The organism is Enterobacter sp. 302C9, assembly GCF_034106085.1.
Taxonomy (GTDB): Bacteria; Pseudomonadota; Gammaproteobacteria; order Enterobacterales; family Enterobacteriaceae; genus Enterobacter; species Enterobacter asburiae_B.
This window is the reverse complement of record NZ_JAWNBW010000011.1, coordinates 57,472-115,142: the sequence shown is the minus strand read 5'-3', so window position 1 is coordinate 115,142 and position 57,671 is coordinate 57,472. Positions and strand designations below refer to the sequence as shown.

Here is a 57,671-nt window from a genome sequence, read left to right as displayed (position 1 = left end):
GTCCGGCAGGCTCCAGGATGATGTTTTCGGTGAGCTTATTCAGCTGGCGCAGCTGCTCAGCAACAATAAAGCGGTGCTGTTCGTTACAAATCACCACCGGGCTTTCACACTCCACGCCGTGCAGACGGTTTACCGTCGTCTGCAGCATGGTGAGATCCCCTTTCAGGCAGAGGAACTGTTTTGGATAGAGCACGCGGGACAGCGGCCACAACCGGCTACCAGAGCCACCAGCCATCACAACCGGATACAAAGTGGTTTGACTCATGATTTATCCCCGTATATCTGCAATAAATTGGCTCAGCACGTTCTCTTTCTCGAGCGTGCGTTCGGCATATTCACGTGCCACCGTGTTCACTTTTGGCATGGCAAGTGCCTTCTCAATTCCGGTTACCAGCGCCGGGACCGATTCCGGCTCCACGCACACGGCAATTCCCGGATAGCTGTCGCACAGCTGGCCTAATTCTGTTTCGGCTTCTGCCGTGATCACCGCGTTACCGCCCACTGCCAGAATGTTGGTCAGCTTGGACGGCAGCACCGCGTCCGCGGCGCCGCGTTTTTGGACCACCAGATGGCAGTCGCCCATCTTCAGCAGCGCAGGCAATGTCTCGTAAGACTGAAGCGGGAAAAATTTCACGTTGGTCAGGCCGCGTTCCCCGGCCATTTTTTCCAGCCGCGCCTTTCCACCGCCCTGCCCGACAATCACAAACGTCCACGGATGTTCACTCAGCAGCTGGGCCGCTTCAATCACGCTTTCCAGCCCCTGCTTTTCGCCGATGTTGCCTGAGTAAAGAATGATTTTTTGATCTTCAGGCAAACCGAGCTGCGCGCGCAGGGCCTGAGCGTCTTGCTCAGTTACATCGCGAAAACGCGCCACTTCGGACCAGTTCGGGAAGAAGATCACCTTCTCTGCCGGAACGCCCTTCTCCTGCGCCTTGTTCATCATTGAGCGCGAGATAGTCGAGACGTAATCCACGTTGTGCAGGCCGCTGCGCTCAAACGCGCTGGCGAGCTTCGCCACCTTGCCGCCCTTGCTTTTGCCTGCCATCCCCAGGCCCAGCATGGCGTCAACTTCATAATCCTGAATGTGCAGCAGAGTGCGCGCGCCGGAGAGTTTGCCCAGCAGGCGCATGCCCGGCGTGCAAAACAGCGTCGGCACCACGCCGATGATGCGATCCGGCTTCCAGCGACGCTGCGCCATCAGCGGGAAGAAACTGCTCAGGGCAAAGCTGCCCAGATGAAGTAACCGCTTCAGCGTCGAGGGCTGCTTAGGCACATACAGCGGGCAGCGCCAGACGGTCGCTGCGCCCTCTTCGCGACGGTAGCGCCAGCTTGAGTAGCGCTCCCCGACTTTCCACTCCGGGTAGTACGGCGGCGCGGTAATGACCCGCACGTCATGTCCCTGGCTCGCCATCCACTCGACCATCTCGCCGGTGTATTTCCCGATGCCGGTTAGCTCCGGCGAGTAGTTGATTCCGTACACTAAAATTTTCATAAGCCCGGCACTCCGGACTGACGATCGGCCAGGAAATAGGCACGACTGTTGTCATGCACATTGTCGCTGGCAAGCAGCGCCGCTGGCGTCTGCCAGCGGTAGTCGTCATGCTGAGAATCAGGCAGACGCAGGTCTGCCTCACTCACCTTCAGGCGGAACCCCAGCACGATGTAGTGCGTGGTGAACCCGGTGCCTGAAAAGTTATCGTCATAGAAGTGCTGCCAGACCCCGTAAAACTGGCCCGCTGCCATCGGCAGCTGCAGGCCCAGTTCCGCCAGAGTGAGACGCTCAAACGCATCGCTGAGCCGCTCATCCTTCTGCACGCGCCCGCCGGGCACGAACCAGAAGCCCTGTGCAGGACGGTTGGTTCGTTTCCCCAGCAAGAACTCGCCGCGTTCGTTCTCCACGATCAAATCAATTGAGATGAGCGGAGTCGAACGCACTACCGTGGCAAAATCTTCCTGACTTAAAAACATCGTTACCCCCGGAAGCGGTGCTGGTTTTCCAGGAACCACTGGTAGGTACTGGCCAGCCCCTGCTCCAGTGACACCTCGTGATACCAGCCCAGCTGATGCAGACGGGTCACGTCCAGCAGCTTGCGCGGCGTGCCGTCCGGTTTCGTCGCGTCAAACACCACGCGGCCTTTGTAGCCCACTACCTGCGCGATGGTTTGCGCCAGCTCGCGAATGGTGCAGTCCACGCCGGTACCGACGTTGATGTGCGACAGCATCGGCTCGGTGTTCTCCTGCCACACCTCGCGATCCAGCTCCATCACGTGAATGCTGGCGGCAGCCATGTCGTCCACGTGCAGGAATTCACGCATCGGCGTACCGCTGCCCCACACCACCACGTCCGGCGCGTTCTCGGCGGTCGCCTCGTGGAAGCGGCGCAGCAGCGCCGGGATCACGTGCGAGTTGCTCGGGTGGAAGTTGTCGTGCGGTCCGTACAGGTTGGTCGGCATCACCGAACGATAGTCGCGGTTGTACTGACGGTTGTAGGACTCGCACAGCTTGATCCCGGCAATCTTGGCAATCGCGTACGGCTCGTTGGTCGCTTCAAGCGTGCCCTGCAGCAGTTCGCTCTCGGCGATCGGCTGTTTCGCCATTTTCGGGTAAATACAGGACGATCCGAGGAACAGCAGCTTATTCACGTTGTGCAGATGCGCCGCGTGAATGATGTTGCTCTCGATCATCATGTTTTCGTAGATGAAATCCGCCGGGTAGGTGTTGTTAGCGACAATGCCGCCCACCTTCGCCGCCGCCAGATACACCTGGTCAATGCGTTCGTTAGCAAAGAAGTCCTGTACCGCACGGCTGTCGAGCAGGTTCAGCTCGTCACGCGTGCGGACAACCACTTCCACGTCACCGCGCTGCTCCAGCTGGCGAACAATCGCGGAACCCACCATTCCGCGATGACCGGCGACAAAAATACGTTGTTTTGTCATTCTCAGGACTCCAGCGCGATGGCAACCTCGTAGCCATGAGACTTGAGCAGGGAGTGTTTTTTCGCTGCTTCAAGATCTTTGGCTACCATCTCGGAAACCATTTCCTGCAGAGTGATTTCTGGTTTCCAGCCCAGCTTCTCGTGCGCTTTGGTTGGGTCGCCCAGCAGGGTTTCCACTTCAGCAGGACGGAAGTAGCGCGGGTCAACCTGGACAATCACGTCACCTGGCTTCACGCCCGGTGCGTCATGGCCGGTCACGGAAACCACGATACCTTTCTCTTCCACGCCGGTACCTTCGAAGCGCAGCTTGATGCCCAGCTGTGCCGCGGCCATTTCAACGAACTGACGAACGGAGTACTGCACGCCGGTCGCGATGACGAAGTCTTCTGGCTGTTCCTGCTGCAGCATCATCCACTGCATTTTCACGTAGTCTTTGGCATGGCCCCAGTCACGCAGGGAATCCATGTTGCCGAGGTGCAGGCAAGACTCCAGACCCTGCGCGATGTTGGCGATAGCGCGGGTGATTTTGCGGGTCACGAAGGTTTCGCCGCGACGCGGAGATTCGTGGTTGAACAGGATGCCGTTACAGGCGTACATGCCGTAGGATTCACGGTAGTTCACGGTGATCCAGTAGGCGTACAGTTTTGCTACCGCATACGGAGAGCGCGGGTAGAACGGCGTGGTCTCTTTCTGTGGGATTTCCTGCACCAGGCCGTACAGCTCGGAGGTGGACGCCTGGTAGAAGCGAGTTTTCTTCTCAAGGCCGAGGAAGCGGATCGCTTCCAGCAGACGCAGCGTACCCATGGCATCAACGTCGGCGGTGTATTCCGGGGATTCGAAGGAGACCGCTACGTGGCTCATCGCGCCCAGGTTGTAGACTTCATCCGGCTGAACTTCCTGCAGGATACGGGTCAGGTTGGAGGTATCGGTCAGGTCGCCGTAGTGCAGGTGGAATTTCGGGTTCGCCGCGTGAGGATCCTGATAAATATGATCCACACGTTCGGTATTGAAAGAAGATGCACGACGTTTAATACCGTGTACTTCATACCCTTTTTCCAGCAGGAACTCTGCCAGGTAAGAACCATCCTGCCCGGTAACGCCGGTGATGAGAGCGACTTTAGACATGTTTTATTCCTCTACTTATGAATTTAATCAGAGCCGTTAAGTAGGCTATCTTTTTTGTCATTTTGAACGTGGGCTGTGCTCGAAATCCTCACGTACCTAAGTACGTTCCGGTTTCTCCGCGCAGTCCGCGTTCAAACTGCCTGCAACGATTACGCCTACTTAACAAGGCTCTTCGTTTCAACGCGTTCGCGTATCACCACTGCGGGGTTGCCACGGCAAATTTTATTTGCCGGTAGCGATTTAAAAACGCTGCTGCGGGCACCGACTACCGTGCCATCGCCAACAGAAACACCCGGTGCAACAAAAACATCCGTTGCCAGCCAGCATTTTTCGCCAATCACAACAGGCGAAGCGGTAATATCAAAATGCTGACTCATAAAATCGTGGCTGCCGGTGCACAAATAACATTTCTGTGAAACCACCGAATTTGCGCCAATCGTAATTTCGCCCAGGGTATATAACACCGCGTCATCCCCAACCCATGCGTAATCCCCAAGCGTTAATTTCCACGGATAGGTAATTTTTACAGAAGGTCGGATGACTACGTTTTTTCCGATTTTTGCGCCAAACAGGCGCAATAAAAAAGCTCGCCAGCGGTACATTATTTGCGGCGACCAGGCAAATAACGTTGCCTGAACGGCCCACCACAGCTGTACCTTAATACCGTTCCCGCCCCGAAAACCTTTCGGCACGGAGAAACCTTTTAAATCCTGCATTGCGTTTCCTTATATTCAGGCTTTGTTATATAAGGTTTTCGTTTTGCCTGTGGTACGCAGGCGTAATAAATAGGACAATTCCGCCCAGAACCCCGGCACGCGTAATATTTTACGCTGCACGTTTTTGGCATCCTGGCACAATTCCAGATTATTAGACGTTGACACGCCGCCCATTGAGAATTCAGACACCAGCCCTTTAATTCGACGGAACGGGTAACCTGATTTATACAGGCTGGCTGCCAGCGCATAATCGGAAGACACTTTATACTGCAAATCGTAAGGCTGTTTTTTCAGACCTTTTACCGGGAAGAAAATGGCCTGATGGCTGGCCGGCAGGCTGTGATAGATATACCAGCCTGGCTTCGCGCTGCGGCACACTTTATGCCCGTCGCCAAAATCGAGCAGCGCGTCGCCAATATACATGGCGTCCTCTTTCTGGCGAGCCAGCTGACGGGCAAACAGCGCCACGTCTTCATGGAAAATATCGCCCGAGTTCAGGAAGATGGCATAACGGCCTTGCGCCATGTTGATGCCTTTATTCATCGCATCGTAGATGCCTTTATCTTTCTCGCTGATGTAGCGTAAGTTGAACTCACCGTTGAGTTTTTCCAGAAACTCCGCCGTGCCATCGTTCGAGCCGCCGTCGACCACAATCCACTCAAAGGTGAGGCTTGGATCGCGCGCCAGGTTGCGCAGCGAGCGCCAGGTTTTTACCACCCCTTCGTAATTACGAAAAGCGACAGTAATGACGCTAAGAAACATAAATCACCTCATTTCGTCATACGTTCGTAATATTAAGCGCCTTGCGCAGAATAAACGGACAGACAATCAAGAAAGCATATTCCGGGCTAAATATTGACCCGGTAAAAAACAGCGACACCGGAGTAAACAGATAAAGCTGAACGCGAAAGTTCTGGTTATCACCAAACGCGTTAATCATCATTTTGAAAACTTTAAACAGATACCACAGGGTCAACAGTACGGCAAACCACGAAAAATAAATAATTAACAGATACAGACCATTGTCTATGGTTTTACCGACATCCGCACCGTTAAAGATTCCGAATGATGCAACATATTCGTAAAGTGAGCCGAATCTTACTACCCCATCAATATGGGTTAAGGAATAACCCACCATCACCAGTGGCCCAATGATGCGATAATAGGATGAAGACCCTTCCGTTCCCAAATCTCCTAGACGTTCTGAGATGTACGGGAAGGCAAATATCACGCCTACCAAAAATACCGTCAGGGAGATAATCGCCAGCGGCAGTTTTTTCTTAATCGCATCTTTGTTCAGGTACTGGAACGCCCACTCCAGCAGGTAAAACAGGATAAATGTCATTACCCCTGAGAACGATCCAGACAGAACAATTCCTGCAAGAATCATAGCATCGGTCTTAGGCGTTTTGATACCAAACTGTTTGATGCTGAGCCAAATTGAGATTAACGCCAGAGCGAAAAACGCCGGTTCAAAATAGAGGGCTGTAGTACGCTTCCCGCCAAACTTGATGAAGTTCAATACATAGCTGTTACTGTAAATGAGATATTTCGAAATTATCTCCATCAGGCTGCTGCCGCCGGTGAGAATAATTTGCGCCATCTCCAGTGCGGCAAGCATAACAATTAACGCAACGGCAATATAAAAGAACCTAAGGATTTTCCGATAATTGTGCGGAGAAATAGTTTTAAACCGAATACTCCAGACCATACCGATAATAATGACAATATAAACAAACAGCATGGTCGACGTGACGTATTTACTCGCATCCAGCGACTGGCCAAAGATGTAGTTAAACAGCGTCAGGCCCGTGCCCAGCCCTAAGGCAATCATCAGCTTCTTGAGGTTGATTTTATCGACATACAGCAGAAGCAGAACGGGCAGGAAGGTCACGATGGTTATCGGGAAGCTTTCGCCGAGCTGGGCAATTTTGACGTTGACCAGCAGGTAGATCAGCGGCAGCAGCAGATAACTACAGATTCTGATAGAACGAGACATATTCCTCCAGCATCTGTTGTCCACTGTAGGCCTTGCGGCTGCGGTTGCGGAACGATTCCAGGTCAGTGCCAAAAACGATCTCAGCAATCTGCGCCTTCGGCAGCTGTACCAGCGGCAGGACCTCCTGCTCCGTGAAGGTTTTCCCGCCGGACTTTTCCAGCACTTCGCGCGCCGCATCGCTGTGGGTGGCGATCACCGGCACGCCGATTGAGAGCGCTTCGCAGAGGATCAGCGGGTAGTTATCCACGCGGGAGCTGAACACCAGCGCGTCCATTTCATTCAGCGCGCTCATCAGCTTGCGCTTGTCGGTTTCAAACCCGTGGTTCACCACGTTGGTCCCTTCGAACGGCGAAAACTTGCCGAAGGTGTGAAGCTCTATCTTGTCACCCAGCGCCATCATGTCGCGCACCAGCTGCTGGTTGGTTTTACCGTCGTAACGCAGGTCATGCGCAACGATAGCGATTTTCGGTTTGCCCGCGGTTTCCGCCACTGGGGTCAGTTCGGCAAGAATGGCTTCCGTCGCCACGTCGATGCCGTTGTTGATAATCTGACAGCGCCCTGCCCCGTACAGGCTGTTGAAGGCATCGGCCACGTGCTGGCTCGGGGAGATAAACGTACAGCCGAGCGAGAGCATGTCGCGGAACAGCTGACGCTTTCCGGCCACCAGCTGATGCGCGCGATCCACCTTCACCGGCGGGTAGTTGCTTAACGTCGGGCACTTCTGGCAGTTATCTTTCCAGCCTTCACAGCCGTCGGTAAACGCGCAGCGTCCGGTCACGCTCCAGTGATCGTGCAGCGTCCAGACGAATCGGGTGTCGGGCTTGTGGGCCTGCACCTTCTGGCAAAACGCCACCACCTCTTCCAGATTCAGCCAGTAGCTGTGCAGAACGTGAAAATGCAGCACAACCGGGCCCGTGGTGCGGGTAACCGTGCGATACAGCGTGTTCAGGTTGCCAAACAGATCGCGGTTAAACAGACGGAACAGCGCAATGTTGGCAATCGAGGTCAGACGCGGCGTGTGCTTGTGCACCTGCGGGAAATTATCGTGGCTGACGCTTTTCTTGCCGCCTTTGCCGTAGCCGTAAATAAACCGAGACTGAAGTCCTTTTTGCAGCGCGCGCTGGTGCAAATCCAGGGCCACGCCTGCCGCTCCGCCTTCTGCGAGGCGTACGTTAAATTGCAGAATGTTCATTTAATCACCTTCACGCGGGCTTTTTCTCCCACCACCAGCGCGTTATCCGGAATGCTGTCCAGCACCACGCTGCCAGCACCAATCGTGACGTTATTACCAATCGTAATGTCACCGACGATCACCACGTTCGCCCCCAGCTCGACGTTATTGCCGATGACCGGGCAGGCCAGGCTGTCAGGCCCGCGGTTGCCAATGGTGACCGCATGACGAATGGTGAAATCATCCCCGGCGACCACAAACTTGTTGATCACCACCGCATAGCCGTGATGGATGGTAAAGCGGCGGCCAATGGTGGCAGCGGCCTGAATTTCATAGCCAAAAAAGCATTCGGTAATGATGCGGTACAGCACCAGCACGGGCGCCGCCCAGATATTGTTCAGCACGTTTTTCTTACGCCACACCGAGCAAAAATGCGCGATGCGGTACGCCAGAACCATGCAGCACGGACGCAGGCTCCAGCTATTAGCGCGGCAATCTTCCAGAAACATTATTTCCCCCGAAGTCCATCAGCCAGGCGCTTGCCGTTACGCACGGACAGCAGCGTCAGCAGCGTGCGCCAGTTCATGCGCTTATTGCGGATCTGATAGAGGGTAAAGAGCTGATATTTACGGCTGGCACGGTCAAACTTGTCCTTGTGCTTGCGGTAAAAATGGAAGTAGCCGGAGAACTTCTTCGGCGAGGAGGTGATTTGCATCTCCCCGTGGTTGATGTGCAGGATCTGGGTGGCCTCTTCCACTTTCCACGGCTCGCCGTATTCCACCACCATGCGCAGGAAGATATCGTAATCCTGCGCGGCCTTAAGTTCGGTATCGAACAGGCACTCTTTGAAACGCCACGCCCAGGTGAAGACCTGGTTACCAATAATGTTGCGCTTGTAGAACAGGCGGCGAGAATACGGCGATTTCGGGTACAGCGGCAGACTCGCGGGCTGCGAGTAAACCTCGCCCTGGCAGACATAGTCGTTGGCATACAGGAAAGCGTGCGTGACCAGCTGTTCTTTATGCGACAGGAAGATAGACAGGCGGTTCGGCGTCCATTCGTCATCGTCGTCGATCCCGGTCAGATACTGCCCTTTGGCCTGCATAATCGCCTGATTACGCACCGCGCATGCGCCGGAGTTAATGGCGTTATGCGTATAGACCACCCGCGGGTCGTTGAGGTCAGTCACAAACTTTTGCAGCTGTTCATACGAGGAAGAGCAGTCATCAACGATGATCAGCTCCCAGTTATCGTAATCCTGTCGCAGGACGGATTTGATTGCGCGGATCGCCAGCTGCTGACGATTCCATGTCGGCATATAGATTGAAACTAAAGGGCGTTGTGTGGTCATCTTTTCCCCTCACCCCGGCCCTCTCCCCAAAGGGGAGAGGGTGAAAGGCAGCCAGTGGTTATCATTACGTTCGTCCCCCACATCCAGCACCGAACAGTCCCCTCTCCCCTTTGGGGAGAGGGTTAGGGTGAGGGGTGTGGGGTGTGTTTTGTTATTTACTGTCAGACTTATATTCGTACTCGTAATAGCCGTAATCCTGGTACCCGGTCGCGCGGCGGAAGATGGAGTTCAGGATCACCCCTTTCACCTCAATCCCGTTCTGCTCGAAGCGGCTCAGGCTGGTTTCCACCTCTTTCAGGGTGTTGACCGCGTAACGCGCCACCATCAGCGTGGTGCCAGCGTGGCGGCCAACAACCGCTGCGTCGGTCACGGCCAGAATTGGCGGCGTATCGATCAGCACCAGGTCGTAATTTTTGCTCGCCCACTCCACCAGCTCGGTAAAGCGTTCGCTCATCAGCAGCTCGGACGGGTTAGGCGGCACCTGACCGCGTGGGATCAGGTCAAATTTCGGCACCGTTGTGGGTTTCGCGCTCTGGCTGATTTCACCTTTGCCGAGCAGGATTTCCGACAGACCGTTCACGTTATTGGTGCCCAGCAGCTCGTGGGTGTAGCCCTTACGCATATCGCAGTCGATCAGCAGCACGCGCTTGTTGGTCTGGCTGACCACCGCCGCCAGGTTGGCGCAGACGAAGGTTTTACCGATTGACGGGCTAACGCCGGTTAACATCAGGACGTTGTTTTTGGCCTGCATCATGGCGAAGTGCAGACTGGTACGCAGGCTACGGATCGCTTCGATGGCGAGGTCGGTCGGGTTACCCACCGCCAGAAGCTGGCTCTGTTTGTAACGCTTGACGCCCTTGATGGTTTTGACGCTGTCGCGGGATTTTTGCCACTCGGACAGCGGAATGCTGGCATAGACGTTGATACCGCTCTCTTCCAGCACCTGCGGGCTTTCGATACCGCGGTTGAACAGGGAACGCAGCAGCACGCCGACGATGGAGAGCATCAGGCCGAGAATAATGCTGCCGAGAATAATCAGCGCTTTCTTCGGCTTCAGCACGCCAGGCTGGGTAATGGCCGGGTCGACGATGCGCACGTCACCGACGGTACTGGCTTCGGTGATTTTCAGCTCCTGCTGCTTGTTCAGCAGCTGCATGTAAACCTGCTGTCCTGACTCCACGTCGCGGGTCAGACGCACGATCTCCTGCTGCGTTTTCGGCATCGCGGTCACGCGGTCATTGAGCTTCGCCTTCTCTTCTTCCAGGGTACGGCGTTTCTCCAGCAGCGTGCGGTAGGCCGGGTGACGTTTGGTATAAAGCTTGGAAATCTCCGCCTCTTTGAAGGTCAGCTCGTTGAGCTGCGCATCAATGTTGACCATCGAATCGAGGACCGATTTCGCCTCCAGCGGCAGGTCAACGGAGTCTTTATCCTGACGATAGGCGTTCAGCTTGTTCTCGGCATCATCCAGATGGGCGCGCACTTCCGGGAGCTGTTTGGCGAGGAAGGCCAGGCTTTTCGCCGCTTCCGCCGACTTACGCTCAACGTTCTGCTCAAGATAGTTGCGGGTAATGCTGTTCAGGATGTCGCGGATTTGATCCTTATCTTCACCGGTAAAGGTCATGCTCAGCACGCCGGTGTCCTTACCGTTTTCGGTGACGGTCAGGTTGTTTTGCAGATTGTTGATCATCCCCAGGGTGGAGAATTTGGTGACGGTGAATTCGCCGCCCTCCTGAGCGTTGATGGCGCTAACCATCATGCTGACGCCGTCTTTGGTCAGCATCTGCCCCACTTCACCGCGGGCGCTAAAGCCTGCGTCACTGGTTAGCTGATACTGTTTCGGGCCAAGCACCGTCAGGGTAAACGTCTGATCGGCCGCCCCTTTCGGCAGCACGAAGTCAGTGACTTTCACCGTGTCGTTGTTGCGCCCCATCAGCCGATCCCAGCCGGCACCAAAGATTGGGAAGGTATTTTTGGTGACGGAGATATCGAGCCCGAGGTCGTGAACCGTTTTACCCAGCACCAGGCGTGACTGGATGAGCTGAATTTCGGCGTCGGATGCCGGCGGCTTGTTCGCCAGCGCGGAACCAATGTCCTGCACCAGCGAGTTGCCGGTATTCTGCTCGATCTGCACCAGCGCATCGGCGCTGTAGATAGGGGTGGCGAACAGCGTATAGACGACGGCCGCCGCGGCGAACACGGCGGTAATGCCCAGCACCCACCACTTTGCCTCTACAACAGTGCCGACCAGGCGCCCAATATCAATTTCATCACTGCCCGAAGTCGGGGCGGCAGAAGGTCTTGTTTTTTCTGTCATTGTTATCCCTGCTGAACTTTCAGTGCCTGCGCCCACTGTTGGGCAGACTGGTCAAGTAAGGTGTAAACCGCCTCAAAGGCCTCATGGCTTTTGCGATACGGATCGGGGATTTCACGTTCATTGTCCCAGTGACCAAACAGCATCACCTTGCCGCGCATCTCCGGAGCGATATCGCACAGCGCATGAATATGGCGTTTTTCCATCGTCAGGATCAGGTCATACTCCCGGCACATGCGGCCAGTGACCTGGCGGGCCACGTGGCCGTCGAGAGAGAGGTGATGATCCCGCGCCACGCTCGTTGCGCGCTCATCGGCACCCTTACCGACCAGTGCACCCAGCCCTGCCGAATCAACGGTCAGTTCGGGCTGGTAGTGTTTCAACAACCGTTCAGCCGTAGGGGAACGGCAAATGTTCCCCACGCATACCACCAGAATTTTGTTAAACATCGCGGATTACCAGGTATGAATGTCGCGCGCCGTATCCGTCATGTAGCGAACGCCACTGATGGTTGGCAGCAACTGGTTGATCAGACGGTTCCAGCGGGCAACCGGCGCGGTGGTGACATACACCACATCGTATGGCTGGAGACGGAACTCCGTTGCCATCACCAGAGAGGTCGCATCGGACATATCCAGCTGGTAGATGTTGGCAATCTTGCCTTTCGCACTGCCCTCACCTTTCAGCGGACGGATAACGAAGATACCGGTCGCGTTAGAGGTCGTCAGATCGATACCCTCAGCATTGCCCAGCGCTTCGGTCAGCGTCATACCGCTGAAGTCCATTTTGAGGGTGCTCTGTTTCTTCACTTCACCCATCACGAAGACTTTCAGATCGTCATTGCGCGGCACGTAGAGGATGTCGCCCGGATAGAGCAGGCGGTTCTGGGTCAGATCGCCGTTTTGCATCAGCGCCTGCAGCGAAATGCGCTGCTCCTTCCCGTTGTGGGTGAGCACCACGTTGCGCCAGTCGGCGCCGTCGGTTAACCCGCCCGCGGCGTTGATGGCATCCAGTACGGTTAGAGGAACGTTGGTGATGGCCTGCTGGCCGGATTTGTTCACCTGGCCGGAGATATAGGCTTTTTGCGAGCGGAATGCGGCGATATTAACGTCCACCTGCGGATCGGCGATGTACTGCGCTAAGCGGCCGGTAATATCACTACGGATCTCGGCAAGCGTTTTGCCTGCAACATGGACTTTACCAATGTAGGGATAGAACATGGTGCCATCTGACTGCACCCAGTTACCGGTATCGCTTGAGCTACGGTACTGGCCCGCTGGCGTGGTCAGTTCAGGGTGGTCCCAGACGGTCACGTTGATCACGTCACCCGGCCCCACGCGGTACTGGTAGGACGCAATTTCCTGGTCCAGCGACATATTCGGCTGGGCAACATTCGGACGTGGACGTAATTGTTCGACCAGACGAGGCGTAAGCGGATAAACATTCACCATTTTGTCGAGATCAAAATCGGCATCCTGTTGCTTGATCACATCCTTACCCATTGTTGACATATTGCTGCCGGGAAAGACCGTGCAACCACTCATCAAGGTCACAGACACCAATAATGGCATCAATTTCATTTTGGATTTCATCATTGATTATTTATCACTTTGGCAGAGTAATTATCCTGTGCAATTTAAATAAGCTCGAGTCGTATTGGGTTTCAGCATGCAGTTAATCAAATAGAAATATAACTGGCATCAGTCCTAAAAAAAGCTTATTCATCCATTGGCTATTGACAGAATAATCGAGGCTGATTCACACGCTTTCAGGCACGCTACCGCCCTTGGCTTTCAGTTACCAATCCACTGACTAAACAATGTGTTATGGATAGACACCCTCTTGAGTAAGGTCTTCCGGAAATATATCAGTCGCTTGAGAAACCCGACGGATAATGAATAACCATCCCTGAAGACCGAACATTAATAGCAACACCGAGATTTAACATTTGATGCTGGGAGAATTGTTGCAGCTAACCTAATAGCAGGCAAGGAGACAACTGTCCTAATATCGGTTTTTAAGATTAATATTAAGAGCAAATTTTTGACCTTTTAGGAATTTCTTTATATTGACAAAATGAGAGTAAAAATCATCACCTGCGATATATCCTAAAATGCATTCCTTGTAATTAAATATACGCATTTCGCTTATTTACACCCTATTGAGAATGCTCTCTTTTTTACCCGTCGTATTAAGAGAAATCTCAGCCCGGCATTGCAATTTCCCCCAGCTTTATCCATGATCGAAGTGTGACATTCGTCATATAACAGAAGGTATTGCTATTACTATGGAATGGATTGCCGATCCCTCAATCTGGGCCGGGCTGGTTACGCTGGTCGTCATCGAGCTGGTGCTCGGGATTGATAATCTGGTCTTTATCGCCATCCTCGCTGAAAAACTGCCCCCTTCCCAGCGCGACCGCGCGCGCGTGACGGGTCTGCTGCTGGCGATGGTGATGCGTTTACTGCTGCTGGCCTCTATCTCCTGGCTGGTGACGCTCACTCAGCCTCTGTTCTCCATTCACGGCCTGAGTTTCAGCGCCCGCGATCTGATCATGCTCTTCGGCGGGTTGTTCCTGCTGTTCAAAGCCACGGTGGAGCTCAACGAGCGGCTGGAGGGTAAAGACAGCGAGAACCCAACCCAGCGCCGCGGGGCGAAATTCTGGCCGGTGGTGGCGCAAATCGTGGTGCTGGATGCGGTCTTCTCCCTCGACTCGGTGATCACCGCCGTCGGGATGGTCGACCACCTTGCGGTGATGATGGCCGCGGTGATCATTGCCATCACGCTGATGGTGATGGCCAGCAAGGCGCTGACCCGCTTTGTGAACAGTCACCCGACTATCGTGATCCTCTGCCTGAGCTTCCTGCTGATGATTGGCTTTAGCCTGGTGGCCGACGGTTTTGGCTTCCATATTCCGAAAGGCTACCTGTACGCCGCCATCGGCTTCTCCGTCATGATTGAAGCGCTCAACCAGCTGGCGATATTTAACCGCCGCCGCTTCCTGTCCGCGAATCAGACCCTGCGTCAGCGCACGGCCGACACGGTTATGCGCCTGCTAAGCGGTAAGAAAGAGGATGCGGAGCTGGATGCCGAATCCTCCGCCATGCTGGCCGATCACAGCGACGGGCTGATCTTCGACCCGCAGGAACGACGTATGATCGAGCGGGTGCTTAATCTGAATCAGCGGACGGTCAGCAGCATCATGACCTCGCGGCACGACATTGAGCATATCGACCTGACGGCACCGGAAGAGCACATTCGCGCCCTGCTGGATAAAAACCAGCACACCCGCGTGGTGGTGACCGGCGGTGAAGAGGAAGAGGAGCTGCTGGGCGTGGTGCACGTTATTGACCTGCTCCAGCAGCAGCTTCACGGCGAGGCGCTCAACCTGCGCGTTCTGGTGCGCCAGCCGCTGGTCTTCCCTGAGGGGCTACCGCTGCTTTCCGCCCTTGAGCAATTCCGTAACGCGCGCACGCACTTTGCCTTTGTGGTGGATGAGTTTGGTTCGGTGGAAGGGCTGGTCACGCTCAGCGACGTCATGGAAACCATTGCCGGTAATCTGCCTAACGAGGTGGATGAGATTGACGCCCGCCATGACATTCAGAAAAACGCAGACGGTTCGTGGACCGCTAACGGCCATATGCCGCTGGAAGACCTGGTGCAATACGTGCCGCTGCCGCTGGATGAAAAACGGGAGTATCACACTATTGCCGGCCTGCTGATGGAATATTTGCAGCGTATCCCGCAGCCGGGGGAAGAAGTTCAGGTGGGCGACTATCTGCTCAAAACGCTGCAGATTGAAAACCATCGCGTGCAGAAGGTTCAGCTCATTCCGCTGCGGGATGAGGAAGAGCTGGATTTTGAGGTTTAGGTAAAACAAAACGGCAACCCGGTTGCCGTTTTTAGTGTTTGCGCCCTCTCCCGTGGGAGAGGGCCGGGGTGAGGGCATCAGGCCGCAACGCCACCCGGCGCAACGACATCAAAGCTTATCCAGCAGCTTCTTCACGTCCTTACCGTCCTGTGAATCTTTATTACGATCCGCCCAGCCGCTAAGCCGACGTTTCGCTTCATCCTGCAGATGCTTGCGCAGGATCTGATCCACCTGCAGGCTGTAATTCAGGGCCTGCCATTTGCCGTATACGGTCAGCGGGACCGGCGTCTCTTTCAGGAAGTCGATGAGCTTGCTTTCACCCTGCCAGCCGGAAAGTACCCGCACGTTAAAGCGCGTGTCCGCCGTCTCTTTCACCAGATCCAGCTTACCTTCACCGGTCATGGATAACAGTGAAGAGGCGCCTTGCATCCCATCGAGAGTGAGTTGTCCGTTGTCCAGCGTCAGGTCCGCGGTGAAGCTGTCGAGGCGCGTGGCGCTGTCGTAGTTATCCTGGGCCTTCACATCGCTGCTGCGCTCAACTGCCTGCTGCACCAGCTGCTGGAAGTTAAGCCCTTCCATACGGGAATTCTTCAGATCAAGATGCGCCTGCCCCTGCCACTCGCGGCGGAAAGCATCGGCATCAATTTTCGTGCCTGAGAAGTCACCCGCGAGCGTCAACTGCCCCGTCAGGGATATCGGATAGTTGAACGCGTTCAGGATGGTGCCTATCTCAACGTTGTCGAGACGCGGCTGGAATTCGGCGCTGGCAGCGTCTTTACGGACGTCCAGCGTGCCGGGCAGCGAGAGGTTTCCTGCGCCCATCTTCCCGCTCAGTTCGGAGATCACCAGCAAACCGTTATGGTTAAACATCTGGCTGCTCACGTCGGTAAAATCAATGCCGCGCCAGCGCAGGCTATTGGCTTTCAGCAGAATATCCGCCGTGAATCCGCGCAGCGCGTTATAGTCAGGCTGATCGAGATTAGACGAGATAACAGGACGTGATGCCGGTGCCTGGCTTTGCCCCGTCTGGGTGGCATCGTTGTCCGTGGCGCTGGCCGGCAGAGGCGGCAGCAGGTTTTCCAGATTGAGCTTGTCAAACTGCAGATTCAGCACCCACTTCGGCTTCTCTTCGAGCGTGACGCTCGCCTGCCCCTTCAGGCTACTGTCATTTGCCTGCAGGTTGAGATTATCCAGCTCGAGCTGCTTTTGCTCTTCGCGCCACACGGCCTGCAGCGTTCCCTGCCCGGTTATTCCCTGGGTGGGGAGATCGGCACCCGTCAGCTGCCAGTTCAGCTGCTGGATGTCGGCCGTGAGCTGATGCGGGTAGTCCGAGGCGTTCACATTAGCATTCAGCGACAGGGTCAAATCGCGCTGATCGCGGTTCACGCGCCCGCTAAATTCCAGCGACGCAAGATGGTGAGCATCCTGTTCCATCTGCAGGTTAATGTTGCGAATGGTCACCTGCTCCTGGTGTTCATGCTGGAAAACCAACACGCTGTCGGCAACTTTCAGCTTGCCGATATCAAAGGACCAGCCGGTATCGGACGGTTCATCGGGCAGAGTATTTTCGCGCGGCGCAACCGGCGCACTGGCATCACGCACGGCTTCGGTTTGCGGGGTGAGCTGAATCACCGCGCCTTTCAGCATCACCTGCTTAACCTGCAGCTGATGGGAAATGAGCGGGATCAGCGCCACATCGAGGCGCATGTTGTCTGCGGACACCAGCGGCTGGGACGCCCCCGGTGCCGTGAGCGACATGCGGCCAGAGAGAATGCTGAGCTGCGGCCAGACGTGCCAGCGCAGCGGCCCGTCAAGCTTCAGTTGATAACCACTGCGCGCCTCGACCTGCCGCACCATGTAAGCGCGGAAATCGTTGGGGTTAACCAGCAGAACCAACGCCGAAAGGCCAGCCACCAGCACCACCAGCAAAATCATCAGCGTCGTCAGAACTCTTCTCATGGCATCCTCAATGGACTAACGATCAGTCTTTATCAATACGGCTGGCAACCGCGCCCTGCTGGTCGCGATATTTTGCGTCCTGCCGACGGTTATAAGGACGATCTGCCGGACCTGACAGCGGTTCAAAGCTTAACGCGCCGATCATCATGCCCGGACGCAGCGCCAGCGGCAATTTACCGGCATTGAAGAATTCCAGCACGATACGCCCCGACCAGCCTGGATCGATACGGTGCGCGGTCACGTGAACCATCAGCCCCAGTCGCGCCAGCGAAGAACGGCCATCAAGCCAGCCGACCAGGTCCGGAGGCAGGGTGACGGATTCAAACGTCACCGCCAGGGCCAGTTCACCCGGATGCAGATAAAAAGCTTCGCCTTCATCAATTACGATTTCGTCACTCATCACGCGATCGAGCGCGGCGCTGACTTCGTCCTTCGGCCCGCTGAGGTCAATGAACGGCGCAGTGTGGCCACTAAAGGTGCGGAATTTATTCCCCAGGCGGACATCAACGGTCACGCCATTGATACGCTCAACGGGTGGGCGCGGGGTAATAGACAAACGGCCTTCATCCAGCCAGGCTTCAATATCGCGATCGCAAAGACGCATGCCACTTTCTCCTTTCATGCATCGTACCCTGAGACGGTAAGCGCTCAGGGTAAAACCAGGTTATCTCTGAACGGTACACAATTCACGCGGGTTATTCAAAAAACTGGCTGATTTTCGCTTTTAAGATATCAATAGCAATGCGGTTTTTACCCCCGCGCGGCACGATGATATCGGCGTATTGTTTGGATGGCTCAATAAACTGCAGGAACATCGGGCGGACCGTTTTCTGATATTGCGCCATGACGGAGTCCATCGAACGGCCGCGTTCATTCACGTCACGCTTGATGCGGCGCATCAGGCAGATATCCAGCGGGGTATCGACGAAAATCGAGAAGTTCATGGATTCACGCAGGCGAGCGTCGGTCAGCAGCAGGATGCCTTCAAGGATAATGACCTTTTTCGGCTCGATGCGGATGGTTTCCTGCGTGCGGGTGTGTTCTACGTAACTGTAAACGGGCAGTTCAATGGCCTGACCGCTCTTAAGCGCTTCTAAATGCTGGAACAGCAAGCTGTGATCCATTGCATTCGGGTGGTCATAGTTGGTTTTGACGCGTTCTTCCATCGACAGATGGGATTGATCTTTGTAATAGCTGTCTTCGGGAATGACGCCGATATGCTCATCACCTACTTGTTCACGCAGTTCGCGATAAAGCGTACTGGCAATTAGACTTTTACCTGAAGCCGATGCGCCGGCGATGCCTATAATGACGCATTGATGAGACTTATCAGTCATAAATTTAGCGACCTGATTAACCTGGATGTTAAGGAAGGACGACGCCGGAGCGTCAAACGCGGCAATTATAGGGATTTCGCGGGCGTGATACCAGTCGAAAGCACAGGTTCTGCGAGACTGGCCGAAAAGTGACGTCTTATTCCCTGAGTGAAATTTAAATGAACGTTTTTTCAGCGTTTAACCGTTTTTTTTTCACGGAGCCTCTATTTAATAAGTCTGTGGTGTCAAATTCTGAGCGGTCACCATATGAATTGTAAATTGTTTGTACTAGCATAAACCAAATTATCAAATTCACGCGTTCGGACATCTTCCCTGACGGCACGGCGTCTCTGGATAAAGCGGTAATGAATAAACAATACCAGCGGGTTTTGGTTACCACCCCACATCCTTTAATACGACTTGTCTGTCTGGGCCTGGTCACCTTTATCTTTACCTTATTTTCCCTGGAGCTTACCCGGTTCGGCACCCTACTGGCCCCGCTCTGGTTCCCCACCGCCATTATGATGGTGGCGTTTTACCGCCATGCAGGAAAAATGTGGCCGGGAATCGCCCTGGCCTGTTCGTTCGGCAATATTCTGGCCACCTGGATGCTCTTTTCGTGGGGATCGATAAGCCTCACCTACACCTCGATTAACGTGGTTGAAGCCTTTACCGGCGCGCTATTGCTGCGCAAATTGCTCCCGTGGTACAACCCGCTGCAGAATCTGAATGACTGGATCCGCGTGGCCATCGGCAGCGCGGTGATCCCGCCGCTGGTGGGCGGCTTGCTGGTGTCCCTGCTGGCTCCCGGCCCTGAACCCCTGCGTAATTTCTTCGTCTGGGTGCTGTCCGAAGCCATCGGCGCGCTGGCGGTGGTACCGTTGGGGCTGTTGTTTAAACCGCATTATCTGCTGCGCCACCGTGACCCGAGACTGCTGCTGGAAACCCTGACCACGCTGGCCGTAACGCTGGCCCTCAGCTGGGCAGCCATCACCTGGCTGCCGTGGCCTTTCACCTGCGTTATCGTTTTGCTTATGTGGAGCGCCGTGCGCTTGCCGCGAATGGAAGCGTTCCTGGTGTTTCTGGTCACCGTGATGGTTGTGTCGCTGATGATTGCCCGAAATCCTGTGGCGCTGACAACCCAGCACGTCGGGGCGATGCTGAACGCCCCCTGGCTGCCGTTCCTGATGCTGCTCCTGCCTGCCAACGTGATGACCATGGTGATGTATGCCTTCCGCGCCGAGCGCAAACACATCACCGAAAGCGAGGAGCGTTTCCGCAATGCGATGGAGTATTCCGCCATCGGTATGGCGCTGGTCAGCATTGAGGGCAAATGGCTGCAGGCTAACAAGGCGCTGTGCAATTTCCTCGGTTACAGCCAGACGGAGCTCCAGTCGCTGACCTTCCAGCAGCTCACCTGGCCGGAAGATCTGCACACCGACCTGGAACAGCTCGAACAGCTGGTCAACGGCGACATCAATACCTATACCCTTGAGAAGCGCTATTACACTCGCGACGGGGAAGTGGTCTGGGCGCTCCTTGCCGTCTCCGTCGTGCGCCATGCCGACGGCTCGCCGCTCTATTTTATCGCCCAGATTGAAGACATTAACGACCTGAAGCAGACCGAGTGGGTCAACAAACGCCTGATGGAGCGCATTACGCTGGCTAACGAAGCGGGCGGCATCGGCATCTGGGAGTGGGATCTGGAGCCAGACATTATCAGCTGGGACAAGCGGATGTTTGAGCTGTATGAAATCCCGCCGCACATCAAGCCTACCTGGCAGCTCTGGCATGACACGATGCTGCCGGAAGATCGTGCCCACGCTGAGCAGGTGCTGCGGGACTCGCTGATTTCCCGTCTGCCGTTTAAGCTGGAATTCCGCATCCGCGTGAAAGAAGGCGTGCGCCACATTCGCTCCCTGGCGAACCGGGTGCTCAATAAGCAGGGTGAAGTCGAACGGCTGCTCGGGATCAACATGGACATGACCGAGGTAAAGCAGCTCAACGAGGCCCTCTTCCAGGAAAAAGAGCGTCTGCACATTACCCTCGATTCCATCGGTGAAGCGGTGCTGTGCACCGATATCAACATGAACGTCACCTTCATGAACCCGGTAGCCGAGAAAATGAGCGGCTGGCTGCAGACCGAGGCTATCGGCCAGCCGATCCTCAAGGTGTTGCACATCACCTTTGGTGAAAAAGGGCCGCTGATGGAGAATATTCACAGCGGCGATATGTCCCGTTCCGATATCGATCAGGACGTGGTGCTGAACTGCCGGACCGGCGGGAATTTTGATATTCACTACAGCATTACGCCGCTCAGCACGCTGGACGGGCAGAATATTGGCTCGGTTATCGTGATTCAGGACGTGACCGAGTCGCGCAAAATGCTGCGTCAGCTGAGCTATAGCGCCTCCCACGATGCCCTGACCCACCTGGCAAACCGGGTCAGCTTCGAAAATCATCTTAAACGGCTCCTGCAGACCGTTCGCGAAACGCGCCAGCGTCATGCCCTGGTCTTTATCGATCTCGATCGCTTCAAAGCCGTCAACGATACGGCAGGCCATGCGGCGGGCGATGCCCTGCTGCGGGAACTCTCTTCCCTAATGTTGACCATGCTCCGCTCCAGCGACGTGCTGGCGCGTCTGGGCGGAGATGAGTTCGGATTACTGCTGCCGGACTGCAATATTGAAAGCGCGCGCTATATCGCCGGGCGCCTGATCCACACGATCAATGACTATCACTTTATGTGGGAAGGCCGCCTGCACCGGATCGGCGCCAGCGCAGGCATCACGCTGATTGATGAAAATAACCATCAGGCGTCGGAGGTGATGTCGCAGGCGGATATAGCCTGTTATGCCTCGAAAAACAGCGGGCGCGGCATGGTGACGGTTTACGAACCCCAGCAGGAGCGGGATCACAACACGCGCAGCATGATGTCGCTTGATGAACAGTGGCACATGATTAAAGACAATCACCTGATGATGATCGCCCGCAGCGTCGCTTCCCCGCGTATCCCGGAAAGCAGTAATTTCTGGCTGCTGTCGTTACGCCTGTGGACCAGCCAGGGCGAAGTCCAGGAAGAGCATGCCTTCCGCTCGGGTCTGGCCGAGCCTGAGCTTTTGCACGCCCTCGACAGACGTATTTTTAATGAGTTTTTCCGCGCCTCTGCCGCACAGGTCGCCAGTAAAGGTATGGGAGTGGCGCTGCCGCTTTCTGAGGCCGGTTTAGCCAGCGTAACGCTGGTCGATGAGCTTCTCGACCTGCTGGATAAAAGCCCTATGCCGGGTCGTCTCCTGCATCTGGTTATCTCTGCCGACGTGGTGTGCAGCCCGGATAAAAACCTGCAGCGGAGTCTGCAAAAGCTTCGACAGGCGGGCTGCCGCGTGATCTTCAGCCAGGTGGGCCGCGACATGAACGTCTTCACCCACCTGACCGCCAATATGGCCGACTATCTGATGCTGGACGCAGAGGTGGTAAGCAACGTGTATGGCAACCTGATGGACGAGATGATGGTGACCATTGTGCAGGGCCACGCCCAGCGTCTGGGGATGAAAACCATCGCGGGCCCGTGCAATCAGCCCATCATGATGGATACGCTCTCCGGCATCGGCATTGATTTTATCTATGGCGACACTATCGCCGAGCCGCAGCCGCTGGATCTACTGCTCAACACCAGCTATTTCGCCATCAACTGACGGCGTCCAGCCGTCGGTATACCAGATGTGCAGCAGCGCGTAAGAGCGCCACGGCTGCCAGCGTTCGGCATAACGCCGAATCTGCGCGGGCGTCATCCCGGCAAAGCGTTGCTTAATCAGATAATCATCAGGCAGAAAGACATCTTTCGCCTGCCAGCCGCGCAGGGCCAGGTAGTTTGCCGTCCAGCGCCCTATTCCCGGCCGCTGCTGTAGCGCCTTCATCCCGGCCTCAATATTCTCGGGTGGGAAAAGCGGAAACGTCCCGTCGATGACCGACTGCGCCAGATGAATTAACGACTCCGCGCGTTTTACCGGCATGCCCAACGCTTTCATCGCCAGCGGGTCCGCTGCCGCCAGCGCGTCCGGCGTGGGGAAACAGAGATACCCCGGACACTCCGCGATCGGCTCACCGCACAGCGCCACCACGCGCGACGTCAGTTTCGCCGCCATCGCCACGCTCACCAGCTGCCCGAGGATCGCCCGCACGCCCTGCTCGTACGCGTCCATCGCCCCCGGTAAACGCAAGCCCGGCCGGGCAGCACCGAGATCGCCCAGCGTATCCGCGATGTGCTGCGGGTTGCAGGCGAGATCGAACAGGCGTTCGATGCGTTCAAGGCACGTCTGCGCAACCGGAACTAATCCCGGACTGAGCGTCAAGGTCAGCGTATGGGTGGCGATATCCGGCGTTACGCGAAATATCCCCTGATACCCTTCGCAGGCAAAACTGCGCTCGTAGTAGTCGTGGGTGACGGTTTCAATGCCCGTCACCGCACGCGCGCCGAGAAAGCCAAACATCCACTGCCAGTCGTAAGGGGGTTGCCAGTTCAGGGTGTACATCGTTGCTCCTTTTTCATTCTTATACCCTAAATAATTCGAGTTGCAGGAAGGCGGCAAGAGAGCGAATCCCCAGGAGCATAGATAACTATGTGACTGGGATGAGCGAGCGCAGCCAACACACCTGCAACTTGAAGTATGACGGGTATATCAGCATAAACGGAAAGACCTTGTATTGCCTTGCTTTCATATTCCTGTTGTCGCCATGAAGACATTTCGTTAAAGTCTCGCCCCTTCTCACTGGCATGGGGATTAATCGTGTTTATTGGATTCGACTACGGTACGGCAAACTGCTCGGTTGCGGTTATGCAAGACGGGCAGCCACAGCTTCTGAAAATGGAAAAAGAGAGCACGCTGCTGCCCTCAATGCTCTGCGCGCCGACGCGTGAAGCGGTAAGCGAATGGCTGTTCCGCCACCATCAGGTTCCGGCCACGGCGGCGGAGACCCAGGCGCTGCTGCGCCGGGCGGTCAGCTTTAACCGCGAGGAAGACATCGACGTTTCGCCGTCCAGCGTGCAGTTCGGCCTCTCTTCGCTCGGGCACTACATTGAAGACCCGGAAGAGGTCTACTTCGTTAAGTCGCCAAAATCCTTCCTCGGCGCCAGCGGCCTGAAGCCGCAGCAGGTGGCGATGTTCGAAGACCTGGTGTGCGCGATGATGCTGCATATTCGCAATCAGGCGCAGACGCAGGTCTCCGATGCGATTACCCAGGCGGTCATTGGCCGCCCGATCAACTTCCAGGGGCTGGGCGGCGATGAGGCCAACCAGCAGGCGCAGGGGATCCTTGAACGCGCGGCGCACCGCGCAGGCTTCCGCGACGTGGTGTTCCAGTATGAGCCGGTTGCCGCGGGGCTGGATTTTGAAGCCACGCTGACGGAAGAGAAGCGCGTGTTAGTCGTGGATATCGGCGGCGGCACAACGGACTGCTCGCTGCTGCTGATGGGACCGCAGTGGCATAACCGTCGCGACCGTGAAAATAGCCTGCTCGGGCACAGCGGCTGCCGCGTAGGCGGTAACGATCTCGATATCGCGCTGGCATTCAAGAGCCTGATGCCGCTGCTCGGCATGGGCGGTCAGACGGAAAAAGGCATCGCCCTGCCGATCCTGCCGTGGTGGAACGCGATTGCCATCAACGATGTGCCTGCGCAAAGTGATTTTTACAGCACCGCGAACGGCCGCTTCCTGAACGATCTGGTGCGCGACGCGCAGGACGCCGAAAAAGTCGCCCTGCTGTACAAAGTGTGGCGTCAGCGCCTGAGCTATCGCGTGGTGCGGACTGCCGAAGAGAGCAAAATTGCTCTTTCCGACCGCGCTGAGCATGCGGTTTCCTTGCCGTTTATCAGCGACGAACTGGCCACCGCGATTTCGCAGGACGAGCTGGAGGCGGCGCTCGCGCAGCCGCTGCAGCGTATTCTGGAGCAGGTGCAGCTGGCGCTGGAGAACGGCAAAGAGAAGCCGGACGTGATTTACCTGACCGGAGGGAGCGCCCGTTCGCCGCTGATCAAGAAAGCGCTGGCGGAACAGCTGCCGGGCATTCCGATTGCCGGTGGCGATGACTTTGGCTCCGTCACCGCCGGGCTGGCGCGCTGGGCGCAGGTGATGTTTAGCTAGCGTTGTTGCGGTGCGGTCTGGTGCCCTCACCCCGGCCCTCACCCACAGGGAGAGGGAGAAAACACCAAAAACGGCAACGGATGTTGCCGTTTTGCGTTTACCTCCATTCAGACCATTCCTGACAGTCTTCCATATTTCCTCCATTTTTCCGCTGTGTTAGCTGACTAAACTAGTATCATTCCCCGAAGTCTTCAGGATGAGAACGTATAACGATGAAAGGCAGTAACAAATCCCGCTGGGCAATCGCCGCTGGCATCATTGTGGTGGTCCTTGCCGCCGCCTGGTACTGGCACAGTCAATCCGCGAACTCCGCAGCCCCCGCCGATGCCAATAGTCAGGCACAGCGCCCGGCAGGCGGAGGGCGTCACGGCATGCGCGGCGGCGCGCTGGCGCCGGTACAGGCGGCGACGGCAGTGAATAAAGCCGTTCCTCGCTATCTAACGGGCCTTGGGACCATTACCGCCGCCAACACCGTGACGGTGCGCAGCCGCGTCGACGGTCAGCTTCAGGCCATTCACTTCCAGGAAGGTCAGCAGGTTAAAGCAGGCGATCTGCTGGCGGAAATCGACCCGAGCCAGTTTAAGGTCGCCCTCGCCCAGGCGCAGGGGCAGCTCGCGAAAGACAAAGCCACCCTCGCTAACGCCCGTCGCGATTTGGCCCGCTACCAGCAGCTGGTGAAAACCAACCTCGTGTCTCGTCAGGAGCTGGATACCCAGCAGTCGCTGGTCAGCGAAACGCAGGGCACCATCAAAGCCGACGAAGCCGCCGTGGCCAGCGCACAGCTGCAGCTGGACTGGAGCCGCATCACCGCGCCGATTGACGGGCGCGTGGGCCTGAAGCAGGTCGATATCGGCAACCAGATCTCCAGCGGCGACACCACGGGCATCGTGGTGATCACCCAGACTCACCCGATTGATTTAGTCTTTACCCTACCGGAAAGCGACATTGCGACCGTGGTGCAGGCGCAAAAAGCCGGTAAAGGTCTGGTGGTGGAAGCCTGGGACCGCAGCAACAGGCAGAAACTGAGCGAAGGCTCCCTGCTCAGCCTGGATAATCAGATCGACACCACCACCGGCACCATCAAGCTGAAGGCGCGCTTTAACAACCAGGACGATGCCCTCTTCCCGAACCAGTTCGTCAACGCGCGCATGCTGGTCGCCACCGAAGAGAACGCGGTGGTGATCCCTACCGCTGCGCTGCAGATGGGTAACGAAGGTAACTTCGTCTGGGTACTTAACGGCGACAATAAGGTCAGCAAGCACCTGGTGAAAACCGGTATCCAGGACAGCCAGACGGTGGTCATCGCCGCCGGCCTTTCCGCAGGCGACCGCGTGGTCACCGACGGCATTGACCGTCTGACCGAAGGGGCCAAAGTGGAAGTGGTTGAACCTGCGAAACAGGGAGCGAAATCCTGATGCAGGTTATGCCCCCAGGCTCTACAGGCGGGCCGTCACGCCTGTTTATCCTCCGTCCTGTCGCCACCACGCTGCTGATGGTGGCGATCCTGCTCGCCGGGATTATCGGCTATCGCTTCCTGCCCGTGTCGGCGCTGCCGGAGGTGGATTACCCAACGATTCAGGTTGTCACACTCTATCCAGGGGCCAGCCCGGACGTGGTGACGTCCGCCATTACCGCTCCGCTGGAGCGCCAGTTCGGCCAGATGTCCGGGCTAAAACAGATGTCCTCCCAGAGTTCCGGCGGGGCATCCGTCGTGACGCTGCAGTTCCAGCTGACGCTGTCGCTGGACGTCGCCGAACAGGAGGTGCAGGCCGCGATTAACGCCGCCACCAACCTGCTGCCGTCCGACCTGCCTAACCCGCCGGTCTACAGCAAGGTGAACCCGGCGGATCCGCCGATCATGACGCTGGCCGTCACCTCCTCCGCCATGCCGATGACCCAGGTCGAAGACATGGTCGAAACGCGCGTGGCGCAGAAAATTTCTCAGGTCTCCGGCGTCGGCCTCGTCACCCTGGCGGGCGGCCAGCGCCCCGCCGTACGCGTGAAGCTTAACGCGCAGGCGATTGCCGCGCTGGGGCTGACCAGCGAAACCATCCGCACCGCCATCAGCAGCGCCAACGTTAACTCGGCAAAAGGCTCGCTGGACGGTCCCACCCGCGCCGTGACGCTCTCTGCCAACGATCAGATGCAGTCCGCCGATGAATACCGTCAGCTGATTATTGCTTACCAGAACGGCGCCCCGGTGCGTCTGGGCGACGTGGCGACCGTGGAGCAAGGTGCCGAAAACAGCTGGCTCGGCGCTTGGGCCAACAGGCAGCAGGCAATCGTGATCAACGTGCAGCGCCAGCCGGGCGCCAACATCATCGAAACCGCCGACAGCATCCGCACCATGCTGCCGCAGCTGATCGAAAGCCTGCCGAAATCGGTCAGCGTGAAGGTGCTTTCCGACCGGACCACGAACATTCGCGCGTCGGTCACCGACACCCAGTTTGAGCTGATGCTGGCGATTGCGCTGGTGGTCATGATCATCTATCTGTTCCTGCGCAACGTTCCGGCCACCATTATTCCCGCCGTCGCCGTGCCGCTCTCGCTGGTCGGGACCTTTGCGGTGATGGTGTTCCTCGATTTTTCGATTAACAACCTGACGCTGATGGCGCTCACCATCGCCACCGGGTTCGTGGTGGATGACGCCATCGTCGTTATCGAGAACATTTCGCGCTATATCGAGAAAGGCGAAAAGCCGCTGGCGGCCGCGCTGAAGGGCGCAGGCGAAATCGGCTTTACCATTATCTCGCTGACCTTCTCGCTGATTGCGGTGCTGATCCCGCTGCTGTTTATGGGCGATATCGTCGGGCGTCTGTTCCGCGAGTTTGCCGTGACGCTGGCGGTCGCCATTTTGATCTCCGCCGTGGTGTCGCTGACCCTGACGCCGATGATGTGCGCCCGCATGCTCAGCCACGAGTCCCTGCGCAAGCAAAACCGCTTCTCGCGCGCCTCCGAGCGCATGTTCGAGCGGATTATTGCCGCCTACGGTCGCGTGCTGGCGAAAGTTCTGAACCATCCGTGGGCCACGCTCGGCGTGGCGCTGGGAACCCTGGCGCTCAGCGTGATGCTGTGGATTTTCATTCCGAAAGGCTTCTTCCCGATCCAGGACAACGGCATTATTCAGGGCACGCTGCAGGCTCCGCAGTCGGTCTCCTTCGCCAGTATGGCCCAGCGCCAGCAGCAGGTGTCTGAAATCATCATGAAGGATCCGGCGGTCGAGAGCCTGACCTCCTACGTGGGCGTCGACGGCACCAACCCGTCGCTCAACAGCGCGCGTCTGCAGATCAACCTCAAGCCGCTGGATGAACGCGACGATCGCGTCAACGCCGTCATTGAGCGTCTGCAAAACGCCGTCGCGCGGGTGCCGGGCGTTGAGCTTTACCTGCAGCCGATTCAGGATTTGACCATTGATACCCAGGTCAGCCGCACGCAGTACCAGTTCACGCTGCAGGCCACCTCGCTGGACGCGCTCAGCACCTGGGTGCCGCAGCTGGTGAATAAGCTTAACACCCTGCCGCAGCTCGCCGACGTCAGCAGCGACTGGCAGGACAAAGGGCTGGCGGCATACGTGAACGTCAACCGCGATACCGCCAGCCGTCTGGGCATTACCATGTCGGATGTGGACAACGCCCTGTACAACGCCTTCGGTCAGCGCCTGATCTCCACCATCTACACCCAGGCCAACCAGTATCGCGTGGTGCTGGAGCACAACACAGAGAACACGCCAGGACTGGCGGGGCTGGACTCGGTGCGCCTGACCAGCAAAGACGGCGGCATTGTGCCGCTGAGCGCTATCGCCACGGTGGAAGAACGCTATACCCCGCTGTCGATTAACCATCTGGATCAGTTCCCGTCCACCACCATCTCCTTCAACGTGCCGGACAATTATTCTCTCGGCGAAGCGGTGGAGGCCATTCAGGCTGCTGAAAAAGAGCTCAGCTTCCCGTCCGATATTCAGACCCAGTTCCAGGGCAGCACGCTGGCGTTTCAGGCCGCGCTGGGTAACACCATCTGGCTTATCGTCGCGGCGGTCGTGGCGATGTACATCGTGCTCGGCGTGCTATACGAAAGCTTTATCCACCCGATCACCATCCTCTCTACCCTGCCGACGGCGGGCGTGGGGGCGCTGCTGGCACTGATGCTGGCGGGCAGCGAGCTGGACGTCATTGCCATCATCGGCATTATCCTGCTTATCGGGATCGTGAAGAAGAACGCCATCATGATGATCGACTTCGCCCTGGCCGCCGAGCGCGAGCAGGGCATGTCGCCGCGCGACGCCATCTTCCAGGCCTGTCTGCTGCGTTTCCGCCCGATCCTGATGACCACGCTGGCCGCCCTGCTGGGCGCGCTGCCGCTGATGCTCAGCACCGGCGTCGGCGCGGAGCTGCGCCGTCCGCTGGGTATCGGCATGGTCGGCGGTCTGCTGGTGAGCCAGGTGCTCACGCTCTTCACCACGCCGGTGATCTACCTGCTGTTTGACCGCCTGGCGCTGTGGACCAAAAGCCGCTTCCCGAAACGTGAAGAGGAGGCATAAGTGAAGTTTTTCGCCCTCTTCATTTATCGCCCGGTGGCGACGATTTTAATCTCGCTCGCCATTACCCTCTGCGGCGTGCTGGGCTTCCGGCTGCTGCCGGTAGCGCCGCTGCCGCAGGTGGATTTCCCGGTGATCATGGTCAGCGCCTCGCTGCCGGGCGCGTCACCGGAAACCATGGCCTCGTCGGTTGCCACGCCGCTGGAGCGTTCCCTTGGGCGAATTGCCGGGGTCAACGAGATGACCTCCAGCAGCTCGCTGGGCAGCACGCGCATCATTCTGGAGTTCAGCTTCGACCGGGATATTAACGGTGCGGCGCGCGACGTGCAGGCGGCCATCAACGCCGCACAAAGCCTGCTGCCGAGCGGGATGCCGAGCCGCCCAACCTACCGCAAGGCCAACCCGTCCGATGCGCCGATCATGATCCTGACGCTGACCTCGGACACGTATTCTCAGGGGCAGCTTTACGACTTTGCGTCTACCCAGCTGGCGCAGACAATCTCACAAATTAACGGCGTCGGTGACGTGAGCGTCGGCGGGAGCTCCCTGCCCGCCGTGCGCGTGGGCCTAAACCCGCAGGCGCTGTTCAATCAGGGCGTGTCGCTGGATGACGTGCGCTCCGCCATCAGCACGGCCAACGTCCGCAAACCGCAGGGGGCGATTGAAGACGGTAGCCACCGCTGGCAGATCCACACCAACGACGAGCTGAAAACCGCCGCGGAATATCAGCCGCTCATTATTCACTACAACAACGGCGCGGCGGTGCGCTTAAGCGACGTTGCCAGCGTCACCGACTCGGTGCAGGACGTGCGCAACGCCGGGATGACCAACGCGAAACCGGCCATTCTGCTGATGATCCGCAAGCTGCCGGAAGCGAACATTATTGAGACGGTGAACAGCATTCGCGCCCGTCTTCCGGACCTGCAGGAGACCATCCCGGCAGCAATCGATCTGCAAATTGCCCAGGATCGCTCCCCGACCATTCGCGCCTCGCTTGAAGAGGTGGAGCAAACGCTGATTATCTCCGTCGCGCTGGTGATCCTGGTGGTCTTCCTGTTCCTGCGATCCGGTCGCGCGACGCTTATCCCGGCGGTGGCCGTGCCGGTCTCGCTGATCGGTACCTTTGCCGCCATGTACCTGTGCGGGTTTAGCCTCAACAACCTGTCGCTGATGGCCCTGACGATAGCGACGGGCTTCGTGGTGGATGACGCCATCGTGGTGCTGGAAAACATTTCCCGCCACCTGGAAGCGGGCGTGAAGCCGCTGCAGGCCGCGCTGCAGGGCACGCGCGAGGTGGGCTTTACGGTGCTCTCCATGAGCCTGTCGCTGGTGGCGGTATTCCTGCCTCTGCTGCTGATGGGTGGGCTACCGGGCCGGCTGCTGCGCGAGTTCGCCGTCACCCTCTCCGTCGCCATCGGCATTTCGCTGGCGATCTCCTTAACGCTGACGCCGATGATGTGCGGCTGGATGCTCAAGCGCAGCAAACCCCATTCGCAGCCGCGCCGTAAAGGCTTTGGTCGCTTCCTGATGGCCATGCAGGAAGGCTACGGCAAATCGCTGAAGTGGGTGCTGAACCATACCCGGCTGGTCGGCCTGGTGCTTATCGCCACCATTGGGCTGAACGTCTGGATGTACATCACCATCCCGAAAACCTTCTTCCCCGAACAGGACACCGGCGTGCTGATGGGGGGGATTCAGGCGGACCAGAGCATTTCGTTCCAGGCGATGCGCGGCAAGCTGCAGGACTTTATGAAGATCATTCGGGAAGACAAAGCCGTGGATAACGTCACCGGCTTTACCGGCGGGTCACGCGTTAACAGCGGGATGATGTTTATTACCCTGAAACCGCGCGGCGAGCGCAACGAAACCGCCCAGCAGGTGATTGACCGTCTGCGGGTGAAGCTCGCCAAAGAGCCGGGGGCAAACCTGTTTTTGATGGCCGTTCAGGATATCCGCGTCGGCGGCCGTCAGGCGAACGCCAGCTATCAGTACACGTTGCTCTCGGACGATTTAGCCGCCCTGCGCGAGTGGGAGCCGAAGATCCGCAAGGCGCTGGCCGCCCTGCCGGAGCTGGCGGACGTCAACTCCGATCAGCAGGACAACGGCGCCGAGATGGCCCTGACCTACGACCGCGAAACCATGTCGCGTCTGGGCATTAACGTTGAAGCCGCCAACAGCCTGCTGAACAACGCCTTCGGCCAGCGCGAGATCTCCACCATCTACCAGCCGATGAACCAGTACAAGGTGGTAATGGAAGTTGACCCGCGCTACACCCTGGACATCAGCGCTCTGGACAAAATGTTTGTGATTAACAACGACGGCAAGGCGATTCCGCTCTCCTATTTTGCCAGCTGGCAGCCTGCCAACGCGCCGCTGTCGGTGAACCATCAGGGGCTGTCGGCGGCGTCGACCATCTCCTTTAACCTGCCCGCCGGTTCGTCGCTTTCAGAAGCCAGCGACGCAATCAACCGCGCGATGACGCAGCTTGGCGTGCCGTCCACCGTGCGCGGCAGCTTTGCCGGCACCGCGCAGGTGTTCCAGGAGACGATGAACTCGCAGGTGATTTTGATTCTGGCCGCCATCGCCACGGTTTATATTGTGCTGGGCGTGCTGTATGAGAGCTACGTTCACCCGCTGACCATTCTCTCGACGCTGCCCTCGGCGGGCGTTGGTGCGCTGCTGGCGCTGGAGCTGTTCGGCGCGCCGTTCAGCCTGATCGCGCTCATTGGGATCATGCTGTTGATCGGCATCGTGAAGAAAAACGCGATCATGATGGTGGATTTCGCCCTGGACGCCCAGCGCAACGGCAATCTGTCGCCGGAAGAGGCCATCTTCCAGGCCTGCCTGCTGCGTTTTCGTCCGATCATGATGACCACTCTGGCGGCGCTGTTTGGCGCGCTGCCGCTGGTTATTTCGGGCGGTGACGGCTCGGAGCTGCGCCAGCCGCTGGGGATCACCATCGTCGGCGGCCTGGTCATGAGCCAGCTGCTAACGCTCTACACCACGCCGGTGGTCTATCTGTTCTTCGACCGCCTGCGGCTGCGCTTTTCGCGTAAAAACAGAACCACGGTGACCGAGTAAATGACCGATCTTCCCGCTAACGTTCGCTGGCAGCTTTGGATAGTCGCTTTCGGCTTCTTTATGCAGTCGCTGGATACGACCATCGTCAACACCGCCCTCCCCTCCATGGCGAAAAGCCTGGGAGAGAGCCCGCTGCATATGCATATGGTGATTGTCTCCTACGTGCTGACGGTGGCCGTCATGCTGCCAGCCAGCGGCTGGCTGGCGGACAAAGTGGGCGTGCGGAATATCTTCTTTACCGCCATCGTGCTGTTTACCACCGGCTCGCTGTTTTGCGCCCAGGCCAACACCCTCGACCAGCTGGTGATGGCACGCGTGCTGCAGGGCGTCGGCGGGGCGATGATGGTGCCCGTCGGGCGGCTAACGGTGATGAAGATCGTGCCGCGCGAGCAGTACATGGCGGCGATGACCTTTGTGACGTTACCTGGTCAGGTGGGGCCGCTGCTGGGCCCGGCGCTCGGCGGCATTCTGGTGGAGTACGCCTCCTGGCACTGGATCTTCTTAATCAATCTTCCTGTTGGCATCATCGGCGCCATCGCCACCCTGACGCTGATGCCGAACTACAAAATGCAGACCCGGCGCTTTGATTTCTTCGGCTTTATCCTGCTGGCGGCGGGCATGGCCACGCTTACCCTGGCGCTCGACGGGCAAAAAGGGCTGGGCATTTCGCCCCTGACGCTTGGGCTCCTGATCGCGCTCGGCGTTACCGCCATACTGTGGTATCTGCGGCATGCCAGAGGTAACGATAAGGCGCTGTTCAGCCTTAGCTTGTTTAAAAACCCCACCTATCGCCTTGGCCTGTTCGGCAGCTTCGCCGGGCGCGTCGGCAGCGGCATGCTGCCGTTTATGACGCCCGTTTTCCTGCAAATCGGAATGGGATTTTCGCCGTTCCACGCGGGCCTGATGATGATCCCGATGGTGCTCGGCAGCATGGGAATGAAGCGCATCGTGGTGCAGGTGGTTAACCGCTTTGGCTACCGTCACGTGCTGGTGACCGCCACGCTGGGGCTGGCGCTGGTGAGCCTGCTGTTTATGGCCGTGGCGCTGATGGGCTGGTACTACGTTCTGCCGCTGGTGCTGTTCTGCCAGGGGATCGTCAACTCCATGCGCTTCTCGTCGATGAATACCCTGACGCTGAAGGATCTGCCGGACGATCTGGCGAGCAGCGGCAATAGCCTGCTGTCGATGATCATGCAGCTCTCGATGAGCGTCGGGGTGACCATCGCGGGTTTACTGCTCGGCATGTACGGCCAGCACCATCTCAGCGTCGACACGCCGGTGGCGCATCAGGTCTTTTTGTATACCTATTTAAGCATGGCGGTCATCATCGCCCTGCCCGCTTTCATCTTCGCCAGAGTGCCGGATGATACCAGCAAGAACGTCGTGATTAGGCACGGCTAAAGGAGTGGCTCATGAAATTCTGGCGTCCGGGCATTACCGGCAAGCTCTTCGTGGCGATATTTGCCACCTGTATCGTCCTGCTGATCACCATGCACTGGGCGGTGCGGATCAGCTTTGAGCGCGGTTTTATTGATTACATCAAGCATGGCAATGAACAGCGTTTACAGGGCTTAAGCGATGCGCTGAGTGAACAGTATGCCCAGCACGGCAACTGGCGTTTTCTGCGCAATAACGACCGCTTTATTTTCCAGATCCTGCGCTCGCTGGAGCACGATACCGGTGACGATCGCCCGGGGCCGGGCATGCCGCCGCACGGCTGGCGCACCCAGTTCTGGGTGATTGACCAGGACATGCGCACGCTGGTGGGTCCGCGCGCGCCGATACCGCCGGACGGCACCCGTCGGGCGATCAAAGTCAACAACGCGACGGTCGGCTGGGTTATCGCCTCTCCGGTGGAGCGCCTGACGCGCAACACCGACATCAACTTTGACCGTCAGCAGCGCCGGACAAGCTGGCTGATTGTCGCCCTCTCCACCCTGCTCGCCGCGCTCGCCACCTTCCCGCTGGCGCGCGGTCTGCTCGCCCCGGTGAAAAGACTGGTGGAAGGCACGCACAAGCTGGCCGCCGGGGATTTTACCACCCGCGTCGATACCCGCAGCCAGGACGAACTGGGCAAGCTGGCGCAGGATTTTAACCAGCTTGCCAGCACGCTGGAGAAGAACCAGCAGATGCGCCGCGACTTTATGGCCGATATTTCCCACGAGCTGCGCACGCCGCTGGCGGTGCTGCGCGGCGAGCTGGAGGCCATCCAGGACGGCGTGCGCCAGTTTACGCCTGAATCGGTGGCCTCTCTGCAGGCGGAGGTGGGCACGCTCACCAAGCTGGTGGACGATCTCCACCAGCTCTCCATGTCCGATGAAGGCGCGCTGGCCTACCAGAAGGCGCCGGTGGACGTGATTAACATTCTGGAAGTGATCAGCGGCGCCTTCCGCGAGCGGTTTGCCAGCCGCAACCTGAAAATCGATCTCTCCCTGCCGGACAGCGCGGTGGTGTTTGGCGACAAAGACCGGCTGATGCAGCTGTTCAATAACCTGCTGGAAAACAGCCTGCGCTACACCGACAGCGGCGGCGGGCTGCACATCTCCGGCAGGCAGGAAAACGGGCGCTTTGCCCTCACCTTCGCGGACTCCGCCCCCGGCGTGCAGGACGCGCAGCTGGAAAAACTGTTTGAACGTTTCTACCGTACCGAAGGCTCCCGTAACCGCGCCAGCGGCGGTTCCGGACTGGGGCTGGCGATTTGCGTTAACATCGTCGAGGCGCATAATGGCACGATCCGCGCCGCCCATTCGCCTTTTGGCGGGGTTAGCATTACAGTAGAGTTACCTCTGGAACGGGATTTATCGAGAGAAGTATGACCGAGTTACCGATTGACGAAAACACGCCGCGCATTTTGATTGTGGAAGACGAGCCGAAGCTTGGGCAGCTGCTGATCGACTATTTACGTGCGGCCAGCTACGCTCCATCGCTGATAAGCCACGGCGACCAGGTGCTGCCATACGTGCGCCAGACCCCGCCGGATCTGATCCTGCTGGATTTGATGCTGCCGGGCGTTGACGGTCTGACCCTGTGCCGGGAAATTCGTCGCTTCTCCGACGTGCCGATCGTCATGGTCACCGCCAAAATTGAAGAGATTGACCGCCTGCTGGGGCTCGAAATTGGCGCGGACGATTACATCTGCAAGCCCTACAGCCCGCGTGAAGTGGTCGCCCGCGTGAAAACCATTCTGCGCCGCTGCAGGCCGCAGCGCGAGCTTCAGGTGCTCGATGCCGAAAGCCCGCTGATTGTCGACGAAAGTCGCTTTCAGGCGAGCTGGCGCAGCAAGCTGCTGGACCTGACGCCTGCGGAGTTCCGCCTGCTGAAAACCCTCTCCCACGAGCCGGGAAAAGTGTTCTCCCGCGAACAGCTGCTGAACCACCTGTATGACGATTACCGCGTCGTGACCGACCGCACCATCGACAGCCACATCAAAAACCTGCGCCGCAAGCTGGAGGCGCTGGACGCCGAGCAGTCGTTTATCCGCGCGGTGTACGGCGTGGGGTATCGCTGGGAAGCGGATGCGTGCAGGATAATGTGAGAATATTGCCCCGCAGCACTGCGGGGCAGAGACTCCAGACATTAAAACTGTGGCCTTACCAGGAACGAAAAGGTGTAGCATAAGCAAAAAGTCGCGCTAATACATCGCGACGCTCGGTGCCAGTTATCATCGCCAGGAAAGCGAAGCTAATAACGTTCAAATCTTGCTGAGAAGGATGTTTATGCATTTTCTTCAAAATAGCATTAACCCTTTTATCATCAAAAAAACTCCAGATAGCCAAAAGTGCCCATCGTTTCCCGGCGGATAAATTTATTATATCGTCTGAAGTATCCCAGTCCGGTGGTAATTCATTAATATTGCTTACACTGTTAATACCGGCAGCAGGGATAATGAAATAATCTGAAAACATATGGACGGCATCTTTCCATGCCTGCAAGAACATAGGTTCATGGATATCATTCATCGCCTTCTCATTTGCATACTGTGCAGCTAAATTAGCATTACAGGCGTAGACCCGTGGCTCGTAGTCACTATAAACATCCGGGACTATCCAACCTGAAGAATGACGCACTGCGTCACAGGATGTGAAGGTGGGCAGTAGAGCAATAAATTGTGGTAATATATTTTGTACTGAACGAGGAAAAAAACGCTTTGCTAACTGAAAGCCCGCATGATTTTCCAGTAATAAGGTTTCAATATCCTCTGAATTATAAATCTGGTACAAAATCCCTTTTTTAGCTTTCAGTCGCTCCAGTTTTTGCTCAAGTCCGGACGATGCAATGGTGGAATAAAATCCAACAAACTCATCACATTCAAATTCAGCAAGTCTGTCCTGAATGTCCTCTTCATCACTGCGACCAACGGACTTTTTAGAAGGAGCGTAGTGTTTGCAGCTAACAAGTTTGGCAATTCGACATCCGGCAATATCAAACTCAACCCGTATATCTATGCCACCATCCGCTCCCCGGCTTGGGCCTTTAGTTACAATCCCTCCCAAAATTTTTTCCATGAATATTTTTGCGAACTTCTCAAATTGGTCGCTATCTGCAGTATCTGCGCTTGCAGAAGCAAGTTCACAGAAATCCAGCCTCGCCATACTCTTCCCCTGACAAATGGTAACGGTTCATAAACAGATTCCGTCTTTTTCTCTTCATTAATCAAGCTACGTATTCAGATAGGTTCCTGAACAGACGACTTGATGACGCTCAAAAGTTATACACGATCTCAATATCAGTTAGTTTTCCTGTATCTGGTTGATTCGAATTAAGCAAAAGCAATGACGTTCAGTCCACGCTTGTACTGAAAGCGGGAAACGGCATTGCCTCGGTCTTTCAAGCCAGATGGTAAAGACAATACCTAAAAATATGCGTACACGCCGGATGGGCGGTGATACGACTCGACGCTTTACCTCCTTGCCCCGCGGCGCTACAATGCCCGCCCTTAAAGTGGGGGATCTCCCCTTACCGCTGCACCTGGTGCACGCGGATCTGACCTGTCATCAGAACGAGAACAAACATGTTTAAACCGGAACTCCTTTCCCCGGCGGGAACGCTGCAAAATATGCGTTACGCTTTCGCCTATGGTGCCGACGCCGTTTATGCGGGCCAGCCGCGCTACTCGCTGCGCGTGCGCAACAACGAATTCAACCACGAGAACCTGCAGCTCGGCATCAACGAAGCGCATGCCCTGGGCAAAAAATTCTACGTGGTCGTGAACATCGCGCCGCACAACGCCAAGCTGAAAACGTTCATCCGTGACCTGAAGCCGGTGGTGGATATGGGGCCGGACGCGCTGATCATGTCGGACCCGGGTTTAATCATGCTGGTTCGGGAGAATTTCCCGGAGATGGATATTCACCTCTCCGTACAGGCTAACGCCGTCAACTGGGCAACGGTGAAATTCTGGAAGCAGATGGGGCTGACCCGCGTCATCCTGTCCCGCGAGCTTTCTTTGGAAGAGATCGAAGAGATCCGCACCCAGGTGCCGGATATGGAAATCGAAATCTTCGTTCACGGCGCGCTGTGCATGGCCTACTCCGGCCGCTGCCTGCTCTCCGGCTATATCAACAAGCGCGACCCGAACCAGGGCACCTGCACCAACGCCTGCCGCTGGGAATATAACGTCCAGGAGGGCAAAGAGGATGACGTCGGTAATATCGTGCACAAGCACGAGCCTATTCCGGTAACCAACGTTGAGCCGACGCTGGGCATCGGCGCGCCAACCGACAGCGTGTTTATGATTGAAGAAGCCAAACGTCCGGGCGAGTACATGACCGCCTTTGAAGACGAGCACGGCACCTACATCATGAACTCGAAAGATCTGCGCGCCATCGCCCACGTCGAGCGTCTGACGCAGATGGGCGTGCACTCCCTGAAGATCGAAGGCCGCACCAAATCCTATTACTACTGCGCGCGTACCGCACAGGTGTACCGCAAAGCCATCGACGATGCGGCGGCCGGTAAACCGTTCGATACCAGCCTGCTGGAAACCCTGGAAGGCCTGGCGCACCGCGGCTATACCGAGGGCTTCCTGCGTCGTCATACTCACGATGACTACCAGAACTACGAGCACGGCTACTCCGTTTCCGAGCGCCAGCAGTTTGTCGGCGACTTCACCGGCGAGCGCAAAGGCGCGCTGGCGGCCGTCGCGGTGAAAAACAAATTCACCAAAGGCGACAGCCTGGAGCTGATGACCCCGCAGGGCAACATGAACTTTACGCTGGAACATCTGGAAAACGGCAAAGGCGAAGCGATTGACGTGGCGCCGGGTGATGGTCATACCGTCTGGCTGCCGGTTCCGGAAGAGGTGGAGCTGAAGTTTGCGCTATTGATGCGTAACTTCAACGGTGAAAGCACCCGAAACCCACACGGCAAATAGTTAATCAGGGAAATTTTTTCGCGCTGGGATAATTCTTAGAATCGGATCACATACCGCTTCGTTCAATACGGGTATTATCCCCCCGCTGAAAAACATAACCCATAAATGCTAGCTGTACCAGGAACCACCTCCTTAGCCTGCGTAATCTCCCTTACGCGGGCTTATTTTTTGCCTTCTCTCTCCTCAATCCAGGCAATAAGCTCGTCGATTTGCCCCTCAGAGAACACGGCTATCCCATGCTCTGCGAGCAACGATGCAGCCACACCCCTCCCCGCTTTATGGATCCCGCGAAAAGATCCGTCATAAATAAACTGACTGCCGCACGTGGGGCTGCCATCGGTTAATAGCGCTGCGCTACACCCCGACTCCTGAGCAGCGCGTAGCGCGAGCCAGGCTGCAAGCTGATACTGCTCAGTCACATCCTGCCCTGTATTTTCAGTAATTCTGGCTTGCCCGTGCATTACGTCTTTGCCATCAGCGGACATAATCTCTGCCGGAGGACGAGGTACAGGCATCCCGGCCGCAAGTTCAGGGCAGTGGATAACCAGACGTTGTTCCTGCTGCCAGCGAGCGAGCAGCTCGTTCATTCGCGCTTTTTCACTTCCGTTATAACGAACCTTAAAGCCCATCAGGCACGCGCTTACCAAAATTTTATTCATCATCACTTTCCTGTGATTACGTTACTATCATCGCTGGAGTGTAACGCGCTTTCGGGCATATTTTGTTCCTTTCATCCTGTTCTTACCCGCTTTTTTCCTCTCTGCTATACACTCTTACTAACGCTAAAAAAGGGAGCAGCGCGGATGGCAACCTATCCAGACAGTTTATTGATTCTCAATGGCAAAAGCGCGGGCAACGATCTGTTGCGTCAGGCAATTCAGGGTTTGCGTGACGACGGCGCGCGCATTCACGTCAGGGTGACGTGGGAAAAAGGCGACGCGGCACGCTATATCAATGAAGCCCTCGGGCTTGGCGTCAACACCATCATTTCCGGCGGCGGCGATGGCACCATCAATGAGATTGCGTCAGCGCTCATCGACCTGCCCCCGGCAAACCGGCCGGTGATGGGTATTTTACCGCTCGGCACCGCCAATGATTTTGCCACCAGCGCAGGGATCCCGGAGGAGCTGGAGAAAGCGCTCCAGCTGGCGATCCTCGGCAAGGCCACCGCTGTGGATATTGCGCAGGTGAATGATAAAACCTGCTTTATCAATATGGCGACGGGCGGGTTTGGCACGCGCATCACCAGCGAAACGCCGGAAAAGCTGAAGGCGGCGCTGGGCGGCGTGTCGTACCTGATCCACGGCCTGATGCGCATGGACACCCTCAAGCCTGACCGCTGCGAAATTCGCGGCGAGGATTTTCAGTGGCAGGGTGATGCGCTGGTGATTGGGATTGGCAACGGGCGTCAGGCGGGCGGCGGACAGCAGCTCTGCCCGGAGGCGCTGATTAATGACGGTCAGCTCCAGCTGCGTATTTTCACGGGCGACGGCCTGCTGCCCGCGCTGTTTACCACGCTGACGCAGCCGGAAGAGAGTCCAAATATCATCGCCGGGAAATCGGCGTGGTTTGAAGTGAATGCGCCGCACGGGATGACCTTTAACCTCGACGGAGAGCCGCTGAGCGGAACGCAGTTCCGCATTGAGGTGTTGCCCGGCGCGCTGCAGTGCCGGCTACCGCCGGACTGCGTGCTTTTGCGCTGATGTATCACACGGTGAGCAATGATGCCCTCACCCAACCCTCTCCCACCGGGGAGAGGGAGATGGAGCCGTCAGGCAATCGTGACTTTGCTGTCCAGATAGACGTCCTGAACCGCATTGATCAGCTTCACGCCGTCGGCCATCGATTTCTTAAACGCCTTGCGGCCAAGGATCAGCCCCATGCCGCCCGCGCGTTTGTTGATCACCGCCGTACGCACCGCGTCTGACAGATCGGTATCACCGCCCGCCGCGCCGCCGGAGTTGATCAGCCCCGCGCGGCCCATGTAGCAGTTCGCCAGCTGGTAGCGCACGAGGTCGATCGGGTTATCGCTGGTCAGCTTGCTGTAAACGCGATCGTCGGTGTAGCCAAAGTTCACCGCTTTGTAGCCGCCGTTATTCTCGGCCATTTTCTGCTTCACGATATCCGCGCCGATGGTCGCCGCCAGGTGGTTCGCCTGCCCGGTCAGGTCGGCCGACACGTGGTAATCCACGCCGTCTTTCTTGAACGCGTTGTTGCGCAGATATGCCCACAGTACGGTGACCATGCCCAGCTCGTGCGCGCGCTCAAACGCCGCGGAGATCTCTTCAATCTGACGACGGGACTGTTCGGAGCCGAAGTAAATCGTCGCCCCTACCGCCACCGCGCCCATGTTGAACGCCTGCTCGACGCTGGCGTAGAGGGTCTGGTCATATTCGGTTGGGTAGCTAAGAGTTTCGTTATGGTTCAGCTTCACAAGGAACGGAATGCGGTGGGCATAGCGACGCGAAACCGAGGCCAGCACGCCGTAGGTGGACGCCACGCAGTTACAGCCCGCTTCAATCGCCAGCTCAACAATGTTCTTCGGATCGAAGTAGAGCGGGTTCGCCGCAAAAGAGGCGCCCGCAGAGTGTTCCACGCCCTGGTCCACCGGCAGAATAGAGAGATACCCGGTGCCGCCGAGCCGCCCGGTGTTGTAGAGCGTCTGCATATTTCGCAGGACCGCAGGCGGACGGTTGTTATCGATCATCACGCGGTCAACGTAGTCGTGACAAGGCAGATACAGCTGGTCGGCTGGAATGGTCATACAACGATGCTGTAAAAGGCTGTCGGCGTCTTTGCCAAGCAACTGCGCAATATCAGTCATGTGATACTCCCGTAAGTCCGACGTCGTGTCGGTGTGTGTTTATCCAGTCCCATCTTTTATGGGCAGACTAAGCCTGGTACCGACTTAACAGATTTTCCACTCTTTGCTTTTTTTTTCAGCACAATCTGCTGGCTCGATTCGTGTACAACAAAACTGTTACATTGATCAAACAATCGCCACAAAGGTATTTAAAAGGTATTATTGAGTGGTATGTTAAAGGCGTACCCTCTCTGACATGCAGGATTAAAAAATGAAAACGAAAGTCCAACTGTCATTCATGATGTTTGTTGAATGGTTTATCTGGGGCGCGTGGTTTGTGCCGCTGTGGCTGTGGCTAAGCAAAAGCGGTTTTACCGCCGGGGAAATCGGCTGGTCTTACGCCTGTACCGCTATTGCCGCGATCCTCTCCCCGATTCTGGTCGGCTCGCTGACGGACCGCTTCTTCGCCGCGCAGAAAGTGCTGTCAGTGCTGATGTTCGCCGGAGCCATTCTGATGTACTTCGCCGCGCAGCAAACCCAGTTCAGCACCTTCTTCCCGCTGCTGCTGGTTTACTCCCTGACCTATATGCCGACCATCGCGCTGACCAACAGTATCGCCTTTGCCAACGTGGACGACGTTGAGGCCGATTTCCCGCGCATCCGCGTGATGGGTACCATCGGCTGGATCGCCTCCGGGCTGGCGTGCGGATTCCTGCCGCAGATGCTGGGCTACAGCGATATTTCCGATACCAATATCCCGCTGCTGATGACGTCAGCCAGCTCCGCCCTGCTCGGCGTATTTGCCCTGTTCCTGCCGAATACGCCGCCGAAAAGTACCGGCAAGCTGGATTTCAAAGTGATGCTCGGGCTGGACGCGTTAATCCTGCTGCGCGACAGAAACTTCCTGGTATTCTTCTTCTGCTCGTTCCTGTTCGCCATGCCGCTGGCCTTCTATTACATCTTCGCCAACGGCTATCTCACCGAAGTGGGGATGAAAAACGCCACCGGCTGGATGACGCTCGGCCAGTTCTCCGAAATCTTCTTTATGCTCGCCCTGCCGTTCTTTACCAAACGCTTTGGTATTAAGAAGGTCTTACTGCTGGGCCTGATTACCGCCGCCATCCGCTACGGGTTCTTTGTTTACGGCGGAGCGGAACAGTACTTTACCTACGCCCTGCTGTTCCTCGGCATTCTGCTGCACGGCGTGAGCTACGACTTCTATTACGTCACCGCGTACATCTACGTGGACAAAAAAGCGCCGGTGCACATGCGCACCGCCGCGCAGGGCCTGATTACGCTGTGCTGTCAGGGCTTTGGGAGCCTGCTGGGTTACCGCCTGGGCGGCGTGATGATGGAAAAAATGTTCGCATACAAAGAGCCGGTGAATGGGCTGACCTTCAACTGGGCCGGAATGTGGACGTTTGGTGCAATCATGATTGCCGTGATTGCCGTGCTGTTTATGCTGTTTTTCCGCGAATCGGATAAAGAGATCGCCGCCATTGCGGTGGTTGATGGCGATGCCGCGCTGACACAAGGGGAAGTTAAATGAAACAAGAACGTATTCTCGGTGCCCTTTACGGGCAGGCGTTAGGGGATGCGATGGGTATGCCGTCGGAGCTGTGGCCGAGAAAGCGCGTCAAGGCGCACTTCGGCTGGATCGACCGTTTTTTACCCGGCCCGGCAGAGAACAATGCGGCCTGCTATTTCAAACAGGCAGAGTTCACCGACGATACCTCAATGGCGCTGTGCCTGGCGGACGCGCTCATCGAGTGCGACGGGGAGATTAACGCGGACGTTATCGGCAAGCATATTCTGCGCTGGGCGCTCGATTTCGACGCGTTTAATAAGAACGTGCTCGGCCCGACCTCCAAAATCGCGCTTAACGCGATTCGCGACGGCAAGCCGGTTAGCGAACTGGACAACAACGGCGTGACTAACGGGGCGGCGATGCGCGCCTCCCCGCTGGGCTGCCTGCTTCCGGCCACGCGTCTGGAACACTTTGTTGAGCAGGTAGCGCTGGCCTCCAGCCCGACCCATAAATCCGACCTCGCCATTGCCGGCGCGGTGGTGATTGCCTGGGCGGTTTCCCGCGCTATCGACGGCGAAAGCTGGCAGAACATCGTCGATGCGCTGCCGGGTATCGCCCGCTATGCGCAGGAGGCGAAAACCACCACCTTCAGCGCATCGCTGGCGGCACGTATTGAGCTGGCGCTTAAGACCGTGCGGGAAGCCAACGGGGTTGAGTCCGCCAGCGAGCAGGTGTACCAGCTCGTGGGGGCCGGAACCAGCACCATTGAGTCCGTTCCGGCGGCCATTGCGATGGTCGAACTGGCGGGAACCGACCCGAACCGCTGCGCGGTTTTATGCGCCAATCTGGGCGGCGACACCGACACCATTGGCGCGATGGCGACGGCCATCTGCGGCGCGCTCCACGGCGTCCAGGCCATTGACCCGGCGCTGAAGGCCGAGCTCGACGCCGTTAACCGGCTCGATTTCGGCCACTATTGCGCGAAACTGCTGCACTACCGGGAGCAAAGGGAGGGCGTATGAATTCGTTTGCCCAACGTCTCGACACTCTGCACGCCGCGCGGCCGGTGACGGTGCTGGGCGCGGCGGTGATTGACGTCATCGCCGACGCCTACGCCCTGCCCTGGCGCGGGTGCGATATCGAACTCAAACAGCAGGGCGTGAATATCGGCGGCTGCGCGCTGAACATTGCCATCGCCCTGAAACGGCTCGGCATTGCGTCGCAAAACGCCCTGCCCGTCGGCCACGGCGTCTGGGCGGATATTATCCGCAACGCGATGGCGAAGCAGGATCTGCACAGCGCCATCGAGGCCGAAACCGGCGACAACGGCTGGTGCCTGGCGCTGGTGGAGCCAGACGGCGAGCGCACCTTTATGTCCTTTAGCGGCGTGGAGAACCAGTGGCAGCAGCGCTGGCTTGATGTGCTTAACATCCCGTCGAACAGCCTGGTCTATTTATCCGGCTATCAGCTGGCCTCACCGTGCGGCGAGCTGCTGACGCGCTGGCTGGAGGGATTACAGGACGTGACGGCATTTATCGATTTCGGCCCCCGCATCGCGGATATTCCCGACGCGCTGATGGCGCGGATTATGGCCTGCAGGCCGATCGTGTCGCTTAATCGTCAGGAAGCAGAGATCGCAGCCGAACGACTGGGCGTAGCGGCTGAAAACCTGGGTGCGGAGTGGCAGCAGCGCTTCGGCGCCGCGCTGATTGTGCGTCATGATAAAGACGGTGCCGCGTGGTATGACGGCGACGATGCGGGCGTTGTTCCGGCGTTCCCGGCGACGGTTGTGGACACCATTGGCGCTGGCGACAGCCACGCGGGCGGCACGCTTGCCGGGCTGGCGGCGGGATGGTCGCTGGCAGACGCCGTTCTGCTGGGGAATGCCGTGGCGTCCTGGGTAGTCAGCCACCGCGGCGGGGACTGCGCCCCTACTCGCGAGGCGCTACTCCTCGCACACAAAGACGTATAGATCGCTGCGACAGTAGCTGATGCTGTACTCAATCGGCCGGTGCTGTTGGTCAAGCGCGACCTGCTTGATCACCAGCACCGGTATTTTTTCGTCCATCTTAATGTGCGCCTGAAACTCGCTGTCCGGCATGCGGGCGCTAACCCGTGAACGGGTGCGCTGCGGGAAAATATTCTGACTGCGGAAGTAGTCATACAGCGAAATGCCAATCGCATCCGGATCGGGAATGAGGCCAACCGGCACCCAGGACTCTTCAATCGACACCGCATCGTCATCCACATAGCGAATGCGCTTGAGCAAAAAGACCTCGCTGTCCGGAGGGACCGACAGATGGTTTGCGACCTCTTCCGGGCATTTCACCACCCGCTTGTTGACCCATAGCGTATTAGGCTTTTGGCCGCGCAGCACTACCTGCTGGGAAAAACCGCGCGCCTCTTTCAGCGAATATTCAAAGATATTGTTGATTTGCGTGCCGTAGCCACGAGAGCGCGTAACTACGCCCTCTTCCTCCAGCGCCTGCATCGCCTTTCGTACGGTGATGCGCGACACACCGGTTAACTGGCTCAGATCGCGCTCGCCGGGCAAAATATTCCCGTGCTCCAGCACCCCGCTGCGCACCGCGTTTTTTACCGTTTCGGCAAATTTCAGGTACAGCGGCGTGTTGTCAGGCGCGGCGATCCGTTCATTCAGTTGAGCGATTAACCGGGTATGCGCTTGTTCCATCTCTGTTTTCTCAGGCGTGGTGTTTCCTGCCAGTATACTGGGTTACCACCATGCATGAAAATGATGAACCGGCCCAATACCGTGACCCACTTCCAGAGTATCGGCTTTTGCCAGCGCCGCCGAGAGCCAGGTTTTCGCTTCGCACACCGTATCGGCCCAGCCTTCATGCCGCGGGCGCAGTGCCGCCAGCGCGGCGGAGAGCGTGCAGCCCGTGCCGTGGGTGTTTTTGGTCTGCACGCGCGGCGCGGTAAAACGTACTTCGCCGTCGCGGGTAAAGAGCCAGTCCGGGCTTTCAGCATCATCCAGATGACCGCCCTTCATCAGAACCGCCCCGCAGCCCATCGCCAGCAGCGCGTTTCCCTGCGCTTTCATCTCGCGTTCAGTTTGCGCATGCGATGTGCCCAGCAGCGCGGCGGCTTCCGGCAGATTGGGCGTGATCAGCGCCACCTGCGGCAACAGCTTATTGCGCAGTGTCTCGACGGCGGAGGCGGAGAGCAGCGGGTCGCCGCTTTTTGCCAGCATGACGGTATCCAGCACCACGTTTTGCACCTGATAGCGTTTAAGCCGCTCGGCCACCGCCTCCACAATATCCGTCTCGGCCAGCATGCCGATCTTGGTGGTATCGATGCGCACATCGCTGAACACTGAATCCAGCTGCGCGGCAACAAAATCCGGCTCGATACGATAGACCGACTGCACGCCGCGCGTGTTTTGCGCCACCAGCGCGGTAATGACCGAGCAGCCGTACGCGCCAAGGGCCGAGAAGGTTTTGAGATCGGCCTGGATACCCGCGCCGCCGCTGGGATCGGTGCCGGCAATGGTCAGGGCGTTAATCCGCTTCATGCCTGCTCCTCCAGCGTATAGAGCGCATCCAAAAACGCGCTGGCAAAACTGCCAGGCCCACGTGACTGCGCAACGGCCACCGTTCCGGCCCGCTTCATCCATCCGCAGGCGGCAGCGACGTTATCCATCCGGTCGCCCGGCAGCGAGCAGCTCGCCGCCACAACGGCAGAAAGCGCGCATCCCGTTCCCACTACGCGCGTCATCAACGGATCGCCGCCCGTTACCGTGCGGGTGCGTTGCCCGTCAGTGATGTAATCCACCTCACCGGTGACGACCACAACGGCATTGGTCTGGCGCGCCAGCGCCTGTGCAGCGGGCACCGCGCTGGCTGCGGTATCGGTTGTATCGACGCCGCGCCCGCCCGCGCTCATTCCGGCAAGGGCCAGAATCTCGGAGGCATTGCCGCGAATGGCGGCCGGTTTCAGGGCAAGGATTTGATGGCAAAAGCGGGTGCGGAACGTCAGGGCACCCGCGGCAACCGGGTCCAGCGTCCAGGGCTTGCCTGCCGCCACCGCGCTTTCTATTGCCCGACGCATCGACTGGGCACGCGGTGAGGTCAGCGTGCCAACGTTAATCAGCAGCGCATCGGCGATGCCGGCAAACTGTTCAGCCTCTTCGGCCTCAATCACCATCGCGGGTGATGCGCCAAGCGCCAGCAAAACGTTGGCCGTAAAGGTCTGTACGACATCGTTAGTCATACAGTGGGTCAGCGGAGAACGGGTTCGGAAGTGGTGTAAAACGTTTAAATCGAGCTGGTCAGGCTGCATGGGTTCGCTCCTGCCTTGCGTGAAGAAGCGATGACCGGGAAGGCATCTGACTTCCCTACGCTGGCATTATCCAGATCAGGTAATACGGGTATTTCTCAGCCTTCACAAAGAAGGGCACCCCGAGTCAAAATACTTTTAAAACAGTGAGTTATAAAACTCATTAACGTTATGTAGTGTAACCGCGCCCCCAGGCCAGGCGCAAGGAGTTTCGATTTATCACACCGTTTGTCACAGCGGAAATCTCCAGGCGCTCTTTCCCGTCATTTGCCAACATTTATTACGCTTTAGTTAATTCTGGTTCAGTAATTGTTAATGCGTTATTGAAAAACTTTATTACGTACTTTTGCTGAGACTATTATTTTTATTTTTTATTACGTGCTCATTCCGCTTTTATAAGATAGATAAACTTCTTTCGCATGAAAGAATAAGACAGTATTAATTTATTTGATTCTATTAAACATTTGTACTTTGATCAATAGCTTAACGCTTCCCTTGATTTATCGCATAATCCATAAGTTAATGTATACATTAAATAAACCTCCTCGATACCGCACCCTGCCCTTTCATTTATTCATATCATTTATGATTTAGATCAAAATCATCAATTTGGGTTTAATCGATAGTTTATTCACGCCACTAAAAAAGGTCCGGGCATTGAATATTCTGTTTTGACATACGGAAATACAGATATCCACATGGCACTAAAGCCAAAACTGTTCTGATTAATTTTGTTTTTTAATACGTTAATGATGTGAGTCCTTCGAATGAAAATTTTCAATAAATCTGTTATTTCTGTTTTTATATTTGGGGTGGTCGCCGGTAGCGCCATGAATATTACCAACGCTGCTGCTGCCGTTTGGGATGACGCATCAATCACAGATATTGTGAATGACCATCAAGACCAAATTACGCAAAACAGGGTCGATAGCATTGCTCGCGATCTCTCAACTGAAAATCGCTTAACGCAGGTGGATAGCGACCTTCAATCCACTAAATTAGGTGTTTTGGTTATTGAGCAAGCCACAAATGACGCTTACCAAAAAGCCTTGCTTGCTGGCGCGCTTGCAGATACCGCCAATCAAAAAAGCGATGCGGCTTTACAGGGCGTCATGACGAACGGCACAGAAATTATCAATATGGAAAACGTTAACAAAGTGCAAGATAACCGTCTTGATAGCCTGGAAAGTGCTCCTAAACCCACTAACGGCGTAGATGGTAAAGATGGCGTGACGACCACCGTGACGCACATGCAGGTAGACGCAGCAACACAAACTAAAGTGGCTAATAATACCCAGGCAGTTACCGCCACCGCACAGGATCTGCTGGCAACGAAACAGACGTTACAGGCAATGAATAATAATACCAACCAGCAATTTAAATCACTGCACGATGAAGTAGATAATAATAAGAAGCAAGCTAATGCCGGCATTTCAGGTGCCATGGCGATGGCAGGATTACCGCAGGTACAAACGAATCAGCATGTTATGTTCTCTGCTGGCGGAGCCACATACAATAGTGAAAGCGCCCTTGCCGTTGGGGCATCCGTTAACTTTAGTTCACATGTGATCGCGAAAGTGAGCTTCTCTGATGATACCGCCAATAATATGGGAGCGTCAGTTGGCGTCGGAATGGGCTTTTAACGAAATACAACTTAAGCATTATTAACTTACGCCATTACGTTAATAACCTGCTTGCCTCCGGCAAGAATAGCGATGACAGAAAAAACATGCTCAGACATATCATTATTTCAGCGACCCTGTATCTGATGCTCATTGGCGTCGGTATTTGGATCGGCATGATGTACGTCTCCTATTATCTGTGCGTTTTATAAGGTGGAGAAAAGTTTAGCCATGAAAACTCAATTAATATGGATTGCACTGATGTTAACGGTAGCGACAACACCGGCTCATGCGATTAACGCGCACTATCGTGCTCAATTAGAGCGTTCAGGATGTACTGAGATGAACGCGAATGACGGCTCTTGTGATATCCACAAAACAAAAGCCCAAAATGCGGCGCAGCACACAACTGCTGCGGGCCACGACCCTTTGCGTGAAGCCACTTTTACATCGGATGCGGTTAACGCCACGATTTCAAATGGCTTTTTTAACGCCACCATTAACGGCCAAAAGGCCACCGTGAAACGTCTGAATGCTCATTTCTATGAGATTCACGGTAATGGTTTTGTTATATCGCTAAGCCTTGATGAGAACGGCATTACGGCGGCGTCCTGGAATAAGACGACGGGGCGTAACCACGGCATTTTGCAGGTGTCGCAGAAATAAAGCGAACAAGGAGGCAGTCTGCCTCCTTTTCGGTCAGCGAATGGCACGATTTGTCACACTCTTTTTTATGAATTTACAGTCAGGGCAGAACACACGTAACAGTCTGTTTTTCTTTACCATAAAGTGCAATTTTCTTTCTTAAAAAGGGGATATCCCCTCCCCTGAGTGCCATGTCACAAAACAGTAAACAAATTAACCATTGAGCCCCGTGGCAAAAGGCTCTATATTGGCGGCGTTTTTTTCAGGCCCCCATCTGTTTTTTAACTTTTTATTCAATCGTGGCTCATAACGAAGCGGCGGTTGTAGGAGTGATATGATGACGGATAAAGTCCGTATTGACACCGTAGATGCCCACAAAAGCAACGAAACCTATCTGGCCCGTCAGGCCGAGTTTGAATCTAACGTCAGGAGTTATCCGCGCAAACTGCCTTTAGCCATTACTAAAGCAGAAGGCGTGTGGATCACCGATGCAGATAATAAAGAATACCTTGACTGTTTAGCAGGCGCGGGGACCCTTGCGCTTGGCCATAACCATCCTGATGTGCTGAAAAGCATCCAAAATGTCATTACCAGCGGCTTGCCGTTACATACCCTGGATCTGACTACGCCTCTGAAAGACGCGTTTTCTGAATACCTGCTCTCTCTGCTGCCTGGTCAGGGCAAAGAGTACTGCCTGCAGTTCACCGGTCCATCCGGTGCTGACGCCGTTGAAGCGGCGCTGAAGCTGGCGAAAAAAGTGACCGGTCGTAGCGGTATCATCAGCTTCTCTGGTGGTTACCACGGTATGACCCACGGCGCGCTGTCCGTGACCGGCAACCTGTCTCCGAAAGAAGCGGTTGACGGTATGATGCCAGAAGTGCAGTTCATGCCTTACCCGCACGAGTACCGTTGCCCGCTGGGTATCGGTGGTGAAGCGGGCGTGAAAGCGCTGACGTACTACTTCGATAACCTGATCAACGACGTTGAAAGCGGCGTGCGTAAACCTGCTGCGGTGATTCTGGAAGCCGTTCAGGGCGAAGGCGGCGTGAACCCGGCTCCGGCTGAGTGGCTGCAGCGCATCCGTAAAGTGACTCAGGAACACGGCATTCTGCTGATCCTCGACGAAGTTCAGGCTGGCTTTGCCCGTACCGGTAAATTCTTCGCCTTCGAACACGCAGGCATTGAGCCAGACATTATCGTGATGTCTAAAGCCGTAGGTGGCGGTCTGCCGCTGGCCGTGCTCGGTATCAAAAAGCAGTTCGACGCATGGGCGCCAGGCCACCACACCGGTACCTTCCGCGGTAACCAGCTGGCGATGGCAACCGGTCTGACGACGCTGAAAATCCTGAAAGATCAGAACATCGCGGGCAAAGTTGCCGCTCAGGGCGAATGGCTGAAAGGCCAGCTGAAAGAGATGGCGAAACGCTATCCTGTTATCGGCCACGTGCGCGGTCTGGGCATGATGATCGGTATTGAGATCGTTAAGCCACACGAAGCCGCTGACCACATGGGCTGCTTCCCGGGCGACGGCGAGCTGTCTGCACTGATTCAGAAGAAGTGCTTCGAAGCCGGTCTGATTCTGGAGCGCGGTGGCCGTAACGGTATCGTTCTGCGTCTGCTGCCGTCTCTGCTGATCAGCGACGAAGAGCTGAAAATCTTCCTGGATAAATTTGAGCAGGCACTGCTTGCTGCGGGCGTTCGCCCGGCGTAACCGGAGTTATTGATTACGATGTCTGATTCAAACCCAATTTTGTTCTCCTCTGCGCAGAGCATTGAAGCTTACCAGCAGGCGATCGAACAAAGCACTCAGGCTGTGATGCAGTGGCTGAAACAGCCTGAGATGTACCAGGGCAAAACGGTCGCAGAGCTGCGCGACCGTATTAAGCTGGATTTCAACCCGAAAGGGCTGGGCAACGAAGCGGCGATTGAACGCGCCGTGGAGTTCTTCCTGAAAGACAGCTTGTCCGTTCATCACCCGCAGTGTGTGGCGCACCTGCACTGCCCAAGCCTGGTCGTAAGCCAGGCGGCGGAAGTACTGATCAACGCCACTAACCAGAGTATGGACTCCTGGGATCAAAGCCCGTCCGCAACCATTATCGAGATCAAGCTGATCGAGTGGCTGCGTACCCGCGTGGGTTATCAGGCCGGCGACGCAGGTGTCTTCACCAGCGGCGGCACCCAGAGCAACCTGATGGGCCTGATGCTGGCTCGCGATGCGTTCTTCGCGCGTCAGGGTCACTCCGTTCAGCAGGACGGCCTGGTCGGCGATTTGCGCAAAATTCGCGTACTGTGCTCTGAAAACGCACACTTCTCCGTGCAGAAAAACATGGCGCTGATGGGTCTCGGCTACCAGTCCGTCGTGCAGGTGAAAACGGACGAATTCTCCCGCATGGATCTGACCGATCTGGCGGTGAAAATCGAACAGTGCAACGCGAACGGCGAGCAGATTCTGGCGATCGTCGCAACGGCAGGTACCACCGATGCCGGTGCTATCGACCCGCTGCGTGCGATTGCAGAGCTGGCCGCGAAGCAGAACATCTGGGTACACGTTGATGCGGCCTGGGGCGGCGCGCTGCTGATGTCTGAGCAGTATCGTCACTACCTGGACGGCATCGAGCTGGTGGATTCCGTCACCCTGGACTTCCACAAGCAGTTCTTCCAGACCATCAGCTGCGGCGCGTTCCTGCTGAAAGAAGCGCGTCACTATGAGCTGATGCGCTATCAGGCGGCCTACCTGAACTCCGAGTTCGACGAAGAAGCCGGCGTGCCTAACCTGGTGTCCAAATCTCTGCAGACCACCCGTCGTTTTGACGCGCTGAAGCTGTGGATGAGCCTGGAAGCGCTGGGTCAGGAGCAATACGCGGCGATCATCGACCACGGCGTGACCCTGGCGCAGCAGGTTGCAGCCTACGTGAAAGAGCAGCCTGCTCTGGAACTGGTTATGCAGCCACAGCTGGCAAGCGTTCTGTTCCGCTTCCGCGGAAAGGTGCAGATGGATGACGCGGGCATCGCCCTGCTGAACCAGAAAATTGGTGATGCGCTGCTGGAATCCGGCCGTGCGAACGTTGGTGTGACCGAGCACAACGGCGTCACCTGCCTGAAGCTGACGCTGCTGAACCCAACCGTGACGCTGGAAGATATTAAAATCCTGCTGTCTCTGGTTGAGCGCACCGCGCAGGAAGTTCTGGCTAAGTAATACAACACCCCTCTTCCGCCGGGAGAGGGGTTATTTTTATACGCCTGCCCACCACATCCTTAATTTTAATCCCCAGTAACTCGTCCAGCCCGTCGTGGTGCTGACCACATTACCCTTCGACACAATGACCAGCGTCGGCGTTACGCTCACCTGCCACTGCTGCGACAACGCACCGTTTTCATCGTTGATCACCGGCATTTTCAGCTGTTTCTTTTCAACCCAGCGCGCAAGCTTTGCGTTATCGCCGGAACGCATGGCAATGCTTACGACGTTGCCCCCCTCTTTCGCCAGTTTATTGGCCGAAGGCGTCGTGTAACGGCATATACTGCACCAGGTGGCCCAGACGTAAATCAGCAGCGGGCGTTCCTGGCTCAGCGCCGCGATATCGTGAATATTGCCGTCGATGCTCTGCATCGGTGTTGCACTAAAACTGGCGGGGAGTGTCGGTTTTCGGTACCGATCAACACCCCACACTACGGCCAGCGTCAGCAGAACGAATATGATCCCTTCCCGCACCCAGCGGCGCAGTCGACTGATTTTGCGGTTATCCATTGTGACCTCATGTTTTAACGAAGGTCATCTTAACGGGCAATACGCCATCACGCTGTAAAGAAATGTCGCGTCAGGTTTATTCCTGGGTATAACCGTAGTCGTAATGGCTATATCCCGAGTTGTAATAGAGCGCAGCCGATTTCACGATATCATTGAGGATCGCGCCATTCACCTGCACACCCATCTGCTGCAGACGTTTCAGGCAGTTCTCGATCTCCTTGACGCTGGTTTTACCAAAGCGGGCGACCAGAAGCGTGGTAGCCGCTGCTCTGGCTATCAGCAAGGCATCCGTTACGGCAAGCACGGGTGGGGTGTCGACAATCACGATGTCATACAGTTTGTCTATCTGCGACATTACGGCCTGGAAGCGTTCACTCATGAGCAGCTCAACGGGATGTGAAGGTTGGGGTCCGCAGGTCAATACATCAAAACCGCCTTTTTCAACGCGTTGAACCGCCTCCTGCCACTCAGCGGCTCCACCGAGTACGCAGGATAATCCCCGATGATTGTGCAGTTGGAAAACATTGTGGACATATCCCTTGCGCATATCAGCGTCAATAAACAGCACTCGCTGTCCGGCCTGAGCGGCAATCGACGCCAGTGAAGTACTGACCAGCGTCTTTCCGCAGTCCTGCGTGGGGCCAGACACCACGACGATCCGGTTTGTAGCATCCATCATGGTAAAATGCAGACTGGTGCGCAGCCCGCGCACTGCCTCGACAAACATATCTGCCGGGCGGTCAACGGGCAAAAAAGGAACATTCGACGTCCTGTGCTTCCATCGGGAAGCAAACAGGGTTTTCCTGCGCAGGTGCGTTTTTTTCCAGAGCCACACCGAGCGCGGAAGCGTCGCCAGAAGCGGTATCCCCTGCACTTCCAGTTGTTCAGACGAGGTAATGCCCCGATTAAAGGCTGAGCGCATTAAAACCATGCCGGCAGAGAGCATCAACCCGATCAGCATGCCCAGTACGATAATGAGTGCTTTGTGCGGTTTGATCGGATCTGGCTTCGTAACGGCCGGGTCAATGATCCGCACGTTCCCGATAGCGCTGGAGCGCGAGATACTCAGCTCTTGCTGACGCGTCAGCAGCTGCAGATATATGGTACGCCCGGATTCAACGTCACGACTCAGGCGTAAGATTTCCTGCTGCGTGGAAGGCATGGATGAGACGCGATTGTTCAGGCGCGCACGCTCCCGCTCAAGCGTTTGTTTCTTCTCCCGCAAGGCACGGTAGGTGGGATGGTCTTTTTTGAAAAGCTGGGAAACTTCTGCTTCGCGAAACGTCAGCTCGTTAAGCTGGTTTTCCACGTTAACCACCTGATCAAGCACTGACTTAGCCTCCAGAGATAAGTCGACAGAATCGCGTTGCTCTCTGTAGGCATTCAGTCTCGCTTCGGCTTCATCCAGCTCCCGGCTGATCTTAGGTAATTGCTCCTGTAAGAACGTGAGGCTGCGGGAATCTTTCGCTTCCTGGCGCGCAATATTCTGGCTGAGAAAATTTTCAGTAATGGTATTAAGTACCGTGGCGATCCTGGCGGGGTCTTCACCCATTAACGTTAATGAGATCATACCGCTTTGTTTCGCCGACTCAACAACCGTAAGCCTGTTCTGAATGGCGTTGATGGCGTCAAGCCTTGAGACGGTTTCGAGGGTAAATTGGGTGCCTGGTTCTGCGCTGAGGGATGTCACCAGAAGCGATAATCCATTTTTAAGCAGCGTTTTCCCCACGATGCCGTCTGCTTGAAGCGTTTTTCCCTCAAGATGATACCGCCCTTTTTCCTGTACGGTGAGTAAAAGCGTTTGTGGCTTACCTTCCAGAATGGGAATAGTCAGCGCGCCAATCGTTATTTCAGCGGATTTACGTCCCTGCACGTATTCTAACAAAGGCCCGATGACGGGAAACACGCGCCGCCTGACGTAGTACGTCAACCCTAATTGATCGATGGTTTCTCCCAGGATCATCCGTGATTTAAGGAGTAAAAGTTCCGGCGCGACGTCAGGTGAGAGATCGGGCCCGAACGGAGTCAGGTTCTTGAGCAGTGAGTTATTCTGCTTCGCTTCAACCTGTATCAGGGCATCAGCCTGATAAACTGGCGTGGCGCTGAACGCATATATCCCCGCACATACCGTGAGCAGGAGCGTGGCACACGCGATCGTCACCCGGTGATCAAACATCTCAGCAAGCAACTGAAGAAGATCGATCTCATTATTCTGCGGTGTCGCAGCCTTATATTTCTCTGATTTAGAAGACGACATAACGGCATCATTCCTTATTGACTCAAACGACGAGCCCATTCCTGACTGGCTTTTCCCAATTGCTCGAAAACATATTCATAGGCTTCACGACTTTTGTTGTAAGGGTCGGGAATGTCCCTGATGTCCAGCCATTGTCCAAAGAGCAGCGATTTTCCCCGGTTCTCCGGGGCCATTGTGGCAATGAAACGGAGGTGTTCCGGCCCCATCACCAGGATCAAATCGGCTTGTTGCAACAGGTTACGCGTCACCTTGCGGGCAATATGCCCCTCCAGCGAAACGCCATGACGCCGGGCCACAGCCTGCGCAGCCGCATCCGCCGGATGCCCCTCAAGCCCCAAAATACCTGCCGAGTTCACCTGCTTGCCGGGTAATTGCTGTCGCAACAGCCGCTCACCAATCGGTGAACGGCAAATATTGCCGGTGCAGACCACTAAGATTGACTGGAACATTACTGCGGCCACGATCTGATGTAACGAACGGTTTCGGTCAGGTCATGGACGCCGCTGATGGTAGGCACCAGCTGGGAGATCACGCGATTCCAGCGTGATAACGGTGCCGTGGTGACGTAGACAATGTCATACGGTTCCAGCTGGAATTCCGTACCCAGCACCATGGCAGAGGCATCTTCCGCATTGAGTTGATAGATGTTGGCAATTTTTCCCGTGTCGCCTTTTTCCGTTACCTGCCTGATAACAAAAATGCCGGTTGCATCAGCCATATTTTGGTTAAGCCCCCCGGCATTGCCCAGGGCTTCGGCCAGCGTCATGCCGCTACGATCCATCTTAAGCGTGCTCTGTTTAACCACCTCGCCCATCACGAACACTTTCAGCGCGTCGTTTCGGGGAATAAACAGGATATCGCCCGAATAAAGCAGCTTATTTTGCATCAAATCGCCATGCTGCATCAGTGCATAGAGCGAAAGGCGGGAGTCCTTGCCATCATGCGTCAGCACGACGTTACGCCAGTCGGCATCCGCAGAAAGACCGCCAGCGGCGTTAACCGCATCCATCACCGTCAGCGGAATATTGGTTATGGGTTGCTGGCCTGATTTTTCGACCTCTCCGGTGACATAGGCTTTTTGGGAACGGAAGGCGGCAACGCTGACGTCCACCTGCGGGCTCTCAATGACTTTATCCAGTCGAGATGTAATCTCTTCACGTACCTGTGAAACCGTTTTTCCCGCCACCCGCAGCTTACCGACGTAGGGATAAAAGAGCGTACCATCGGCGTTGACCCAGTTGCCGGCATCGCTCGCACTACGATATTGTCCCGCGGGCGTCGTTAATTCAGGGTGATCCCAGACGGTGACCGTCAGGATGTCGCCTGTGCCAATACGGTATTCCCAGTTTTTGATCTGCTCATCCAGATTAGGATTTGCCTGAGATTTCGACACGGTCGGAAGTAGTTTTTCAATTAATCCCGGCGTCAGTGGAAAAATCTCCACGCGCTTATCAAGCTGATAATTGTTCTCTTCCACAGAAATGACTTTTTTCCCGGATACGCTTAAGTTCTGACCTGAGGAAAAAACACACCCTGCCAACTGACTAACAGTAAGAAATAAAAGAGAAAATGCAGTTATATTTTTCATTTATATAAATATTAGTTTTTTAACGTTATGTTTATTGTTAAACCTGCAAAGAGATTCGAGCTAACACCATGAAATTTAATTATTTATTTTCATCAGTATGAGTTTATGGCATAATTAACCGCAACCCATCAGCTCTCTAGTAAAAACAATGAGAATACTCAGTCTTCTAAAAAGTAAGTGAGTACGTTTCACCCGACGACGATATTAAATCTTGTTGAGTGAGAAAGCATTCGTATAGAAGTCCAATTTTGACTTAGAAAGTTATTTTCAGAATTAATGAATGAAATAATAAATATTAA

Annotated in this window: 46 protein-coding genes and 1 riboswitch (1 of these 47 running past the window's edge); of the genes, 18 read left to right on the top strand and 28 right to left on the bottom strand. The window is 56.3% G+C overall.

The genetic code is table 11. The features are described from left to right. The 14 genes from cpsB to UR289_RS18085 form a co-directional block, all read right to left on the bottom strand. Positions 1–265, bottom strand: the beginning of a protein-coding gene (gene cpsB / locus UR289_RS18150) for a mannose-1-phosphate guanyltransferase (RefSeq protein ID WP_033145975.1). Its footprint begins 1,172 nt before the window's first position; only the first 265 of its 1,437 coding nucleotides appear in the window; its start codon is at positions 263–265; its stop codon lies off the left edge, out of view. 3 nt (positions 266–268) lie between these two features. Further along, a complete protein-coding gene (gene wcaI, locus UR289_RS18145; protein WP_167819271.1) occupies positions 269–1,492 on the bottom strand; it encodes a colanic acid biosynthesis fucosyltransferase WcaI in 1,224 nt (407 codons plus the stop codon). After that, positions 1,489–1,968 carry a GDP-mannose mannosyl hydrolase gene (locus tag UR289_RS18140; RefSeq protein WP_320711172.1) on the bottom strand — a complete coding sequence of 160 codons (480 nt, stop codon included), beginning with the start codon at positions 1,966–1,968 and terminating at the stop codon, positions 1,489–1,491. The genes wcaI and UR289_RS18140 overlap by 4 nt, the downstream gene beginning before the upstream one ends. A 2-nt stretch (positions 1,969–1,970) precedes the next feature. After that, positions 1,971–2,936, bottom strand: a complete 966-nt coding sequence (gene fcl / locus UR289_RS18135) for a GDP-L-fucose synthase (protein ID WP_013097874.1) — start codon at positions 2,934–2,936, stop codon at positions 1,971–1,973. Positions 2,937–2,938: 2 nt separating this feature from the next. Next, positions 2,939–4,060, bottom strand: coding sequence for a GDP-mannose 4,6-dehydratase (gmd, locus tag UR289_RS18130; protein WP_014884502.1), 1,122 nt, complete (start codon positions 4,058–4,060; stop codon positions 2,939–2,941). Positions 4,061–4,215: 155 nt separating this feature from the next. Then, a complete protein-coding gene (gene wcaF, locus UR289_RS18125; RefSeq protein WP_033145979.1) occupies positions 4,216–4,776 on the bottom strand; it encodes a colanic acid biosynthesis acetyltransferase WcaF in 561 nt (186 codons plus the stop codon). A 15-nt stretch (positions 4,777–4,791) separates the two neighbouring features. Next, positions 4,792–5,538: a colanic acid biosynthesis glycosyltransferase WcaE gene (gene wcaE / locus UR289_RS18120; protein ID WP_033145980.1), complete on the bottom strand. Its 747-nt coding sequence runs from the start codon at positions 5,536–5,538 to the stop codon at positions 4,792–4,794. A gap of 16 nt (positions 5,539–5,554) precedes the next feature. Beyond that, entirely contained in the window at positions 5,555–6,775 is a 1,221-nt protein-coding gene (gene wcaD, locus UR289_RS18115; protein ID WP_014884505.1) for a colanic acid polymerase WcaD, read from the bottom strand. Further along, on the bottom strand, positions 6,750–7,967 hold the full coding sequence (wcaC, locus tag UR289_RS18110) for a colanic acid biosynthesis glycosyltransferase WcaC (RefSeq protein WP_320711170.1): 1,218 nt from the start codon (positions 7,965–7,967) through the stop codon (positions 6,750–6,752). The genes wcaD and wcaC overlap by 26 nt, the downstream gene beginning before the upstream one ends. Further along, a complete protein-coding gene (gene wcaB, locus UR289_RS18105; RefSeq protein WP_032642828.1) occupies positions 7,964–8,455 on the bottom strand; it encodes a colanic acid biosynthesis acetyltransferase WcaB in 492 nt (163 codons plus the stop codon). The genes wcaC and wcaB overlap by 4 nt, the downstream gene beginning before the upstream one ends. Next, positions 8,455–9,297, bottom strand: coding sequence for a colanic acid biosynthesis glycosyltransferase WcaA (gene wcaA, locus UR289_RS18100; protein WP_023312403.1), 843 nt, complete (start codon positions 9,295–9,297; stop codon positions 8,455–8,457). Before wcaA ends, wcaB begins: the two co-directional genes overlap by 1 nt. Positions 9,298–9,448: 151 nt before the next feature. Continuing rightward, a complete protein-coding gene (gene wzc, locus UR289_RS18095) occupies positions 9,449–11,611 on the bottom strand; it encodes a tyrosine-protein kinase Wzc (protein ID WP_048976159.1) in 2,163 nt (720 codons plus the stop codon). 2 nt (positions 11,612–11,613) lie between these two features. Further along, positions 11,614–12,057: a low molecular weight protein-tyrosine-phosphatase Wzb gene (wzb, locus tag UR289_RS18090; RefSeq protein WP_023312405.1), complete on the bottom strand. Its 444-nt coding sequence runs from the start codon at positions 12,055–12,057 to the stop codon at positions 11,614–11,616. Between the two features lie 6 nt (positions 12,058–12,063). Then, positions 12,064–13,203 (bottom strand): polysaccharide export protein, encoded by a 1,140-nt coding sequence (locus tag UR289_RS18085; RefSeq protein ID WP_014170829.1) that lies wholly within the window; start codon positions 13,201–13,203, stop codon positions 12,064–12,066. Between the two features lie 692 nt (positions 13,204–13,895). On the opposite strand from UR289_RS18085, the gene UR289_RS18080 reads away from it, so the two are divergent. Then, complete coding sequence (locus UR289_RS18080; RefSeq protein ID WP_023312406.1) at positions 13,896–15,479, top strand: TerC family protein; 1,584 nt, start codon at positions 13,896–13,898, stop codon at positions 15,477–15,479. A gap of 108 nt (positions 15,480–15,587) precedes the next feature. On the opposite strand, the gene asmA is transcribed toward UR289_RS18080, so the two are convergent. From asmA to udk, 3 genes are all read right to left on the bottom strand, one after another. After that, on the bottom strand, positions 15,588–17,438 hold the full coding sequence (gene asmA, locus UR289_RS18075; RefSeq protein WP_320711166.1) for an outer membrane assembly protein AsmA: 1,851 nt from the start codon (positions 17,436–17,438) through the stop codon (positions 15,588–15,590). A 22-nt stretch (positions 17,439–17,460) separates the two neighbouring features. Further along, positions 17,461–18,042, bottom strand: a complete 582-nt coding sequence (dcd, locus tag UR289_RS18070; RefSeq protein WP_023312408.1) for a dCTP deaminase — start codon at positions 18,040–18,042, stop codon at positions 17,461–17,463. A 91-nt stretch (positions 18,043–18,133) separates the two neighbouring features. Next, positions 18,134–18,775 carry a uridine kinase gene (udk, locus tag UR289_RS18065; RefSeq protein WP_008500855.1) on the bottom strand — a complete coding sequence of 214 codons (642 nt, stop codon included), beginning with the start codon at positions 18,773–18,775 and terminating at the stop codon, positions 18,134–18,136. 344 nt (positions 18,776–19,119) lie between these two features. Here udk and UR289_RS18060 point away from each other — a divergent pair, with 344 nt between their 5' ends. Continuing rightward, positions 19,120–22,449, top strand: coding sequence for a diguanylate cyclase (locus UR289_RS18060; protein WP_039263258.1), 3,330 nt, complete (start codon positions 19,120–19,122; stop codon positions 22,447–22,449). On the opposite strand, the gene alkA is transcribed toward UR289_RS18060, so the two are convergent. Beyond that, positions 22,414–23,286, bottom strand: coding sequence for a DNA-3-methyladenine glycosylase 2 (alkA, locus tag UR289_RS18055; protein WP_232937654.1), 873 nt, complete (start codon positions 23,284–23,286; stop codon positions 22,414–22,416). The genes UR289_RS18060 and alkA overlap by 36 nt on opposite strands. Positions 23,287–23,541: 255 nt before the next feature. Between alkA and yegD the strand changes: the two genes are divergently transcribed. From yegD to baeR, 7 genes are all read left to right on the top strand, one after another. Then, positions 23,542–24,894, top strand: coding sequence for a molecular chaperone (gene yegD, locus UR289_RS18050; protein ID WP_320711163.1), 1,353 nt, complete (start codon positions 23,542–23,544; stop codon positions 24,892–24,894). A gap of 212 nt (positions 24,895–25,106) precedes the next feature. Continuing rightward, positions 25,107–26,309: an MdtA/MuxA family multidrug efflux RND transporter periplasmic adaptor subunit gene (locus UR289_RS18045; protein WP_320711162.1), complete on the top strand. Its 1,203-nt coding sequence runs from the start codon at positions 25,107–25,109 to the stop codon at positions 26,307–26,309. Next, positions 26,309–29,431: an MdtB/MuxB family multidrug efflux RND transporter permease subunit gene (locus UR289_RS18040; protein WP_320711160.1), complete on the top strand. Its 3,123-nt coding sequence runs from the start codon at positions 26,309–26,311 to the stop codon at positions 29,429–29,431. Before UR289_RS18045 ends, UR289_RS18040 begins: the two co-directional genes overlap by 1 nt. Continuing rightward, positions 29,432–32,509, top strand: coding sequence for a multidrug efflux RND transporter permease subunit MdtC (gene mdtC, locus UR289_RS18035; RefSeq protein ID WP_320711157.1), 3,078 nt, complete (start codon positions 29,432–29,434; stop codon positions 32,507–32,509). Continuing rightward, positions 32,510–33,910, top strand: coding sequence for an MFS transporter (locus tag UR289_RS18030; RefSeq protein WP_320711155.1), 1,401 nt, complete (start codon positions 32,510–32,512; stop codon positions 33,908–33,910). A gap of 11 nt (positions 33,911–33,921) precedes the next feature. Continuing rightward, positions 33,922–35,325 carry a two-component system sensor histidine kinase BaeS gene (baeS, locus tag UR289_RS18025; RefSeq protein ID WP_023312417.1) on the top strand — a complete coding sequence of 468 codons (1,404 nt, stop codon included), beginning with the start codon at positions 33,922–33,924 and terminating at the stop codon, positions 35,323–35,325. Then, the gene (gene baeR / locus UR289_RS18020) at positions 35,322–36,044 is read left to right on the top strand and encodes a two-component system response regulator BaeR (protein WP_023312418.1); all 723 of its coding nucleotides are present in this window, start codon (positions 35,322–35,324) and stop codon (positions 36,042–36,044) included. The genes baeS and baeR overlap by 4 nt, the downstream gene beginning before the upstream one ends. Before the next feature lie 55 nt (positions 36,045–36,099). On the opposite strand, the gene UR289_RS18015 is transcribed toward baeR, so the two are convergent. Beyond that, positions 36,100–37,101: a hypothetical protein gene (locus tag UR289_RS18015; RefSeq protein ID WP_320711152.1), complete on the bottom strand. Its 1,002-nt coding sequence runs from the start codon at positions 37,099–37,101 to the stop codon at positions 36,100–36,102. 419 nt (positions 37,102–37,520) lie between these two features. Here UR289_RS18015 and yegQ point away from each other — a divergent pair, with 419 nt between their 5' ends. Next, positions 37,521–38,882 (top strand): tRNA 5-hydroxyuridine modification protein YegQ, encoded by a 1,362-nt coding sequence (gene yegQ / locus UR289_RS18010; RefSeq protein ID WP_023312421.1) that lies wholly within the window; start codon positions 37,521–37,523, stop codon positions 38,880–38,882. A gap of 161 nt (positions 38,883–39,043) precedes the next feature. On the opposite strand, the gene UR289_RS18005 is transcribed toward yegQ, so the two are convergent. Further along, entirely contained in the window at positions 39,044–39,544 is a 501-nt protein-coding gene (locus UR289_RS18005; protein ID WP_320711150.1) for a DUF523 domain-containing protein, read from the bottom strand. Between the two features lie 141 nt (positions 39,545–39,685). Between UR289_RS18005 and yegS the strand changes: the two genes are divergently transcribed. Then, entirely contained in the window at positions 39,686–40,585 is a 900-nt protein-coding gene (gene yegS / locus UR289_RS18000) for a lipid kinase YegS (protein ID WP_320711149.1), read from the top strand. A gap of 68 nt (positions 40,586–40,653) precedes the next feature. On the opposite strand, the gene fbaB is transcribed toward yegS, so the two are convergent. Next, entirely contained in the window at positions 40,654–41,706 is a 1,053-nt protein-coding gene (gene fbaB / locus UR289_RS17995) for a class I fructose-bisphosphate aldolase (RefSeq protein ID WP_320711147.1), read from the bottom strand. A 250-nt stretch (positions 41,707–41,956) separates the two neighbouring features. Here fbaB and UR289_RS17990 point away from each other — a divergent pair, with 250 nt between their 5' ends. Genes UR289_RS17990 through UR289_RS17980 form a run of 3 tightly spaced genes read left to right on the top strand, consistent with a single transcriptional unit; the run spans position 41,957 to position 45,185 of the window. Next, on the top strand, positions 41,957–43,234 hold the full coding sequence (locus UR289_RS17990) for a nucleoside permease (RefSeq protein ID WP_167819281.1): 1,278 nt from the start codon (positions 41,957–41,959) through the stop codon (positions 43,232–43,234). Then, positions 43,231–44,235 (top strand): ADP-ribosylglycohydrolase family protein, encoded by a 1,005-nt coding sequence (locus UR289_RS17985; RefSeq protein ID WP_167819282.1) that lies wholly within the window; start codon positions 43,231–43,233, stop codon positions 44,233–44,235. Before UR289_RS17990 ends, UR289_RS17985 begins: the two co-directional genes overlap by 4 nt. After that, positions 44,232–45,185 (top strand): PfkB family carbohydrate kinase, encoded by a 954-nt coding sequence (locus UR289_RS17980; protein ID WP_211438266.1) that lies wholly within the window; start codon positions 44,232–44,234, stop codon positions 45,183–45,185. The genes UR289_RS17985 and UR289_RS17980 overlap by 4 nt, the downstream gene beginning before the upstream one ends. On the opposite strand, the gene UR289_RS17975 is transcribed toward UR289_RS17980, so the two are convergent. From UR289_RS17975 to thiM, 3 genes are read right to left on the bottom strand one after another with little or no spacing between them, the layout of a single operon-like run. Then, positions 45,159–45,905, bottom strand: coding sequence for a GntR family transcriptional regulator (locus UR289_RS17975; protein ID WP_033146000.1), 747 nt, complete (start codon positions 45,903–45,905; stop codon positions 45,159–45,161). The two genes, UR289_RS17980 and UR289_RS17975, sit on opposite strands and share 27 nt — an antisense overlap. A 42-nt stretch (positions 45,906–45,947) precedes the next feature. Then, entirely contained in the window at positions 45,948–46,748 is an 801-nt protein-coding gene (thiD, locus tag UR289_RS17970) for a bifunctional hydroxymethylpyrimidine kinase/phosphomethylpyrimidine kinase (RefSeq protein WP_112778151.1), read from the bottom strand. Further along, entirely contained in the window at positions 46,745–47,515 is a 771-nt protein-coding gene (gene thiM, locus UR289_RS17965; RefSeq protein WP_194304620.1) for a hydroxyethylthiazole kinase, read from the bottom strand. Before thiM ends, thiD begins: the two co-directional genes overlap by 4 nt. A gap of 35 nt (positions 47,516–47,550) precedes the next feature. Beyond that, a riboswitch (TPP riboswitch) is annotated at positions 47,551–47,647 on the bottom strand. Positions 47,648–48,279: 632 nt separating this feature from the next. Here thiM and UR289_RS17960 point away from each other — a divergent pair. The 4 genes from UR289_RS17960 (at position 48,280) to UR289_RS17945 (ending at position 52,975) form a co-directional block, all read left to right on the top strand. Continuing rightward, a complete protein-coding gene (locus UR289_RS17960; protein ID WP_228467094.1) occupies positions 48,280–49,155 on the top strand; it encodes a YadA C-terminal domain-containing protein in 876 nt (291 codons plus the stop codon). Between the two features lie 210 nt (positions 49,156–49,365). Beyond that, entirely contained in the window at positions 49,366–49,800 is a 435-nt protein-coding gene (locus UR289_RS17955; protein WP_320711141.1) for a hypothetical protein, read from the top strand. Between the two features lie 313 nt (positions 49,801–50,113). Next, the gene (locus UR289_RS17950; protein WP_014884533.1) at positions 50,114–51,490 is read left to right on the top strand and encodes a diaminobutyrate--2-oxoglutarate transaminase; all 1,377 of its coding nucleotides are present in this window, start codon (positions 50,114–50,116) and stop codon (positions 51,488–51,490) included. A gap of 18 nt (positions 51,491–51,508) precedes the next feature. Beyond that, positions 51,509–52,975 carry a pyridoxal phosphate-dependent decarboxylase family protein gene (locus UR289_RS17945; RefSeq protein WP_033146003.1) on the top strand — a complete coding sequence of 489 codons (1,467 nt, stop codon included), beginning with the start codon at positions 51,509–51,511 and terminating at the stop codon, positions 52,973–52,975. 36 nt (positions 52,976–53,011) lie between these two features. Here UR289_RS17945 and UR289_RS17940 read toward each other — a convergent pair whose 3' ends face one another. From UR289_RS17940 to UR289_RS17925, 4 genes are all read right to left on the bottom strand, one after another. Continuing rightward, positions 53,012–53,527 carry a protein disulfide oxidoreductase gene (locus UR289_RS17940; RefSeq protein WP_320711139.1) on the bottom strand — a complete coding sequence of 172 codons (516 nt, stop codon included), beginning with the start codon at positions 53,525–53,527 and terminating at the stop codon, positions 53,012–53,014. 76 nt (positions 53,528–53,603) lie between these two features. After that, positions 53,604–55,784 (bottom strand): polysaccharide biosynthesis tyrosine autokinase, encoded by a 2,181-nt coding sequence (locus UR289_RS17935; protein ID WP_320711138.1) that lies wholly within the window; start codon positions 55,782–55,784, stop codon positions 53,604–53,606. A 14-nt stretch (positions 55,785–55,798) separates the two neighbouring features. After that, complete coding sequence (locus tag UR289_RS17930; protein WP_033146006.1) at positions 55,799–56,233, bottom strand: protein-tyrosine-phosphatase; 435 nt, start codon at positions 56,231–56,233, stop codon at positions 55,799–55,801. After that, entirely contained in the window at positions 56,233–57,372 is a 1,140-nt protein-coding gene (locus UR289_RS17925; RefSeq protein ID WP_033146007.1) for a polysaccharide export protein, read from the bottom strand. Before UR289_RS17925 ends, UR289_RS17930 begins: the two co-directional genes overlap by 1 nt. Between the last annotated feature and the right edge of the window lie 299 nt (positions 57,373–57,671).

Bases quoted from the DNA above. Each gene is read 5' to 3' on its own strand.
- wcaI (WP_167819271.1), bottom strand. From the start codon at position 1,492: ATGAAAATTTTAGTGTACGGAATCAACTACTCGCCGGAGCTAACCGGC.
- UR289_RS18140 (WP_320711172.1), bottom strand. From the start codon at position 1,968: ATGTTTTTAAGTCAGGAAGATTTTGCCACGGTAGTGCGTTCGACTCCG.
- fcl (WP_013097874.1), bottom strand. From the start codon at position 2,936: ATGACAAAACAACGTATTTTTGTCGCCGGTCATCGCGGAATGGTGGGT.
- gmd (WP_014884502.1), bottom strand. From the start codon at position 4,060: ATGTCTAAAGTCGCTCTCATCACCGGCGTTACCGGGCAGGATGGTTCT.
- wcaF (WP_033145979.1), bottom strand. From the start codon at position 4,776: ATGCAGGATTTAAAAGGTTTCTCCGTGCCGAAAGGTTTTCGGGGCGGG.
- wcaE (WP_033145980.1), bottom strand. From the start codon at position 5,538: ATGTTTCTTAGCGTCATTACTGTCGCTTTTCGTAATTACGAAGGGGTG.
- wcaD (WP_014884505.1), bottom strand. From the start codon at position 6,775: ATGTCTCGTTCTATCAGAATCTGTAGTTATCTGCTGCTGCCGCTGATC.
- wcaC (WP_320711170.1), bottom strand. From the start codon at position 7,967: ATGAACATTCTGCAATTTAACGTACGCCTCGCAGAAGGCGGAGCGGCA.
- wcaB (WP_032642828.1), bottom strand. From the start codon at position 8,455: ATGTTTCTGGAAGATTGCCGCGCTAATAGCTGGAGCCTGCGTCCGTGC.
- wcaA (WP_023312403.1), bottom strand. From the start codon at position 9,297: ATGACCACACAACGCCCTTTAGTTTCAATCTATATGCCGACATGGAAT.
- wzc (WP_048976159.1), bottom strand. From the start codon at position 11,611: ATGACAGAAAAAACAAGACCTTCTGCCGCCCCGACTTCGGGCAGTGAT.
- wzb (WP_023312405.1), bottom strand. From the start codon at position 12,057: ATGTTTAACAAAATTCTGGTGGTATGCGTGGGGAACATTTGCCGTTCC.
- UR289_RS18085 (WP_014170829.1), bottom strand. From the start codon at position 13,203: ATGATGAAATCCAAAATGAAATTGATGCCATTATTGGTGTCTGTGACC.
- UR289_RS18080 (WP_023312406.1), top strand. From the start codon at position 13,896: ATGGAATGGATTGCCGATCCCTCAATCTGGGCCGGGCTGGTTACGCTG.
- asmA (WP_320711166.1), bottom strand. From the start codon at position 17,438: ATGAGAAGAGTTCTGACGACGCTGATGATTTTGCTGGTGGTGCTGGTG.
- dcd (WP_023312408.1), bottom strand. From the start codon at position 18,042: ATGCGTCTTTGCGATCGCGATATTGAAGCCTGGCTGGATGAAGGCCGT.
- udk (WP_008500855.1), bottom strand. From the start codon at position 18,775: ATGACTGATAAGTCTCATCAATGCGTCATTATAGGCATCGCCGGCGCA.
- UR289_RS18060 (WP_039263258.1), top strand. From the start codon at position 19,120: ATGAATAAACAATACCAGCGGGTTTTGGTTACCACCCCACATCCTTTA.
- alkA (WP_232937654.1), bottom strand. From the start codon at position 23,286: ATGTACACCCTGAACTGGCAACCCCCTTACGACTGGCAGTGGATGTTT.
- UR289_RS18045 (WP_320711162.1), top strand. From the start codon at position 25,107: ATGAAAGGCAGTAACAAATCCCGCTGGGCAATCGCCGCTGGCATCATT.
- UR289_RS18040 (WP_320711160.1), top strand. From the start codon at position 26,309: ATGCAGGTTATGCCCCCAGGCTCTACAGGCGGGCCGTCACGCCTGTTT.
- UR289_RS18030 (WP_320711155.1), top strand. From the start codon at position 32,510: ATGACCGATCTTCCCGCTAACGTTCGCTGGCAGCTTTGGATAGTCGCT.
- baeS (WP_023312417.1), top strand. From the start codon at position 33,922: ATGAAATTCTGGCGTCCGGGCATTACCGGCAAGCTCTTCGTGGCGATA.
- baeR (WP_023312418.1), top strand. From the start codon at position 35,322: ATGACCGAGTTACCGATTGACGAAAACACGCCGCGCATTTTGATTGTG.
- UR289_RS18015 (WP_320711152.1), bottom strand. From the start codon at position 37,101: ATGGCGAGGCTGGATTTCTGTGAACTTGCTTCTGCAAGCGCAGATACT.
- yegQ (WP_023312421.1), top strand. From the start codon at position 37,521: ATGTTTAAACCGGAACTCCTTTCCCCGGCGGGAACGCTGCAAAATATG.
- UR289_RS18005 (WP_320711150.1), bottom strand. From the start codon at position 39,544: ATGATGAATAAAATTTTGGTAAGCGCGTGCCTGATGGGCTTTAAGGTT.
- yegS (WP_320711149.1), top strand. From the start codon at position 39,686: ATGGCAACCTATCCAGACAGTTTATTGATTCTCAATGGCAAAAGCGCG.
- fbaB (WP_320711147.1), bottom strand. From the start codon at position 41,706: ATGACTGATATTGCGCAGTTGCTTGGCAAAGACGCCGACAGCCTTTTA.
- UR289_RS17990 (WP_167819281.1), top strand. From the start codon at position 41,957: ATGAAAACGAAAGTCCAACTGTCATTCATGATGTTTGTTGAATGGTTT.
- UR289_RS17985 (WP_167819282.1), top strand. From the start codon at position 43,231: ATGAAACAAGAACGTATTCTCGGTGCCCTTTACGGGCAGGCGTTAGGG.
- UR289_RS17980 (WP_211438266.1), top strand. From the start codon at position 44,232: ATGAATTCGTTTGCCCAACGTCTCGACACTCTGCACGCCGCGCGGCCG.
- UR289_RS17975 (WP_033146000.1), bottom strand. From the start codon at position 45,905: ATGGAACAAGCGCATACCCGGTTAATCGCTCAACTGAATGAACGGATC.
- thiD (WP_112778151.1), bottom strand. From the start codon at position 46,748: ATGAAGCGGATTAACGCCCTGACCATTGCCGGCACCGATCCCAGCGGC.
- thiM (WP_194304620.1), bottom strand. From the start codon at position 47,515: ATGCAGCCTGACCAGCTCGATTTAAACGTTTTACACCACTTCCGAACC.
- UR289_RS17960 (WP_228467094.1), top strand. From the start codon at position 48,280: ATGAAAATTTTCAATAAATCTGTTATTTCTGTTTTTATATTTGGGGTG.
- UR289_RS17955 (WP_320711141.1), top strand. From the start codon at position 49,366: ATGAAAACTCAATTAATATGGATTGCACTGATGTTAACGGTAGCGACA.
- UR289_RS17950 (WP_014884533.1), top strand. From the start codon at position 50,114: ATGATGACGGATAAAGTCCGTATTGACACCGTAGATGCCCACAAAAGC.
- UR289_RS17945 (WP_033146003.1), top strand. From the start codon at position 51,509: ATGTCTGATTCAAACCCAATTTTGTTCTCCTCTGCGCAGAGCATTGAA.
- UR289_RS17940 (WP_320711139.1), bottom strand. From the start codon at position 53,527: ATGGATAACCGCAAAATCAGTCGACTGCGCCGCTGGGTGCGGGAAGGG.
- UR289_RS17935 (WP_320711138.1), bottom strand. From the start codon at position 55,784: ATGTCGTCTTCTAAATCAGAGAAATATAAGGCTGCGACACCGCAGAAT.
- UR289_RS17930 (WP_033146006.1), bottom strand. From the start codon at position 56,233: ATGTTCCAGTCAATCTTAGTGGTCTGCACCGGCAATATTTGCCGTTCA.
- UR289_RS17925 (WP_033146007.1), bottom strand. From the start codon at position 57,372: ATGAAAAATATAACTGCATTTTCTCTTTTATTTCTTACTGTTAGTCAG.